The sequence below is a fragment of the Pseudonocardia sp. T1-2H genome (genome assembly GCF_038039215.1).
Taxonomy (GTDB): Bacteria; Actinomycetota; Actinomycetes; order Mycobacteriales; family Pseudonocardiaceae; genus Pseudonocardia.
Map to the genome: position 1 here is coordinate 4375383 of NZ_JBBPCL010000001.1, position 57671 is coordinate 4433053.

The 57671-nt window shown below is 70.9% G+C and carries 52 protein-coding genes and 8 pseudogenes (2 of these 60 cut by a window edge); 31 read left to right on the top strand and 29 right to left on the bottom strand.

Features of this window, described 5'->3' with window-relative positions; translation table 11 throughout:
• The 4 genes and pseudogenes from WBK50_RS21570 to WBK50_RS21580 all read left to right on the top strand — a co-directional run.
• On the top strand, positions 1 to 157 hold the end of the coding sequence (locus tag WBK50_RS21570; RefSeq protein WP_341337347.1) for an NAD(P)H-dependent oxidoreductase subunit E. Its footprint begins 1559 nt before the window's first position; only the last 157 of its 1716 coding nucleotides appear in the window; the start codon falls outside the window, past its left edge; its stop codon occupies positions 155 to 157.
• 71 nt (positions 158 to 228) lie between these two features.
• A pseudogene (locus tag WBK50_RS35265) lies at positions 229 to 474 on the top strand (hypothetical protein); the annotation flags it as partial.
• Positions 360 to 1448 (top strand): molybdopterin molybdotransferase MoeA, encoded by a 1089-nt coding sequence (locus WBK50_RS21575; protein WP_445942381.1) that lies wholly within the window; start codon positions 360 to 362, stop codon positions 1446 to 1448. The pseudogene WBK50_RS35265 and the gene WBK50_RS21575, both read left to right, overlap by 115 nt.
• Positions 1445 to 3343 (top strand): molybdopterin biosynthesis protein, encoded by a 1899-nt coding sequence (locus WBK50_RS21580; protein ID WP_341337349.1) that lies wholly within the window; start codon positions 1445 to 1447, stop codon positions 3341 to 3343. The genes WBK50_RS21575 and WBK50_RS21580 overlap by 4 nt, the downstream gene beginning before the upstream one ends.
• Here WBK50_RS21580 and WBK50_RS21585 read toward each other — a convergent pair.
• Genes WBK50_RS21585 through WBK50_RS21600 form a run of 4 tightly spaced genes read right to left on the bottom strand, consistent with a single transcriptional unit; the run spans position 3336 to position 6399 of the window.
• Positions 3336 to 3461 (bottom strand): hypothetical protein, encoded by a 126-nt coding sequence (locus WBK50_RS21585; RefSeq protein ID WP_341337350.1) that lies wholly within the window; start codon positions 3459 to 3461, stop codon positions 3336 to 3338. The two genes, WBK50_RS21580 and WBK50_RS21585, sit on opposite strands and share 8 nt — an antisense overlap.
• Positions 3458 to 4309: a catechol 1,2-dioxygenase gene (gene catA, locus WBK50_RS21590; protein WP_341337351.1), complete on the bottom strand. Its 852-nt coding sequence runs from the start codon at positions 4307 to 4309 to the stop codon at positions 3458 to 3460. Before catA ends, WBK50_RS21585 begins: the two co-directional genes overlap by 4 nt.
• Before the next feature lie 51 nt (positions 4310 to 4360).
• Positions 4361 to 5464, bottom strand: coding sequence for a mandelate racemase/muconate lactonizing enzyme family protein (locus WBK50_RS21595; RefSeq protein WP_341337352.1), 1104 nt, complete (start codon positions 5462 to 5464; stop codon positions 4361 to 4363).
• Complete coding sequence (locus WBK50_RS21600) at positions 5461 to 6399, bottom strand: LysR substrate-binding domain-containing protein (RefSeq protein WP_341337353.1); 939 nt, start codon at positions 6397 to 6399, stop codon at positions 5461 to 5463. Before WBK50_RS21600 ends, WBK50_RS21595 begins: the two co-directional genes overlap by 4 nt.
• A 309-nt stretch (positions 6400 to 6708) precedes the next feature.
• Between WBK50_RS21600 and WBK50_RS21605 the strand changes: the two are divergent.
• Positions 6709 to 7074 (top strand): annotated as a pseudogene (locus tag WBK50_RS21605) (Rieske 2Fe-2S domain-containing protein); the annotation flags it as partial.
• Between the two features lie 150 nt (positions 7075 to 7224).
• Here the strand turns inward: WBK50_RS21605 and WBK50_RS21610 are convergent.
• From WBK50_RS21610 to WBK50_RS21625, 4 genes are all read right to left on the bottom strand, one after another.
• A complete protein-coding gene (locus tag WBK50_RS21610) occupies positions 7225 to 8022 on the bottom strand; it encodes a gamma carbonic anhydrase family protein (RefSeq protein WP_341337354.1) in 798 nt (265 codons plus the stop codon).
• A gap of 205 nt (positions 8023 to 8227) precedes the next feature.
• Positions 8228 to 8434 carry a hypothetical protein gene (locus WBK50_RS21615; protein WP_341337355.1) on the bottom strand — a complete coding sequence of 69 codons (207 nt, stop codon included), beginning with the start codon at positions 8432 to 8434 and terminating at the stop codon, positions 8228 to 8230.
• Positions 8431 to 9207, bottom strand: coding sequence for a type 1 glutamine amidotransferase (locus WBK50_RS21620; protein ID WP_341337356.1), 777 nt, complete (start codon positions 9205 to 9207; stop codon positions 8431 to 8433). Before WBK50_RS21620 ends, WBK50_RS21615 begins: the two co-directional genes overlap by 4 nt.
• Positions 9204 to 10391: a Mur ligase family protein gene (locus tag WBK50_RS21625; RefSeq protein WP_341337357.1), complete on the bottom strand. Its 1188-nt coding sequence runs from the start codon at positions 10389 to 10391 to the stop codon at positions 9204 to 9206. Before WBK50_RS21625 ends, WBK50_RS21620 begins: the two co-directional genes overlap by 4 nt.
• Before the next feature lie 714 nt (positions 10392 to 11105).
• On the opposite strand from WBK50_RS21625, the pseudogene WBK50_RS21630 reads away from it, so the two are divergent.
• Both WBK50_RS21630 and WBK50_RS35270 read left to right on the top strand, forming a co-directional pair.
• Positions 11106 to 11408 (top strand): annotated as a pseudogene (locus WBK50_RS21630) (LLM class flavin-dependent oxidoreductase); the annotation flags it as partial.
• Positions 11409 to 11582: 174 nt separating this feature from the next.
• Positions 11583 to 12383 carry a helix-turn-helix domain-containing protein gene (locus WBK50_RS35270; protein ID WP_445942382.1) on the top strand — a complete coding sequence of 267 codons (801 nt, stop codon included), beginning with the start codon at positions 11583 to 11585 and terminating at the stop codon, positions 12381 to 12383.
• Here the strand turns inward: WBK50_RS35270 and WBK50_RS21635 are convergent.
• From WBK50_RS21635 to WBK50_RS21650, 4 genes are all read right to left on the bottom strand, one after another.
• Positions 12299 to 12577, bottom strand: coding sequence for a PIG-L family deacetylase (locus WBK50_RS21635; RefSeq protein ID WP_341337358.1), 279 nt, complete (start codon positions 12575 to 12577; stop codon positions 12299 to 12301). The genes WBK50_RS35270 and WBK50_RS21635 overlap by 85 nt on opposite strands.
• Positions 12578 to 12842: 265 nt before the next feature.
• Positions 12843 to 12983, bottom strand: coding sequence for a hypothetical protein (locus WBK50_RS21640; RefSeq protein WP_341337359.1), 141 nt, complete (start codon positions 12981 to 12983; stop codon positions 12843 to 12845).
• A gap of 208 nt (positions 12984 to 13191) precedes the next feature.
• The gene (locus tag WBK50_RS21645) at positions 13192 to 13620 is read right to left on the bottom strand and encodes a DUF1003 domain-containing protein (RefSeq protein ID WP_341337360.1); all 429 of its coding nucleotides are present in this window, start codon (positions 13618 to 13620) and stop codon (positions 13192 to 13194) included.
• Between the two features lie 122 nt (positions 13621 to 13742).
• On the bottom strand, positions 13743 to 14036 hold the full coding sequence (locus tag WBK50_RS21650; protein WP_341337361.1) for a hypothetical protein: 294 nt from the start codon (positions 14034 to 14036) through the stop codon (positions 13743 to 13745).
• A gap of 350 nt (positions 14037 to 14386) precedes the next feature.
• Between WBK50_RS21650 and WBK50_RS35275 the strand changes: the two genes are divergently transcribed.
• A complete protein-coding gene (locus WBK50_RS35275) occupies positions 14387 to 14629 on the top strand; it encodes a hypothetical protein (protein ID WP_445942419.1) in 243 nt (80 codons plus the stop codon).
• A 393-nt stretch (positions 14630 to 15022) separates the two neighbouring features.
• Here WBK50_RS35275 and WBK50_RS21660 read toward each other — a convergent pair whose 3' ends face one another.
• The 4 genes from WBK50_RS21660 to WBK50_RS21675 all read right to left on the bottom strand — a co-directional run bounded on the left by WBK50_RS21660 (position 15023) and on the right by WBK50_RS21675 (position 18691).
• On the bottom strand, positions 15023 to 15709 hold the full coding sequence (locus tag WBK50_RS21660; protein WP_341339471.1) for a sigma-70 family RNA polymerase sigma factor: 687 nt from the start codon (positions 15707 to 15709) through the stop codon (positions 15023 to 15025).
• A 305-nt stretch (positions 15710 to 16014) separates the two neighbouring features.
• On the bottom strand, positions 16015 to 16752 hold the full coding sequence (locus WBK50_RS21665; RefSeq protein ID WP_341337362.1) for a lysozyme: 738 nt from the start codon (positions 16750 to 16752) through the stop codon (positions 16015 to 16017).
• A 240-nt stretch (positions 16753 to 16992) separates the two neighbouring features.
• The gene (locus tag WBK50_RS21670) at positions 16993 to 17679 is read right to left on the bottom strand and encodes a M23 family metallopeptidase (RefSeq protein WP_341337363.1); all 687 of its coding nucleotides are present in this window, start codon (positions 17677 to 17679) and stop codon (positions 16993 to 16995) included.
• A 766-nt stretch (positions 17680 to 18445) separates the two neighbouring features.
• Positions 18446 to 18691 (bottom strand): hypothetical protein, encoded by a 246-nt coding sequence (locus tag WBK50_RS21675; protein WP_341337364.1) that lies wholly within the window; start codon positions 18689 to 18691, stop codon positions 18446 to 18448.
• Positions 18692 to 20304: 1613 nt separating this feature from the next.
• On the opposite strand from WBK50_RS21675, the pseudogene WBK50_RS35280 reads away from it, so the two are divergent.
• The 8 genes and pseudogenes from WBK50_RS35280 to WBK50_RS21715 all read left to right on the top strand — a co-directional run.
• Positions 20305 to 21486: pseudogene (locus WBK50_RS35280) on the top strand (GAF domain-containing protein); the annotation flags it as partial.
• Between the two features lie 140 nt (positions 21487 to 21626).
• The gene (locus WBK50_RS35285) at positions 21627 to 21878 is read left to right on the top strand and encodes a sensor histidine kinase (protein WP_445942383.1); all 252 of its coding nucleotides are present in this window, start codon (positions 21627 to 21629) and stop codon (positions 21876 to 21878) included.
• 702 nt (positions 21879 to 22580) lie between these two features.
• On the top strand, positions 22581 to 23861 hold the full coding sequence (locus tag WBK50_RS21690; RefSeq protein WP_341337366.1) for an acyl-CoA dehydrogenase family protein: 1281 nt from the start codon (positions 22581 to 22583) through the stop codon (positions 23859 to 23861).
• 150 nt (positions 23862 to 24011) lie between these two features.
• Positions 24012 to 24245, top strand: coding sequence for a CoA transferase (locus WBK50_RS21695; RefSeq protein ID WP_341337367.1), 234 nt, complete (start codon positions 24012 to 24014; stop codon positions 24243 to 24245).
• Positions 24246 to 24247: 2 nt separating this feature from the next.
• Positions 24248 to 25234, top strand: a complete 987-nt coding sequence (locus WBK50_RS21700) for a CaiB/BaiF CoA transferase family protein (protein ID WP_445942384.1) — start codon at positions 24248 to 24250, stop codon at positions 25232 to 25234.
• Between the two features lie 44 nt (positions 25235 to 25278).
• Positions 25279 to 26081 (top strand): annotated as a pseudogene (locus WBK50_RS21705) (crotonase/enoyl-CoA hydratase family protein).
• 79 nt (positions 26082 to 26160) lie between these two features.
• Entirely contained in the window at positions 26161 to 26898 is a 738-nt protein-coding gene (locus WBK50_RS21710) for an acetoacetate decarboxylase (RefSeq protein WP_341337368.1), read from the top strand.
• Positions 26899 to 26932: 34 nt separating this feature from the next.
• Positions 26933 to 27913, top strand: a complete 981-nt coding sequence (locus tag WBK50_RS21715) for a 3-hydroxyacyl-CoA dehydrogenase NAD-binding domain-containing protein (protein ID WP_341337369.1) — start codon at positions 26933 to 26935, stop codon at positions 27911 to 27913.
• Positions 27914 to 27983: 70 nt separating this feature from the next.
• On the opposite strand, the gene WBK50_RS21720 is transcribed toward WBK50_RS21715, so the two are convergent.
• The 11 genes from WBK50_RS21720 to WBK50_RS21770 all read right to left on the bottom strand — a co-directional run bounded on the left by WBK50_RS21720 (position 27984) and on the right by WBK50_RS21770 (position 41809).
• On the bottom strand, positions 27984 to 29246 hold the full coding sequence (locus WBK50_RS21720; RefSeq protein WP_341337370.1) for a PucR family transcriptional regulator: 1263 nt from the start codon (positions 29244 to 29246) through the stop codon (positions 27984 to 27986).
• 458 nt (positions 29247 to 29704) lie between these two features.
• Positions 29705 to 30355: an acetate uptake transporter gene (locus WBK50_RS21725; RefSeq protein ID WP_341337371.1), complete on the bottom strand. Its 651-nt coding sequence runs from the start codon at positions 30353 to 30355 to the stop codon at positions 29705 to 29707.
• 877 nt (positions 30356 to 31232) lie between these two features.
• Positions 31233 to 31703 (bottom strand): DUF6010 family protein, encoded by a 471-nt coding sequence (locus WBK50_RS21730; RefSeq protein ID WP_341337372.1) that lies wholly within the window; start codon positions 31701 to 31703, stop codon positions 31233 to 31235.
• A gap of 27 nt (positions 31704 to 31730) precedes the next feature.
• Complete coding sequence (locus WBK50_RS21735; protein WP_341337373.1) at positions 31731 to 34946, bottom strand: heavy metal translocating P-type ATPase; 3216 nt, start codon at positions 34944 to 34946, stop codon at positions 31731 to 31733.
• Positions 34943 to 35368: a hypothetical protein gene (locus WBK50_RS21740; RefSeq protein WP_341337374.1), complete on the bottom strand. Its 426-nt coding sequence runs from the start codon at positions 35366 to 35368 to the stop codon at positions 34943 to 34945. The genes WBK50_RS21735 and WBK50_RS21740 overlap by 4 nt, the downstream gene beginning before the upstream one ends.
• A 47-nt stretch (positions 35369 to 35415) precedes the next feature.
• Positions 35416 to 35649, bottom strand: a complete 234-nt coding sequence (locus WBK50_RS21745; RefSeq protein ID WP_341337375.1) for a hypothetical protein — start codon at positions 35647 to 35649, stop codon at positions 35416 to 35418.
• Complete coding sequence (locus tag WBK50_RS21750; protein WP_312860042.1) at positions 35646 to 35846, bottom strand: heavy-metal-associated domain-containing protein; 201 nt, start codon at positions 35844 to 35846, stop codon at positions 35646 to 35648. Before WBK50_RS21750 ends, WBK50_RS21745 begins: the two co-directional genes overlap by 4 nt.
• 426 nt (positions 35847 to 36272) lie before the next feature.
• Positions 36273 to 39731 carry a BTAD domain-containing putative transcriptional regulator gene (locus WBK50_RS21755; protein ID WP_341337376.1) on the bottom strand — a complete coding sequence of 1153 codons (3459 nt, stop codon included), beginning with the start codon at positions 39729 to 39731 and terminating at the stop codon, positions 36273 to 36275.
• 363 nt (positions 39732 to 40094) lie between these two features.
• Positions 40095 to 41150: a class I SAM-dependent methyltransferase gene (locus tag WBK50_RS21760; RefSeq protein WP_341337377.1), complete on the bottom strand. Its 1056-nt coding sequence runs from the start codon at positions 41148 to 41150 to the stop codon at positions 40095 to 40097.
• Between the two features lie 213 nt (positions 41151 to 41363).
• Positions 41364 to 41630, bottom strand: coding sequence for a hypothetical protein (locus tag WBK50_RS21765; RefSeq protein WP_341337378.1), 267 nt, complete (start codon positions 41628 to 41630; stop codon positions 41364 to 41366).
• Positions 41627 to 41809, bottom strand: coding sequence for an allophanate hydrolase-related protein (locus tag WBK50_RS21770; protein ID WP_341337379.1), 183 nt, complete (start codon positions 41807 to 41809; stop codon positions 41627 to 41629). Before WBK50_RS21770 ends, WBK50_RS21765 begins: the two co-directional genes overlap by 4 nt.
• A gap of 158 nt (positions 41810 to 41967) precedes the next feature.
• Here WBK50_RS21770 and WBK50_RS21775 point away from each other — a divergent pair, with 158 nt between their 5' ends.
• From WBK50_RS21775 to WBK50_RS21800, 6 genes and pseudogenes are all read left to right on the top strand, one after another.
• Positions 41968 to 42846 carry an alpha/beta fold hydrolase gene (locus tag WBK50_RS21775; protein ID WP_341337380.1) on the top strand — a complete coding sequence of 293 codons (879 nt, stop codon included), beginning with the start codon at positions 41968 to 41970 and terminating at the stop codon, positions 42844 to 42846.
• Between the two features lie 31 nt (positions 42847 to 42877).
• Positions 42878 to 43106: pseudogene (locus WBK50_RS21780) on the top strand (IS3 family transposase); the annotation flags it as partial.
• Positions 43107 to 43515: 409 nt separating this feature from the next.
• Positions 43516 to 43857, top strand: coding sequence for a cupin domain-containing protein (locus tag WBK50_RS21785; RefSeq protein WP_341337381.1), 342 nt, complete (start codon positions 43516 to 43518; stop codon positions 43855 to 43857).
• Positions 43858 to 44302: 445 nt separating this feature from the next.
• Positions 44303 to 44707 carry a hypothetical protein gene (locus WBK50_RS21790; RefSeq protein ID WP_341337382.1) on the top strand — a complete coding sequence of 135 codons (405 nt, stop codon included), beginning with the start codon at positions 44303 to 44305 and terminating at the stop codon, positions 44705 to 44707.
• A gap of 36 nt (positions 44708 to 44743) precedes the next feature.
• The gene (locus WBK50_RS21795) at positions 44744 to 44986 is read left to right on the top strand and encodes an acyl carrier protein (protein WP_341337383.1); all 243 of its coding nucleotides are present in this window, start codon (positions 44744 to 44746) and stop codon (positions 44984 to 44986) included.
• A 204-nt stretch (positions 44987 to 45190) separates the two neighbouring features.
• On the top strand, positions 45191 to 46495 hold the full coding sequence (locus WBK50_RS21800) for a citrate synthase (RefSeq protein WP_341337384.1): 1305 nt from the start codon (positions 45191 to 45193) through the stop codon (positions 46493 to 46495).
• Positions 46496 to 46621: 126 nt separating this feature from the next.
• On the opposite strand, the gene amrB is transcribed toward WBK50_RS21800, so the two are convergent.
• Together amrB and amrS are read right to left on the bottom strand one after the other, a co-directional pair.
• On the bottom strand, positions 46622 to 47410 hold the full coding sequence (gene amrB, locus WBK50_RS21805; RefSeq protein WP_341337385.1) for an AmmeMemoRadiSam system protein B: 789 nt from the start codon (positions 47408 to 47410) through the stop codon (positions 46622 to 46624).
• A gap of 3 nt (positions 47411 to 47413) precedes the next feature.
• Entirely contained in the window at positions 47414 to 48523 is a 1110-nt protein-coding gene (amrS, locus tag WBK50_RS21810) for an AmmeMemoRadiSam system radical SAM enzyme (protein ID WP_341337386.1), read from the bottom strand.
• Positions 48524 to 49142: 619 nt separating this feature from the next.
• Here amrS and WBK50_RS21815 point away from each other — a divergent pair.
• The 9 genes and pseudogenes from WBK50_RS21815 to WBK50_RS21855 all read left to right on the top strand — a co-directional run.
• A complete protein-coding gene (locus tag WBK50_RS21815) occupies positions 49143 to 50600 on the top strand; it encodes a sugar porter family MFS transporter (protein ID WP_341337387.1) in 1458 nt (485 codons plus the stop codon).
• A 2-nt stretch (positions 50601 to 50602) separates the two neighbouring features.
• Positions 50603 to 51427 carry a trehalose-phosphatase gene (gene otsB / locus WBK50_RS21820; RefSeq protein WP_341337388.1) on the top strand — a complete coding sequence of 275 codons (825 nt, stop codon included), beginning with the start codon at positions 50603 to 50605 and terminating at the stop codon, positions 51425 to 51427.
• Positions 51428 to 51460: 33 nt separating this feature from the next.
• Positions 51461 to 52188: pseudogene (locus tag WBK50_RS21825) on the top strand (glycoside hydrolase family 65 protein); the annotation flags it as partial.
• A gap of 203 nt (positions 52189 to 52391) precedes the next feature.
• A complete protein-coding gene (locus WBK50_RS21830) occupies positions 52392 to 53924 on the top strand; it encodes a glycosyl hydrolase family 65 protein (protein ID WP_341337389.1) in 1533 nt (510 codons plus the stop codon).
• A gap of 78 nt (positions 53925 to 54002) precedes the next feature.
• A complete protein-coding gene (locus tag WBK50_RS21835) occupies positions 54003 to 54695 on the top strand; it encodes an HAD family hydrolase (protein WP_341337390.1) in 693 nt (230 codons plus the stop codon).
• Positions 54692 to 55705, top strand: a complete 1014-nt coding sequence (locus tag WBK50_RS21840; protein WP_341337391.1) for an ROK family glucokinase — start codon at positions 54692 to 54694, stop codon at positions 55703 to 55705. The genes WBK50_RS21835 and WBK50_RS21840 overlap by 4 nt, the downstream gene beginning before the upstream one ends.
• A gap of 119 nt (positions 55706 to 55824) precedes the next feature.
• Positions 55825 to 56073: pseudogene (locus WBK50_RS21845) on the top strand (Tn3 family transposase); the annotation flags it as partial.
• 186 nt (positions 56074 to 56259) lie between these two features.
• Positions 56260 to 56667 (top strand): YciI family protein, encoded by a 408-nt coding sequence (locus tag WBK50_RS21850; protein WP_341339473.1) that lies wholly within the window; start codon positions 56260 to 56262, stop codon positions 56665 to 56667.
• 26 nt (positions 56668 to 56693) lie between these two features.
• A protein-coding gene (locus tag WBK50_RS21855) for an RNA polymerase sigma factor (protein WP_341337392.1) crosses the window boundary here: on the top strand, positions 56694 to 57671 show its 5' portion. It continues 168 nt past the right edge of the window; the window shows 978 of its 1146 coding nt (coding positions 1–978); its start codon is at positions 56694 to 56696; its stop codon lies beyond the right edge, outside the window.

The following is a 57671-nucleotide window of genomic DNA, read 5'->3' on the forward strand; positions in this document are numbered from 1 at the left end:
CCTGCGGCTGGAGGAGGCCATGCGCAAGACGTCCATCTGCGGCCTCGGGCAGGTGGCACTGGGCCCGGTGGTGAGCGTGCTCGGCCTGGACAAGGGCGGAGCGGCGGCGCGCGACCAACCGAAGCCGGGTGGCGCCACGGGCCAGCCTGATCGGTGAGTGAGCTTGCGAGCGAACCAGTGTCACAGCGCCCTTGCCCGAATCGCCGACCGAGCGACAGCGAGCGAGCGATGAGTGGGCGGGAGTTCTTCACCACCCGCACCGTTTCCGAGGTGCTCGCCGGCTTCCGGCCCGCCCGGCGTACGGCCGTCGAGGCCGTACCGCTGGACGCTGCGCTGCACCGCGTGCCGGTGGGGCCGGTATCGGCTGCGGCCGCGCTGCCCGGGTTTCCGCGGTCCACTGTGGACGGTTTCGCGGTACTTGCCGCCGACACCTACGGCGCGTCGGAGGGTCTGCCGTCCTACCTCGACCTCGCCGGAGCGGTACGGATGGGGCGGGCCCCCGACATCGCCGTACCCCGGGGGGCTGCGTCGCGATGCCCACCGGCGGGGTGCTGCCCCCGGGCGCCGACGCCGTCGTCATGGTCGAGTACACCGCCGAGACGATGCCCGGCACCATCGAGGTGACCCGGCCGGTGGCGCCCGGGGCGGGGCTCGTCCGGGCCGACGAAGACGTCGCCGCCGGCGCGGACCTGGTCCCCGGCGGCCGCCCGCTCCGCGCGCCCGACCTGGGGCTGCTCGCCGCCGCCGGCGTCGTCGAGGTCGCGGTACATGCACGTCCCCGCGTGACGATCCTGTCCACCGGGGACGAGGTGGTGGCGCCGTCGACACCCGCGCTGCAGCCCGGGCAGGTGCGCGACGCCACGGCGTCCGCACTCGCGGGGCTGGTGCGTGACGCGGGCGGCGACCCGATGATCGCCGGCATCGTCCCCGACGACGCGGGCGCGCTCGGCGCTGCGCTGAAGGACGTCCTGCACGACGCCGATCTCGTCGTCGTCTCGGCGGGCTCGTCGGTCGGCGCCCGCGACGAGACCGCGGGTGCGGTGGCCGCGCTCGGCGAGATCTGGTGCCACGGCATCGCACTCAAGCCGGGCAAGCCGACATTGCTCGCCGACTGCGACGGCGTCCCGGTGCTGGGACTGCCGGGTAACCCGCTCTCGGCCCTGGTCGTGTTCCGGCTGATCGGGGTGCCACTCGTATGGCGACTCGCCGGCTGCGCGCACCCGCCGCCGGAGCCGTCGACCCGCGCCCGGCTCTCCCGCGATCTCCCGTCCGCCGCCGGTCGGGTCGACGTCGTACAGGTCACCGTGGCCGACGGAGTGGCGACACCGATCTTCGGACCGTCCGCGCTGCTCTCGGTGCTCACCCGCGCCGACGGCTGCCTCGTCGTGCCCGAGCCCGCTACCGGCCTCGACGCCGGCACCGAGGTCGATGTGATGCTGTACCGATGACCAGCCCGTTCGTCTCCGATGTCCCCACCGAGCAGGCCACGGCGGCGTGGCGGGCCGCGTGCAGGGCGGCGGGGTGCGCGGAGCGGGTGGACGCGGTGCGGGTGGCGGTCGGCGAGGCGGTCGGGCGGGTCACGGCCGAGCCGGTGTGGGCGCTGCGGTCCTCGCCGGCGTTCGACTCCGCCGGGATGGACGGCATCGCGGTCCGCGCGGCCGACACCGTCGGCGCCGCCGAGACCACACCGGTGTTGCTGACGGAGTTCGAGGTGGTCGACACCGGCGACCCGCTGCCCGATGGTTACGACGCCGTCGTGATGCGCGAGCACGTGTACCACACCGGCGACGGCAAGGCCGAGCTGCGGGCCGCGGTGCCGCCCTACCAGCACGTCCGCTCGATCGGCGAGGACATCAGCGCCACCGAGCTGCTGCTGCCCGAGGGGCACCGGCTGCGGCCTGTCGATGTGGCGGCGTGCGCGGCGGCCGGGGCCGTCGAGCTGGTGGTACGACGGCAGCCGCACGTCGTGGTGATCCCGACGGGGGACGAGATCCGGCCGATCGGGACCGAGCCGGGCCCGGGCGAGATCCTCGACACCAACTCGTTGATGCTCGCTGCACAGGCCCGCGAGATCGGGTGCACCGCGCAGGTGGAGGCCATCGTCTCCGACGACCCGGAGCTGATCACTGCCGCGCTGCGGGACGCTGCAACCGGAGCCGACCTGGTGATCCTCATCGCCGGGTCGAGCGCCGGGCGCGACGACCACACGGCCCGCGTCGTCGCCGGGGCCGGGACGCTCGCCGTGCACGGGGTGGCGGTGAAGCCCGGCCATCCCGTCGTGCTCGGGACGGTCGGTGACACGCCCGTCCTCGGTGCGCCCGGCTACCCCGTCTCCGCGGCGCTGACGTTCGACATCTTCGCCGCACCGTTGCTCGCAGCCCTCGAGGGCACCGCACCACGGGAACGCCCGTCCACCCCCGCACGGCTCGCCCGCAAGCTCGCCTCGGCGATCGGCACCGACGACTGGGTACGGGTGCGGCTGGGCCGAGTGCGGGACGAGATCGTCGCGACCCCGCTCCCTCGCGGCGCGGGGGTGCTCACGTCGCTCGTGCGCGCCGACGGCCTGCTCGTCGTGCCGGCCGGGCTGGAGGGCCACCACGCCGGTGAACAGGTCCGGGTCGAGCTTCTTCGCGGGCTGGGCGAGATCGGCCGCACCATCGTCGCGATCGGATCGCACGACCTCGTGCTGGACGTGTCCGCCTCCGCGCTACGCGCTGCTGACCCGCTGATCACCCTGGCCTCGTCCAACGTCGGCTCGCTCGGCGGCCTGGTCGCGCTGCGCGACGGACTGTGCCACCTCGCCGGGTCGCACCTGCTGGACCCGGACACCGGCGAGTACACGCTGCCGTACGTGGATCGGCTGCTCGGCTCGTCGGGGATCGCAGTGGTCCGCCTGGTGCACCGCGACCAGGGCCTGATCGTCGCGCCCGGCAACCCGTTGGGCCTCTCCGGCATCGAGGACCTACCCCGCGCGCGCTATGTCAACAGGCAGCGGGGCGCGGGCACGCGGGCGCTGCTCGACCACGAGCTCCGCAACCGCGGCATCGACCCGGCGCAGGTCTCGGGCTACTCCCGGGAGGAGCACACCCACCTTGCCGTCGCAGCCGCGGTCAGCGCCGGGCGTGCCGATGCCGGGATGGGCATCCTCGCGGCGGCCCGCGCGTTCGGGTTGGACTTCGTCCCCGTCGCCCGTGAGCCCTACGACCTGGTCCTGCGCACGGACACATTCGACGACGAGCTGCTCGCCCCCTTGTGGGCGTTGCTCGAACGACCCGAGTTCCGGGCCGGCGTAGAGGCATTGGGCGGGTACTCGTGCGCCGAGACCGGGCGTCGCATCAGGTGAACACCAGGGCCACCGACCGCTTCGGATGACTTCCCGACAACCGGAGGTCGCCGCGCTCCGCCGGATCCACGTCCGGCGGGAGCGCGACGTCCATCCGGACGGCGAAGAGCCGGCTCACGCAGGGTCCAGCGGGAAGTCGTAGGTCACCTCGTTGCCCTCCCCCGAGGCCGCCGGGGTCGGGCGCAGGATCAGCTCGGGCTTGACGGCCTGGGCGACGTCGTCCTCGACGTACTCGCCGCCGTCGAAGTACAGCTGGCTGGTGACGAGCTGCTTACCCGGCGCCGACACCTTCAGGTGCAGGTGGGCGGGCCGCCACGGGTGCCAGCCGGCCGCGGAGATCAGGGCGCCGGTGGAGCCGTCGGTCGGGATCTGGTACGGCGCGGGCTGGATCGTGCGGAAGGCGTAGTGGCCGTCGGCCCCGGTGCGGATCGCCGCGCGCAGGTTCCACTCCGGGATGCCCGGGGCGAACTGGGAGTAGTAGCCCGCGTCGTCGGCGTGCCACAGCTCGACCAGAGCACCGTCGAGCGGCGCACCGTCGAGATCGGTCACCGTGCCCTGGAATAGCAGCGGGATGCCGGCCTCGCCCTCGCGCATCGGCACGGTGGCCTCGCTCGCGAACTCCGGCGCACCCGGGATGTAGTACGGGCCCTCGATGGTGCCGACGGCGCCCTTGCGGTCGGCGTTGGCCACCTCCTCCACGACGTGCTCGACGAAGACGTCGAGGAACAGCGGCCACTCGCCGGTCTCACCGACGCTGATCAGCCACGCCTTCAGCGCGTCGTACTCGGCATAGGTCACCTGGTGCTTGCGGACGACCTCGTGCAGGGCGGTCATCGCGTCCGTCGCGATGGCGGACACCCGGGCGTGGTCGACGGGGCCGGCGGCCCGCTCCTTCGCCGCGAAGGCCGCGCTGGCGTTGCGGCCGGAGCCGGCGGCCGTGGCGTTCTGCTCGGTGGATGCGCTCATGGTGGATCTCCTGACGCGTCGGTGCGGTTCGGATTCTCGTTCGGAGGACAGTCAGCGGTCCTGGCGGTAGTGCGCGAGCTTGTGGGGATCGATCTCGATGCCGATGCCCGGTCCGGGACGCACGACCAGCTCGCCGCCGGCGATCTCCAGCGGCTCGGTGAGCAGGTCGTCGCTCATGTCCAGGAAGTTGGAGAGCTCACCCGCGCGGCGGGAGGTGAGCCGGTGGGCCGCGCCGAAGGCGACCGTGCACGCGGTGCCGATCTGGCCGTCGATCTGGTTGCCCATGACGACCTCGACGCCCATGCCCTCGCACTGGTGCAGGATCCGCTGCGAGGTGCCGAACCCGGTTCGGGCCGTCTTGATGCTGATCATGGTCGCGGAGCCGCCGAGCAGCTCGCGGGTCACCTCGCCCGGCGTGGTGGCGCTCTCGTCGGCGACGGTGGGAACGGTGGTCTGCGAGACGAGCCAGCGCCGACCCAGGACGTCGTCGGCGGGGCAGAGCGCCTCGGCGAGGGTGAGGTCGAGGTCGGCCATCGCGCGCAGCGCCCGCGCCGCCTCCGACGGCGACCAGCCACGGTTGCCGTCGACGTAGAGCTCCACCTCGGGCCCCAGGGCCGAGCGCAGCGCCCGGCAGGCACCCACGTCGAGATCGACCGGCCGCCGGCCCACCTTCACCTTGAAGGTGGTGATGCCGTACCGGTCGCGGACCTTCTCAGCCTCGGCGACCATCGCCTCGTCGGAGGCGAACCCAACCATGTGCGAGACCCGCATCCGATCGGTGTACCCGCCGAGCAGCTGCGTGACGGGCAGGTCGAGGGTCTTCCCGAGCGCGTCCCAGACGGCCATGTCGACGGCGGCCTTGGCGGCCGGGTTGCCGACGGTGCGCTCCAGCCGCGCGTGCACGACCTCGCGCTCCAGCAGCGACAGGCCGACGATCTCGGGCGCGAAGATCTTCTCGATCACCGCGGCGATCGACTGCTGGGTCTCGCCGTAGGTGTACGGGCGGGGCGGGGCCTCGGCGACGCCGACGACGCCGTCGTCGCTGTGCACGCGGACGAGCACGTGGTCGGCGGTCTGGACCTCGCCCGAGGCGAAGCGCAGCGGCTTGCGGTAGGGGATCGCGAACGGGATCGCCTCGACGCGTGCGATCTTCATGTGAGTTCTCCGAAAGACAGGGGCGTCGTCGCGGAATCTGCAGGGGACGAGGGCGTGACGAAGCCGTTCGCCTCCAGCACCTCCAGGAGACGCGCGAGAGCAGGATCGAGGTCCTCGCCCACCCAGGCGAGGGCGAGATCGACGTACGCGTCGTCGGCGACGGCCACGAACCGGACGCCCTCCACGCGCAGAGCGAGCGCGGACTCGGGCAGCAGGGCGACGCCGAGGCCGGCCGCGACGAGGGTGAGCATCACCGAGGTCTCCGCGACCTCGTGGGCGCGCCGCGGCAGGAAGCCGACACCGAGGCACGCCTGCGTCACGGCGGCGTCGACGACCGAGTCCCGGGCGCCGTAGACCACGAAATCCTCGCCGCGCAGCTCGTCCAGGGCGGCGGGCTCGTCGCCGGCGAGACGATGCTGTGCGGGGACGGCCAGGACGAAGCGTTCCCGGGCGATCAGCCGCGAGGCGAGCCCCGACCTGCGCAGCGGCGGCCGCAGCAGGGCCAGGTCGATCCGGTCCTCGGCCAGGGCCGCCTCCTGCGCCGGGGTCAGCAGGTCCGGCACGAAGCGCAGGATCAGGTCGGGGAGCTCGCGGGCGGCGATCCGGGCCAGCTGCGGCAGCTGTTTGTAGGCCGCGAGTCCTGTGCAGCCCACCCGCAGCAGCCCGCTGTGCCCATTGCCGATGCGCTGCACCCGCTCCTGCGCGGCGTCGACGGACGCGAGGATGCGCAGCGCGTCGCGCAGGAACGCATCGCCGGCCGGGGTGAGGTCCACCCGGCGGGTGGTGCGGTTGAACAGCGTGGCCCCGACCTGCGACTCGAGCTGGCGGATCGCCTGCGAGAGCGGGGACTGGGCCATGTGCAGGTGCTCGGCCGCCTGCCCGAAGTGCCGGGTCTGCGCGACCGCGACGAAGTAGCGGAGCTGTCGGATCTCCATCGTCCGTCCTCCCTCCATCGGGTCGCTGCTCCGCGTGCGGTAGCGGTACGCAATTCCGGGCTCGGCCGAGCGCCGAGATGAAACGGAGCGTGCGCTCCACAGGTCATGGCTGTTTCAGCCACGACCACGGTAGGCCCGCCGACCGATATAGACAAAGACCTAGTTCGGCTCGATTAAGATCCGTGACATTCTAATAATTGCCGGGTCAGAACTAGGCAAATCTCCGACGCGGTATCGGGGCGTCCCCGTGACAGTCGACGGTCAGTACCGAACTCGACCCACTGCCGACTCGACCGGAGGGCCTTGCCCATGACCGCCACCGCCGACGTGTCCCACGTTCGCAAGGTCCTTGACGACGCTGTCGTCGACGATCCCGAGGCCGGGATCCACCGCGCCAACCGCCGCATCTTCACCGACGAGGAGATCTTCGAGCTCGAGATGCGCTACATCTTCGAGGGCAACTGGATCTACCTCGCCCACGAGAGCCAGGTCCCGAACCCGGGCGACTACTTCACCACCTACATCGGCCGCCAGCCCGTCGTGATCACTCGGGGCAAGGACGGCGAGCTGCACTGCCTGATCAACGCCTGCGCACACCGCGGGGCGATGCTCTGCCGCCGCAAGACCGACAACCGTCCCACTTTGACCTGCCCCTTCCACGGCTGGACCTTCCGATGCTCGGCCACTCGTCATCACCCCGGCGATGCGGTACGTCCACGCCGCGGGCCACGTCGAGCGCTCCGCGGTCCACGGGCTGGATGAGCCGGCCAAGTCGCCCATACGAATCCGGTGGGGCCGATGGTGTGGTCGGTCAGAACCACCGAATCAGAGCCGGTCGCTGCGCACCACCTCGGGCGCCGGGCGGCGCCGGGTCGGGTCGGCCGGGTCGGCCGGCTCGGTGGTCGTCGTCGCGGCGGCCGTGGAGGCGGTGGCCTCGCTCCTGGTGTCCACGGCGAGGAGCTCAGGATGCTGCTCGGTGGGCAGGATTCGGTCGTAGCGGTGCAGGGCCAGGCCACGGGCGTAGCGGCGGGCCATGTCCGGGAACGGGGTGGCGGTGTCGCCGATGCCGAACACCGTGCCCGGGTAGTCCAGCGGCCCCATCAGGGCGCGGATGCGGTCGTGGTCGCCGGGGGGCACCAGCTCAGCCGGGTCACCGCCGGCGAACCAGCCCATCGGTACCGACGTGCCGTCCGGGAGCACGGTGTTGACGTGCACGACGGCGTGGAAGTCGACCTCCGCGCCGACCCCCAGCAGCGCGCCGGTGAACACCACGGCGCCGGTCGCGATCCGCGTCCCGCCCTCGACCACGCAACCCGTGAGGTGGGCGTGCGGCCCGACCAGCACGTGGTCCCCCAGCCGGACGCGGTGCCCGGGCACCCCCCGGACCACGGCGTTCTCCATGATCACGCAGTTGGCGCCGATCTCCACCGGGCCGCCCTCCGCGGTGACCACCGCACCGAACAGGACCCGGCTGTGCGGCCCGATGACGACGTCCCCGCACACCACCGCCGTCGGTGCCACATAGGCCGTCTCGGCGACGCGCGGGGAGTGCCGGCGGTGCTGGATGAACATCGCGCCGTGGCGCTCGACCCGTGGCCGGTTCGGGGACTCGTCCGTCGCCATCTGCGCCACCCCATCGTCGCGGCCGATCACAGTGCGGCCCCCGGGCCGAACCCGACGTGGCCCGCGCGAGGGCCGATGGTACGGGCGAGGGCCGGTCCCGGACAACGGCGGCCCCCGGCCAGGTCGAGGCTCTCCAGAGGACTACCGAGTAGTCGTCCCGACCTGCGGCCGCAGGGATAGCGAGGCGGGGATTCCTCGCCTGGCTCTACCGGCCGAAGATGGCGACGGCGAGCAGCACGCAGGCCGCCACGGTCAGCAGCACCAGCAGCATCGCGCGCGGCGCGCTGCGGCTCGGTTGGACCTCGCCCGGCGGGGTGCCGCCGCGCCGACGACTCGAGTCGATGCCTTCACCATGTGCCCACAACGAGGAGAGCCCGATGAAAGCCCGGCCCCACCGCCGCCGGCCGGTCACCGACCTTCCCCGCCCGCGATCGGCGCGCCACCGAGCCGGCGCCGAGCCCGGGCCAGGTAGCTGGCCCGCAGGGCGGGTAGATCCGGGACATCCGGCTCACCCGTCCCCGCGAAGGACACCCCCGTCACCCGCTCGAGCAGATGATCCGCGAGCGCCGGGTTGCGGGCCAGCACCGGGCCGTGCAGATAGGTCCCGATCACATTCTCACCGACCGCGCCGTCCACCGCGTCCCGGCGCGCGGATCGAGCGTCGTTCCCGGTCCCCGACACCACCCGGCCCAACGGACGCGCTGACGGCCCCAGGGTGGTGGCACCACGGTGGTTGGCGAACCCGGTGACCAACCCGACCCCGGGAATGACGCAGCGGGTGACCACCTCACCCACGATCCGGCGCCGCCCCGGCGAGGTGCTCAGATCCAGTAACCCCACACCGTCATGGCGGCGCCCCTGTAGATCGGTCAAGGTGTGACCAAGAATCTGCAGGCCGGCGCACACCCCGAACGTCAACCCCGGCCCGGCCAGCACCCGACACAAGCCGGGGTGCCGCCGCAACCAGTCGACCGCGAAGCCCTGGGCGGTGTCCTCACCCCCACCCAACAGGTAGATGTCGCACGACGTCGGTGGTGGGGCGGCGGCGGTGATGTGCTCGACACGGGCACCGATGCCGCGCCAGCGGGCGCGCTGTGCGAGCACCACCGCATTGCCCGAGTCGGAGTAGGTGCCCAACACATCCGGCAGCAGCACCCCGATCGTCAGGTCCGACGCCGCGGTCACCCCGAGCCACCTTCAGCGGTGACGAGCCGGCGGCGCAGCTGGTGGAAGGCGGTGTAGTTGGCGACCACATCGACCTGCCCTGGTTGCAGCTGATCCAGCCCGGCCAGCGGGTCACCCACGGTGGTGTGGGCGATCCCGGCGTAGCTCAGGCGCACCCCGAGATCCGCCGCGTTCTCCCCCGCCGCTACGACCGGGCGCGCTCCCAACTGCTCGAACGCGACATCCCACAACCACGAGGTGTCCCGGCCATCAGCCTCCCGGGCATTCACGACCACCAGCAACGGCCTGCAGTCCTGCAGCAGCCCGACCGTCTCGGTCCACCCCGCCGGGTTCTTCGCCAACAACAGCCGCAGCCGATGCTCGCCATGGGTGAGGAGGGCGTAACGGCCGCCCACGTCCGGTAGCTGCGCCATCGCGGCGGCGCCGACGCGGTGCTCCACCCCGAGCAGCGACCCGGCCGCCAACGCCATGACCGCGTTGCCCACGTTGAACCGCCCCGGCAGCTGCAGACGGAGCGGGACCACCTCACCCCCCGTGACCGCAGCGTCGTCGAGGGCGCTCCACTGCGGATCGGGCCGGGTCAGGCCGCAGTCGCACCACCACTTCTCCTCATCCGCGTCGCCGCGGTGCAAGGTGGCTCCGCAGCGCGGGCAGCTGCCGGAGTCGGCGCTCCACCGGCTGCCGGTGGCGACCCACACCGTCCGGGCCGCCTGCTGCGCGGCCCACACCACCATCGGGTCGTCGGCGTTGGCCACCACCACGGTGTCGGGGTGGGCGGCGAGCGGGACCGCGAGCGCGGCCGCGACGGCGCGCACCTCGCTGCCCCGGTCGAGCTGATCGCGTGACAGGTTGAGCAGCACGATCACGGCCGGGTTCACGGCGGCCGCGACCGCGGCCAGGTGCAGCTCGTCGACCTCGATGACGGCCGTCGTAGCGTCCCGGTCGGCGGCGAGCGCGGCCACGACACCGTCGGCCATGTTCGCCCCCGACGCGTTGTGCAACACCGGACCCGCGGTGCGCAGCGCCGCAGCCAGCAGATGGCTCGTGGTCGTCTTCCCGTTGGTCCCCGACACCAGCACCACCCGCCGGCCGGCCGCGAGCCGCGACAGCGCCGACGGGTGCAGCGCCAGCGTGACCCGGCCACCGATGATGCCCCCAGCGCCGAGTCCGACTCGCCGCGACACACGGCTGGCGGCGAGCCCTGCCGTGACCGCGACCCTCGTCCACCACCCCCACCTCCGCCGGCGCGGTGGCGCGGTCCGCGCACCACGGACCGCACCACCCCGCGCCTCGTCAGTCGCTACAGGTTCCGTCGAGCTCACCGTCACAGCTCCAACCTGGCGAGCGTCTCGACTCTCAGGATGGTCGGGGCGACGAGCCGGAGCCCGGCTGCTCGCCCGGCGACTCGATTGTCGCCACCCTCCACCATGTCCGGACTTGACGTGCCCGACGGCCAGGCATCGACGCCTGATTCCGCTAGGTCTGGCTGCTCTGTCCCAGGGACCATGCTCGCCTCCATCCAGGGAACCATTTCGACAGGTGCGAGCCGGAACGCCACCGCCCGGCCTGGCCGGAAAGGGGGCCACAATCCTGACCGCGCAGGGCCGCTCAGGCCAGAGTCGGGGCCTCAATTGGCACAAGGAGGGTCCGGACGGCCTAGCTGCTACCCACCCACCCACCCCGCGGCCCCGGCCGTTAGGCGTAGCGAGGCCAGCGCGCGCCGGACACCGAATCTCGCTGCTCGCACAGCCGACGACGCATCCCGGGCTACGCCATTCCATACGGCCTAGCGATATTCCGCTTCACAGAGGAACGAGCGACGGCCCGGCTCGGGGCCCGGGTCGAGCCATTAGGGGCCCTGCACCTGGTCGCACCGAGCCGGACCGTCGCCAAGGTGCTCAACGCTGCGCGTCGTCGCCGAGCACGCCGACCTGTGGAACATCCCCGGCGGCGACATCGACGACGCCGTCCGCCGCAGCGCACTGCTGGACCGCTACTGCGCCGAGATCGGCCGCGACCCTGCCTCGGTCACCCGCTCGATCCACCTGCCCGTCTCCTACGACCAGCCCAGCATCACCCATGACGCGATCGGCAAAGCGATCGACGCCGGCTTCCAGCACATCGTCCTCGGGCTGCCAACGCCCTACCCCGCCAACGTCGCACGGTGGGTCACCGACGAGCTCATCACCACGTCGACCTAGGACGCTAGGTGTGGTGACCCGGGACGTTGTTGACGGGCCGCAGGGCGTGTCGGGTTGATCTGAGGGAGGACCTCCGGGCGAAGTGAGTGTGTCTGACGCATCCGCCTCGAACACCGGAGGTCCTCGGTGGCACACCGTAATGCCCGCACGACCGTCTATGCCCGGCGGCTGATCGTGGAACGGTTCCTGGCCGGATGGCCCACGGCCCGGATCGCCGAACAGCTCGGAGTCTCGCGAGCCACGGTCTACAAGTGGGTCCGCCGCTTCGATCGGTCCGTCGAAGGGGCCGCCCGCGACGGCCTGTCGCCAGTTCCACAGGCTGCCGCCCCGGAAAGAGAACGCGTGCTGTCGCCCGTCGCCGTCGCTGCCGGCCCAGGACGTACCGAGGGACCAGCGGGGGAGGTGGCAGGGAAGCCACTTCAACGGGAGGCTACCGGCTCCGCTGTCGTGATCGGCGTACAGCTCGAAGACCGACTTCTTGTCCTCGGCGATCGTGTCGGTCAGGTTCTGGGCGAAGTCCCCGATCGCGTAATCGCGATGTTCGATCACGATCGGCCGGTTTCCGGAGTCTCTGGCGTAGGAGGTGGCGGCGGCGCGCGCGAAGCGGGCGACCGCGACGTGATCGAGATGGTCGATCCAGAGGAACGGGTCGGGTTCGGCGTCCTGTATCCGCAGGATCGTCGGGCCGAAGGCCGTCATCAAATTCACGAGGGTGGCGAGCAGCCCGGCCCGGTCGTAGATCTGGGGCTGCCCGACCGGGGAATCCGGATAGACGATGGTGACCGCCGTCGCCGTCGGGTCGGCCCACAGCCCGGGGACCGCGTGCGGTTGCTGGTCGTCCCCGCCGTCCGGGAGGCCGAGGAAGAGGAGCTCGACATGTGGTGCGGCGTTCAGGACGCTGCTCTCCACCTCGTGACCGCCGGCGACCGTGACGGTTCGTGTCCACTCGTCCGGACCCCGGCCATCGACGCATAGGCGGAGCACTCGCCGTCGCGGCGCTGCCCTGCGTAGGCCTCGCGGGTCGTCCCGTTGCCATTGAACTCACCGGCCGTGACGTAGACCGTCCGGGTCGGGGAGCCACGCCGGATCCCTTGCACGATGGCGGGGTTGAGGAAGATCAGGTCGTCGTCCTCATGGGCCACGACCGAGAGATTTCGTTCGACAGTCATGGGGGCGCTCCTCCACATCGGGTCTTCGCGCCGCCGCCCGATTCCGGGCGCAGAGCCTGTCGCCGGGCCGATTCGAGTCCTGTCCGGTGTATCCGTCCTACAGCCGTGATCCGACTGGCCTGGTGGGTCTTGGTGTCCTTCTCCCGCCCGCCGACCCAGCTGCGGCGTCTTGCCGAGACTGCTGGGCCAGCGCGCGAGCTCCTCGCCGGTGCTGTAACGCTCCGGGAGTTCCGCGCTCGTCCCGGCACGCTCAGACCAGGTCTTACTACTGGCAAGGCGCGCCGGTGGTGTGGTGGGCCATGGTGTGCAGGTGCCAGTAGCCCCCGGCGCCGGCGACGATGTAGGGCACGTCGCGACCGTTGAAGGGGCGGGTGAAGCGCTGGTAGTTGTGCACGTGCCCGGTCATCACGGCGTGCGGTGTTCGTCCGGAGGCGGTGAACGCGGCGTCGAGAATCCTGCCGACGTAGACGCTGCCGCCGTGGTGGGCATCGGCAGAGTATGGGAGAGGTGCACCGCGACCAGTAGTGCTCCGTCGGTGGGCGCCGCGGCTAGTTCGGGAGTCCTGACCGGGCCGGCGCAGTCGACAACCGACCGGTGGCTGTCCCGCCGTGGGCTCATTGCCGGTCGTCCGTGGCTGAATTTGTAGTGGGACGACCGAGCACGTGATCGTGGATCTGTTCTATCAGCGCTTGGGTCTCGCGGGTCAGCGCGGTGTTGGTCTTGAGCTCCTGTTCCTGCTCGACGAAGTCGTGATTGGCCTTGGCCTGCTGAAACGCTGCCGCCCGATTCTGCCCGATCATTACGAAGGTGGACAGGAAGATCGCTTCCAACGAGACGACGAGCGTCAACTTGGGCCACGGATCCTTCTCCAAGAAGATCATCCAGACGGCGAAGACGACGGCATGGATATAGACGAACGTCATCGAACCGGCGAAGGCGGTGATGCTGTCGGCCAAGCGAACCTGGAAGTGCTTGTGCCGGGCCTCGATTTGCTCGAGCACGGCCGGGTGTTCTGGCGGGCTGGCCCGATTGAGGATGGCCACGATCTTCCCTTCCGCCAGCGCCTCGCTACGTTCGGCGCGTTACTTGCCTGTGCGACTTCCCCGCCGAGGGCCCGGCGATCAGTCTGACGGCGGCCCTCTCCTGCAACGATCAGAGGCCAAGGTCAGGTGCCGGACGCCTTGGCGAGATCGTCGGCGCGCACGCGCGCGTCGATCGCGTCGAGCGCGGCCAGGCGCGCGTTGTCGTCAGCCCACTCGGCGTAGTCGATCGCGGCGGCCGCGTCCTCTTCTGCCCAGTCCGCGTCGTTCGCGGCGGCGCTGGGATCGAGTTGGGCGTTCCGCTTGTCGATCTTCGCCTTGAGGTCGTCCATCTTGGCGCTGGCGTCGGCCTTCATCTGGGCCCACTTGCTCCGTGCGCTGTCCGCCGCCTCACTGGCTTGCTGTTGCGCGTCCTTCACGGCCAGGTCGATGTCGGTCTGGGCCTGATCGATTCGCTTCCTGAGCTGGTCACGGGTCTCCGCCGTGGCAGCCTGTACCGCCGCTCGGTCTCGGCGGCGCGCGTCTGCAACGCGTCCATTTGGGCCGAATAGTCCATTAGTCCTCCTGACCCATTCGCTTGCGGGTCTCATGGCAAGAGAAGCGTGTCCCGCCTGCTCGCGCAACGGGCAAAACGACCGGATTTCGGGAAACCTACTCGTCCGAACGGACGCCGGCCCTTACCCACGAGTCCGTCCAGAATGACCTCGGGCGGAAGTTCCGTGGGCTCTTCGCTGATCGCAGCTACGCCCTCGAGACCTACCGGCGCCTTTTGCGCGAGCGCGGCATCACCCCACACATCGGCCGCCATGGGGTTGCCGACGGCTCCGGGCTGGGCACGATCCGCTGGGTCGGCGAAGACGAAGAACGAAGCCGACCTCGATTGTCCTGGCGGGCCCGGTACGCCCACATCACCCTGGCCATGCTCGCCGCCGCCTACCTCGCCGCGACCCGCGCCGCCGAACACGAACAGCTCGTCGAAAAAGGGGATCTCGAACCGGCCGGCGGCGCCTGATCCCACTGTCGGGCCACGAGATCCGCCGCCTCCTCGCCCTCGCGCTCAACCCGGCCGTCTGTGTCGAGCACGTCCCGGCCTGGTCGGACTGGCGCCGTCACCGGCAAGACCCGACCCGGGCCTGCCACTACCGACGTCGCGAACAAGCGCCGGGCGCAGGGCCGCATCCCGTCCTGATCCGGAACCGGACACCGCGTTTCGTCGTGCGCCAACGCTTAGAGCGGCGGCATGGTCGGATGGTTCGGGTGGACACCGGAGGAGCGAGTCTCTCACGCATACGCAGCCGCAACGCGCGCTGTTGAACGCGGCCGAGACGGCCCTTACGGCACACGGGTGGGCAGACGCCCGGAGAGGACGTCGCCCCCGCGCCGCCGAGGTCAGCACCGCAACGGCCTACAACCATTTCTCGACCAAGCACGCGCTGATCGGCGCTGTCCACCAGGCAGCCCGACGAAGCTCGCTCTCGCCGTGCGGGTCGCCAGTCGGACCCCCCGCGGTCTCAAAGCCATTCCCCTCGAAATCCTTGAGCACTTTTCGGCGTAGTCGGGCGAGTGCACGATGCTGGGCGACGCGGACGGCACCCGAGGTGGAACCGACGGTATCCGCCGTCTCCTCCGGGGAAAGGCCGACCACGACCCGCAACACGATGATCTCCCGTTGTTTCTCGGGGAGCTGGGCGAGCAGCCGGGCCATCTGGCCGGAGAGCTCGCCGCGCAGGGCGCGCTGCTCCGGGCCGTCGGAGCCGTCGAGGGCGTCCGGGACGTCCGCGACCGGCTCGGATCTGTTACGGGTCGCCGCGCGGTGCGCGTCGATCACCTTGTGCGACGCGATGCCGTACACGAACGCCAGGAACGGTCGCCCCTGGACGCGGTACCCGGGTAGGGCCGTCAGCACAGCCAGACACACCTCCTGCGCGACGTCGTCCGCCGAGACCGAGGCGCGGTCCGTCCGTCCGAACCGGGCGCGGCAGTACCGCACGACCAGAGGCCGGATGGTGGCCAGTACACGTTCGACCGCTCTGCGGTCACCTGTAGTCGCAAGGGCTACCAGCTCGTCGGGAACGTCTGTTTCCTCACTGATTTGGCCCCCTCCTCCCGGCTCATGGGGAGCCGGCTTCAATTGGCGACTCGTTACGTCGTCCTCATGTTGCCGATTCATGCCCGACACTTCGTCGGCCTCTTCGTCTCCCCGGCCGGCGCGGCCGGCTCGGAGCCAGAGCAGCGAAGGCGCTGATCGTCGCGGTGCTCGACTCCGTCGCCCTCGCGATCCTGGGCGTCCCGTGAGTTCATCGTGATGACCTCGGTAGGCACGTTCGGCTTCCCCGCCCAATGGCAGGTCAGGCGCCCACCGTTCGGCGGGCAGGAACGCGGGTCGTCACCGCAGGGTCAGGCCGCCGCCCCCGCCATGGCCTGCAGCGCGCGGTAGGTGCCGTTGAAGACGTTCTGGTCGCCGGCCAGAGGGCCGGAGCTGGCGTGCTGCCAGAACGTGTAGCGCCTCCAGGCGTAGGGCAGCGGACCCACCGCCGGCGCGTACCGGGCCACCCACAGCGAGTTGGTGCTGCTCATGTCGGCGAGGTCGCCGGTGCACTGCCTCCACCACTTGGTCGAGGTGTAGATGGTCGGCCATCGGCCGGTCCGGGCGTGCACCTTGTTGCTGAAGTCCTTCACCCACCGCACCATCTTCGCGGGGCTGAGCCCGTAGCAGGTGGCGCCGTAGGGGTTGTACTCCATGTCCAGCGCCGGGGGCAGCGTCTTGCCGTCGGCGCGCCCGCCGCCGCCGTGGTTCAGGAAGTAGTCGGCTTGGGTGGCCCCGCCGGATCGGTCGGGGAGGGCGAAATGGTACGCGGCGCGGAGGATGCCCGCCGCGGCGGCGCCGTTGTACTGCTGCTTGAAGTACGGGTTCGTGAAGGTGGTGCTCTCCGTGGCCTTGACGTAGGCGAACCGGGCTCCGCGGTTATACGCGGCGGCCCAATCCACGTTGCGCTGATGGCCACTGACGTCCATGCCGCGAACACCACCACGCGCCGGCACTCTCGACGCCAACGAGGCCGCCGCGTAGGTGCCCTCGTGCATCGCGATCTGCGACCCGGCGGTGTGGTTGTCCCACGCGGTCGGTCGCGGCATCGCGCCGGGCACGGCCGACGCCGGGGTGGGCGCGGTAGTCGGGGTGTGCGCGGTAGTGGCCGCATGCGCAGGGGAATGACCCGAGAGCAACAGAGCAGCGGCACACAACCCGACTGCGGCGACACTCATCCGACGGTGGCCGCCGGCATTGAAGGTGGTACCCATGGTCGGCCCTTCAGCATGCCGGCACGGACCTGCGAGACATCTGCATCTCTCAGGCAGACCCGTGCCGGGCGCGGTCTAATAGGAGCACCCACGTCTCGGGAGGCTCTTGACGGGCGGCGGAGCCACTCCCTTGGACAGCGCCACCAACAGCGCCCTGGGACACCGCAGAGTCGACCTGGGATAGGCGATCTGCAGGTGCAGGTGCGGGCCGGTGGAATCTCCCGTGCTTCCGGTCAACCCGAGCCGCTGCCCACTGGCGACCCTGCCGGTAGCCGAGATACGGGTGGCGTGGCAATAGGTGTATTTAGCGCCGTCATCACCCCGAAGCATCACCCCGTTACCGCAGCCACCGCCCTGGTAGATCCTCGTCGCGGTACCGGAGGTGACGGCGTAGAACGGTGTCCCGGAGGCCACCGCAATATCGATCGCGGGGTAGTCATGGTGCGGCGCGGTCAGCGAACTCCTTATCGCGCCCTTCGGCAGTACCAAGGTGTAACGGGTCGGCCCCCGCCCGGAGAGCGACGCGCCACCATCATCGTCATCATCGTCATCGTCATCGCCGTCGTCATGGCGAGGGGCGGACAACGCCGGATACTTGCCGCCCGGGTTCGCCGCCGCCGGCGATGTCCCGAAAGCGACGAGCCCGACGACGGCCAGCAACGCCGCGAGCGCGAGCGAACACAATCTGTTCCACCAGACCCGACCGGCGTCCCCGTCCACCATCGCCGGGGCGCCCGCCTCCTCATCACCGTGATCTGCCATCGTTTGCCCCCGATCGGATAGCCCTCCTGAATTGCCTGGTTTCCGCTCGACCCCTCACGGACACCTCTGCGCTATGCCCGATCCCCCGCCCCCTGTCTCGGCCCGGCCGAGCCCTATTACAGATACTCGACAACCCCCTCCCGCCGTCAGGCCCATTTGCCCGCCTTATCGGGGCTCCGTATGGCGGGCCTCCATACGGTCGAGATATCGCCCGACTAGCGCCCACCGCTTCCGGCTCGATCAGCCCGTCGCCTTCCTCGAGAACCTCGGTCATCCGCTCGGAATGTCGGTGGCCGTGGTCGCCGACCGGGGAACAGGGCCGGTGGCGATACGACCACGCTTCGTCCAGGTTCGGGCAGGCCGGTCTTCGGGCGAGCGCGACCTCAATGCGGAAGTAGGCCTCTGGCGTGCGTCCGGCGCTGGGAGGTCGCATGATGACGGACAGGCCGGTCGGTGACGCCGAGCTGCGCGGCGAGTTGCTCCGCAGGCTGGAAGTGGACCCATTGCAGCGACTGTCCTGATCACTCGCAACCGGCTGGACGCGGGCACGTGATGGGTGATCATTCCGCGTGCCGACATTCGACGAAGTCGGTGTCGTGAAGGGATCCCCGTCGAGCATGGCGAGATGGCAACGTGCGGTCAGCGGATCAGCTGAGGAACATCGTAAAGACGAGCAGCGTGAGACAGACCGCTGCCGGTCGCGGCGATATCCGGTTGGCAGTGCCTACAGATTGTGGTGACAGCTGGGTTTTTGCGCGAGGCGCGGCTATCCCCCTTGTGCGAAGAAGATTTCAAAACCGAGACCGGGGATTGTCGCGTCGCGCCAGGTGACGACGACTCGGTCCTCGGATACGACTATCTGCAGGAACTCTGAAGGACCGCTGTTGTTACTGATATTGGTCTCGTTGTTGAAGTTGCGGCCGCTGTCCGTGCTCCGAGCGAAGAAGACGTCGGTGCTGCCGCCTCGACCGGTCGCTTCCCCTGTCGCATAGACGTCGTTCCCGGACGCCACCTTCTGCGGATGAACAGCCCGATGGCAATGTTCAGCTTCTTCGTCGGATCAAAACTGGCGCCCTTGTTCGCGCTTCCCCTGACGATCGGCATCCTGGTTAGGGTTCCGGCGTTTGATTGGGGGACCGACGTTGTCACGTTCTCTCCTGCTCCCTCGGAGTGGACGCAGCTGCCACGACCTCAAGCTGGGGACGTGGCGGGGCCGACGAGCCGACCTTCAGGTGGAGCCAGGGCTCGCCGAATCGACGCGGCTCTATCGTGGCCTCAGGGCGCAACCTCGCCACCCCACTCTTCTCATCCGCTACCTCGATCGACCGCGCCGTAGCCTCTTCCGTCGGTCCACGAGGCCGGCGACCCACCGGGTTATTCTGTGAGTCTCATAGGATCGCCGGCCGCGGGAGTGTTCCGTTGCTCGTGTATGCCCCGCGCAGCGATTGGGTTTGGGCCCCGGCGATGCTGTCTCGGGCTACCGGGAGGTTCGGCAGCACCGTCGGATCCGTCGCGCCCGACTGGGCTCAGGTGTCGCCTCCACCTTGGGATCCTCCTGAACCGTTTCCAGCTCAGATCAGCCGCTGTACTCCACAAGCGCGCTGAGAGCGCTACGAAAATTTCCTGCCGAAGGTGGGTCAAAATGGAGCGATGCTGCGCATGCCTCCTCTAGAATGTCCAGGACGTGGCATTCCCCAGGGTTGATAGGGACATTGCTGACGGAACCGGCTGCGCCGAGGAAACGGCCCGCGACGACCACGCAGGGTAGAGCTGGGATTATCGTTGGAAAGCGTGGGCCTGCGGCGGTCGAACTGAATCTCGCAGGAACCGTGAGACAGTGGAACGATCTGCTGGCCCCTCATGACCGCGGCGCTTGCCGTGGCGGCGCCGGTGGCACTGCTCGTCGTCGGCGTGCGGCTACGCCGCTCCGGCGGACGACCGGATGCTCGGCTACCCCGGTCAGCTACTCCGCTGTCCTTCCGGGTCTTCGCCACCCGCGAGGGCGCGGTCGGCGGCACGACAGCCAACGGGCACGTCATCACGCGCGTGATCACTTCGTGGCGCTGCCCTCACGGCGTGCGTTGTCCCCGAAGGGCACCACGACGTACAGCGTCAAGGTCTGTACAGACGACGGCAAGTGCGAGACCGCGCCGGTGTGGGACGTCGGCCCGTGGAACACCACCGACGACTACTGGAACCCGCCTGCCGTAAGCCCGGTTCGCCCCGCACCGGTCCCCCGGCCGGCTGCCAGCCCGGCACGGTCCGGCCCCGGCCGAATCCGTCATCCGGCGGCATCCCCGGACGTGGTGAACGAAGAGGTCGATCATGCGCGGGAGCGGGTGAGCCGAGCGGGGCCAGTGTGTCCGCCCGCCCTGCGAAGAAGGTGGGGCGCCTTGACCGACCTGCCTTGAGGCCGTCGAAGCCTGGTGGCGGGGCGCGCCGTCGGGACGGGGTCTTGATTCGCCTCCGCGCTGCGAGCACGTTGGGCGTCCGGGAGGCGGCGGCGTGGTTGCTGCCGGGGCGGAGGTCCTGACGGCTGTCGGGCTGGGTAAGCAGATCGCCGAGGAACAGGCGGCGCTGCGCCGGGTGGCGACGCTGGTCGCCCGGGCGACGGTGCCCGCGGAGGTGTTCGCCGCGGTCACCGCGGAGGTCGGGCGGCTACTGGAGGTCGACTTCACGCATCTGTGCCAGTACGACCCGGACGGCGCGGCCACGACGGCCGGCGTCTGGAACCCCGCCGGTGGCGCCGAGCCCGTCCCCGGCGAGACGCGGTGGAGCCTCGGCGGGTGGAACGTGACCACGCTGGTGTTCCGGACCGGTCGCCCGGCGCGGATCGACGACTACGACCACGCCTCGGGCGCGGGCGCCAGTGTCGGACGCGAGTGGGGGTTCCGCTCGGCGGTCGGCGTGCCGATCAGCGTCGAGGGCCGGCTGTGGGGCTTCATACTCGTGGCCTACACGCACGAGGAGCGGCTGCCGGCGGACACCGAGGCGCGGCTGGCCGGGTTCGCCGAGCTGGTCGCGACCGCGATCGCCAACGCCGAGGGCCACGCCCAGCTCGAGGACAGCCGCGACCGACTGCGCCGCCTCGCCGAGGAACAAGCCGCGCTGCGCCGGGTTGCCACACTCGTCGCCCGCGGGCTGCCACCAGCCGAGGTGTTCGCCGCCGTCGCACACGAGGTCGGCCACGTCCTCGATGCCGACGGCACCGTCATCGTCCGCCTCGACCCCGACACCACGACCACCGTCGTCGCCAGCGTCGGCGCACACCACGCCGAACTCCCCGTAGGCAGCCGCTGGAAACCCGAACCCCCCGTCGCCGTAGCAGTCGCCCTCCACACCTGCCGCCCAGCCCGCTGCGACAGCTACAACCACGCCCCCGGCGACTACGCCGACGCCGTCCGCCGCCTCGGACTCCAATCCTCGGTCGCCGCACCGATCACCGTCGAGGGACGACTCTGGGGCGCCATCGGCGCCGGAACCCGACACGGACGATTCCCCACCGACACCGAACACCGCATGGCCGGATTCACCGAACTCATCGCCACCGCAATCGCCAACGCCGACAGCCGCGCCCAACTCACCACCTCCCGCGCCCGCATCGTCACCGCCGCCGACGACGCCCGCCGCCGCATCGAACGCGACCTACACGACAGCACCCAACAACGCCTCGTCGCACTCGGCCTCACCCTGCGCCTGGCCCAAACCACCGTGCCCACCCACCTCCCCCAACTCCAATCCCAGCTCAGCCGCATCACCGACGAACTCACCGAAGCCACCGAGGAACTCCGCGAAATCGCCCGCGGCATCCACCCGGCAATCCTGTCCGAGGGCGGACTCGACCCCGCCCTACGCACCCTCGCCCGCCGCGCCGCAATCCCCGTGGAACTCACCATCCACACCGAAGCCCGCCCCCGGACCCGATCGAAGTCGCCGCCTACTACGTCGTGTCCGAAGCCCTCACCAACACCACCAAACACGCCCACGCCTCCCACGCCCACATCACCCTCGAACAACACCCCACCCACCTGCACCTATCGATCCACGACGACGGCATCGGCGGCGCCGACCCCACCCACGGTTCCGGCCTCACCGGACTACGCGACCGCATCCACGCCCTGGACGGCACGATCAACGTCGACAGCCCCCCCGGACACGGGACCACGATCCTCGTCGAACTCCCCCTGCAGCCCGACTGACCGCTCGACCCGAGGCCGCCTCATCGCACAGGGTGTCTGCTTGCCCGCACTCTTGATCTCGCATGGGACCACGCGGAACCTCGGCTTCCGCACGCCCTGGCCAGTACGGGCCTCGACCCGAAACCCCCCGTCGACGTGCAGGCAGCAGTCACCGTGCTCGTCGCCTCCCCCGCGCACGGCTGTCACCTGTCACGGGTGATGCACCCCGTGCGAGGCGTGAGCAGGGCGTCCGGCTGGTCCGCCGTCGGTGCCGTCGCACGGCCCAAGAGGACCGTATGCCGACGGAAGGCACGAGACATGACGATCGGCCCGGTCCAGCTGAACGTGCTCGGACTCCAGCATCCGGACCGCTCCCACGCCTGCCGCGATCGGGCCGATGAGTGGGGCGCCACCGCGTCGTTCCCGTTGTGCGGCGAACACCAACCGGTCCAGAAGTCCGTACCCGCGACACAGTGGCTACCGGTATCGGCCCTCATACCGTCCTGTGTCAAGCCCCGACCGTGCAGCAGGACGCCACCCGGGTACCGGCGAGGGGTCGGCACCCCGGCACCCGCCGAGCCTCACGCTCTCCATCCGGCGGGCGGGCCGGCAGGCCCTGCGACGGGCGGTGGCGCCCTCCCTCAGGCGCGTCCTGGCGACACGAGAAATCCGCACCACAAAGACCAAGAAGAGCATGGAAGAGGAGTGCCGAGGATGAATGCGATGAAGCAGACGGCCACCGACTCGGTGCCGGGCTCGCCCACTGCGGCTACCGCGGATGCGAATGGGAAACCCGTCGTCGAGCCGCCCGTGCTGGGTGGCCCGGAGCACACGGACTACTACCGGCTGGACGAACTTCTGACCGACGAGCAGCGAGCGCTTCGCCGGCAGGTGCGCGAGTTCATGGACCGGGAGGTCCTGCCGATCATCAACCCCTACTGGGAGCGTGCGGAGTTCCCGCACGAGCTGGTTCCCAAGCTGGCGGAGCTCGGCATCGCGGGTTTCCAGATCCCGGGTTACGGCAGCCCGGGGATGAGCAACGTGACCGCGGGGCTGGTGATCCTGGAGCTGGCGCGCGGTGACCTGAGCATCTCCACGTTCGCCGGCGTGCACTCGGCGCTGGCCATGATGTCGATCGCGCTGCTGGGCTCGGAGGAGCAGAAGCAGCGGTTCCTGCCGCCGATGGCGCGCCTGGAGAAGATCGGCGCCTTCGGCCTGACCGAACCCGCCCACGGAACCGACGTGGTCATGCTCGAGACGACCGCGCGCCAGGACGGCGGGTCCTATGTGCTCAACGGGCACAAGCGCTGGATCGGCAACGCGACCTTCGCCGACTACACGATCATCTGGGCGCGGGGCGAGGACGGGCACGTCGGCGGGTACGTGGTGGAGAAGGGCACGCCGGGGTTCGATCCTCAGTTCATCGCGGGCAAGACGGCGCTGCGCTGCGTGCAGAACGCGCAGATCTCCCTCACCGACGTCCGGGTGCCGGCGGAGAACCGACTGGAGAACTCACACACCTTCCGCGACACCGAGGAGGTGCTGCTGGCCTCGCGCTTCTGCGTGGCCTGGGAGGCGGTCGGCGCCGCCGTCGCCGGCTACGAGACGGCGCTGGCCTACGCCCAGCAGCGCCACCAGTTCGGCGTCCCCCTGGCGAGCTTCCAGCTCGTCCAGTACCGGTTGGCGCGGATGCTGGCAGACGTCACCAACATGCTGTGCCTGCAGCTGCGGCTCAGCCAGCTCATGGACGAGCGCAAGGTGACGATGCCCGAGGTGGCACTGGCCAAGATGCACAACTGCGAGCGCGCACGGGCCATCCTCGCCGACGCCCGCGACCTGCTCGGCGGCAACGGCATCGTGCTCGACTACCACGTCGCCAGGCACCTGGCCGACATGGAGGCCATCGACACCTACGAGGGCACCGACGTGGTGCAGGCGCTGATCGTCGGCCGTGACATCACCGGTCACAACGCCTTCATGCCCCCCGCTGCGCCTCGTCACTAGGGCCGGCCGGGCACCGCACCTCCCGCTGCGTGGCGACCCGGGCGGCGGGACAAGGACCACACCGCCGTGTCGGCGGTGCTTGCTCCCGGCAGGGCCCCGGCCGCCGCCCCGAGCGAGGACCTCGAACACCCAGCTGAGAAGGAACCCGTCATGGAGAACACGCCCCTGCTGGACGGACTACACGTCGTCGACCTCGCAAGCTTCATCGCCGGACCCGCCGCAACCACCGTGCTCGGTGACTTCGGCGCCGACGTGGTCAAGGTGGAACCGCCGGGCGTCGGGGACAGCTACCGCGCCTTCAGCCGCTTTCCCCCAACCCACAGGTCGAAGGCATCAACTACACCTGGCAGCTCGACAACCGCAACAAGCGCAGCATCGAGCTGAACCTGAAATCGCCCGACGCCCGGGCGGTGCTCGAGCGGCTGGTGCGGTGGGCCGACGTGCTGGTGACCAACTTCCCGCCGCCGACCCGGGCCAGGCTGGGCCTGGAATACGAGAGCCTGGCACAGCTCAACCCGCGTCTGATCTACGCCGACGTCACCGGCTTCGGCGAGACGGGACCGGACGCGGACAAGCCCGGCTTCGACGTCACGGCCTACTGGGCACGCAGCGGGCTGATGAACCTGACGCGCCAGCCCACCGCCCCCCCGGCGCTCAACGTCTTCGGCGCGGGCGACCATTCCACGGCTATCAGCCTCTTCGCGGGAATCATGACCGCGCTCTACCGCCGCGAAAAGACCGGCCAGGGGGCCCGCGTCACCGCCTCGCTGATCGCTGAAGGGGCCTGGGCAGCGGGCTGCTGGCTGCAGGCCGTGCTGGCCGGGGCGAGTGATCCGCAACCGGTCGATCGGCGCCATCCGCCCAACGCCCTGGGCAATCTCTACCGCACCGCGGACGACCGCTGGCTGCTGCTGGTCTTCGCCAACGAGGACAAGGAGGTCCCCCTGTTCCTCAGGGCCATCGGCCACCCCGAGGCGGCCGAGGACCCGCGCTTCAAGGACTCCCCCAGCCGACACGCCCACGCCGATGTGCTCGCTGAGCTGCTGGACAAGGAGTTCGCCACTCGACCGATGGCCGACTGGCGCAAGGTGTTCGACGCCGCCGGCCTCACCTACGGGGTCGTCCAGACCCTCGAGGAGACCGCCCACGACCCCCAGTTCACCGCCGCCGGGGTGTTCGTACCCGTCGACGACGGCAGCACCGAGCCCCTCCTCACCATCGACAGCCCCGTGCGGCTGGACCAGGAGCAGAAGGTCCGCCCGCGCCCGGCCCCCGCCCTCGGCGAACACACCCAGGCCGTGCTGAGCGAGCTCGGCTTCGACGCCGCTGACATCGACGAGCTGCGCACCGCAGGGACGATCCCGCACAGCTGACGGACCGAGCCGAGCCCGGACGACGACGACCTCAGGGACACACCATGACCAACACACCGACCACCAGCGTGGTCCCGACCTCCGACGCCCCCACGGTGCAGACCCAAGATCACGATGGCGTCCTCGTGATCACGATCAACCGGCCGAAGGTGCGCAACGCCGTCGACGGCGCCACCGCCCGCGCGCTTGCCGAGGCCTTCGACCAGCTCGACGCCCGCGATGACCTCGCGGTCGGCGTGCTCACCGGCGCCGGCGGCGCTTTCAGCGCCGGGATGGACCTCAAGGCCTACGCGGCCGGCGATACCCCTGTCATCCCTGGCCGGGGCTTCGCCGGCCTCACCCGCGCCCGACCGCGGACCCCGCTCATCGCCGCCGTCGAGGGCTGGGCGCTGGGGGGCGGCACCGAGATGGCACTCGCCTGCGACCTCATCGTGGCCGCGCAGGACGCCACCTTCGGTCTCTTCGAGGTCACCCACGGCCTGGTCCCCCCGAAGGGGGCATCGTGCGCCTGCCCGAACGCATCCCTCGCAACATCGCCCTGGAATTGCTGCTCACCGGGGACCCACTGCCCGCGATCCGAGCCGAGCAGCTGGGCCTGGTCAACCACCTCACCGCACCCGGCGAGGCCCTCGACCGCGCCGTGGAACTGGCCACCCGGATCGCGCGCAACGCCCCGCTGGCCGTGGCGGGCATCAAACGCGCGGTGACCGAACGCACCGCATTCGACGACCAGGACGCCTTTCAGCAGCAGGACCGGATCGTCGCACCGGTCCTGGCGTCCCAGGACGCGCAGGAGGGAGCGCGGGCCTTCGCCGAGAAACGCCCACCCCACTGGCAGGGCCGCTGAGCGCGGCCACCGCGCCCGCCGGACCGGCTCCGGCCGGCGGGCACCGGCCATCCCTGAGACGAGAAACGCAGGCCCCACCATGCGCATGCAGGACCTAGCGCAGAAGCTCACCACCCCACTGGACGCTCCGGCCTTCCTCCGCGGCCCCTACCGCTTCACCGACCGGACGTACCTCACCATCACCTACCGCACCGATCCACGGGCACTGGAGCGCGTCGTCCCACCCCCGCTGAAGGTCCTCGATCCGACGGTGCGCTTCGAGGTCATGCGGATGCCCGACGTCACCGGGCTAGGTGACTACACCGAGGCCGGCCAGGCGATCTCGGTCGAATACGAGGGAGAGCGCGGCGAGTTCAACCTCGCGATGTACGTGGACAGCTTCCCTGCCATCGCCAGCGGGCGCGAGATCGGCGCCTTCCCCAAGAAGCTCGGCAGTCCGAGGCTGATCGTCGACTCCGACACCCTGGTCGGCACGCTCGACTACGGCTCACTGCGGGTCGCCACCGCAACCATGGGCTACAAGCACGCCCCGCTGGACGCCGACCAAGCACGCGACGAGCTCTGCAGCGCCACCTTCATGCTGAAACTCCTGCCCGGCTACGACGGCGAACCACGCATTAGCGAGCTCGTCCGCACCCAGATCAAGGACATCACGGTCAAGGGCGCCTGGACCGGTCCCGCCCGGCTCCAGCTCTTTCACCACGCCCTGGCACCCCTGGCCGACCTACCCGTCCTGGACGTCCTCGCCGCCAGCCACGTCCTCACCGATCTCACCCTGGGCCCCGCCGACGTCGTCCACGACTACCTCACCCACTGAGTCCGCCCCGGCCGCACACCACCAGGAGCCCACCGTGACCGACACCTCCGCCGCACCGCGCGGCCCCCTGGACGACTACCGGAACGTCAGTGTGATCGGCGCCGGAGTGATCGGAGCATCGTGGGCCGCCCTGTTCCTCGCCCGAGGCCTGACCGTCACCGTGACCGACCCACGACCCGACGCCGAGAAGCAACTACACGATCAGGTGCACGACACCCTCCCCGTCCTGCGTGCACTTGGCCTGCCTGTCACAGACCTCACCCGCAACCTGCGGTTCGAGACCGACCTCGACAAAGCCGTCGTGGACGCCGACGCCGTGCAGGAGAACGGTCCCGAGCAGCTGGACTTCAAACAACGCATCTTCGCCCGGATCGAAGAGGCCACCCGCCCCGATACGCTGCTACTCAGCTCCACCTCCGGCATCCGCGCGACCCGGATCGCCGAGGCGATGAAGCAGCCCGGCCGGCTCGTCGTCGGCCACCCGTTCAACCCGCCGCACCTGATCCCGCTGGTCGAGGTCGTCCCCGGGGAGAGGACGGACCCGGCTGTCGTAAGGCGCGCTGTCGCCTTCTACACTGCGCTCGGCAAGAAGCCACAGGTCCTGCACAAAGAAGCACCAGGGTTCGTCGCCAACCGACTGCAGGCCGCACTCTTCCGGGAGGCAGTCCACCTAGTCGCTCAAGGCGTGGTGACCGAGCAGGAGCTCGACTCCGTCGTCACCTCGTCGATCGGTTTGCGCTGGGCCGTCGCCGGCCCCTTCCGCACCTTCCAGCTCGGCGGTGGCCCCGGTGGCCTTCCGTACTTCCTGAAACACCTCGGCCCGGGCCTCGAGAGCCTCTGGCAAGACCTCGGTTCCCCCCGCCTGGACCAACCCACCGTCGAACTGCTCGGCGAGCAGGCCCGCGGTGACGAATCGATCGCTGTTCTGGCAGCCGAACGAGATCAGGCACAGATCAAGCTGATGCAAGCCCTGGGGCAGACGCCGCCGGACGACCTCGCGCCGGCGACGCGCTGACCTATCGGCCGATCACCCGCCGACGGCCGCGACCGGCAACCGTGGTTCCCGGTGCCGGGATGAAGGGTCGTTACGTCTGGACGGGTCGCAGCACCACGGATCCGAGGCAGTGGCAGACCCGCAGCGCCAGTTCCACGTCCCCGCGTCGGTCCTGGCTCGGGCGGCCGAGCGCTACCTGCGCCTTGCGGATCCGATACCGGACGGTGTTCTTGTGCAGCGTCAGGCGTTCCCCTGCGGCCACATAGCTGCCCTTCGAAGTCAGGAAGACCCGCAGCGTCTCGCGGAGTCGTTCGCTGGGCTCGTCGTCTGTGGCCAGCGCGCCGAGAACGAGCCACACCCAGCCACGGGTGGCGTCGAGATCGGCGCACAGCAGGGCGACCGGGCCGACCTCGGCAAAGCTGGTGACCTGTACGCCCGGGCGTGCCGCGACGGCGACGTCCTGCGCCCGCAGCGCCTGCTGGTGGGTCTGCCGGAAGCCGTCGACGCCGGCCGCAGGCTCGCCGACGGCGACACGCGCCGTCGAATCCTGGGCCGCGACGGGTTCGGCCAGCCGCTCCCACGCGAGGTCCGTGCGGCTGCCCATGGACAACCACGACCAGGCCACCGACTCATCGAACGGCACGAACAACGGCTTGCCCGGACAACCCAGCTCGTCGGCGAGAACCGTGGTGAGCCGGTCGAGCCTGGTCAGCCCTTCGCCGCCCGGCGTCGCTTCGGGCATCCAGGAGATCAGGCCCATGTGGTGTTGACGCAGCCGATAGCCCAGCGCCGCCTCCGTCCGATCGAGGTCGACCCGTTCCTGGTCCAGCAGCGCCCGCACCCGGACGGCCCGCACCGCGCCCTGGGTCAACAACCATCGGTCCCGCTCGTGCTGGTACGCCGAGATCATCTGTTCGGAGATCCGGTCGATGTAGCCGAAGCTCTGATCGAGCAGGCGGCGGATGACCGCCCGGACGACCGCGGGGTCATCGGTCTGCTGCGGGACCTCGTCCAGGCACCACTGCAGGAACCGGGCGTGACCGACGCGGTAGGCCCGGACCAGGGCGTGCAGCGGGATGCCGCGCTGGGCGACGCGCCGGGCGTACTCGACCGCGGCCGCAGGAGCGTCGAGGGTGTCCAGCGCCATCCCGTGTTCGAGGACGTCAAGGATGGTGGCCACGTTGGCCTCGACGCTGGCGGAGAGCAGGCTCACGAGAGCGTCGTCGCCGTTGAGCTCGGGGATGTCGTCGACCAGGCGCTGCCAGAGGTCGTGACTGACCTCGACGAGCCGCAGGCTCACGGCCGCCATCGCGGCCGAGACCTGCCGGTCGATGGGATGGCCGGCGCCGTCCACCGGACCATCCTAGGGCCGTTGGCCTGCACTCGGACCTGCTGCGCGCGGCGAACCGACGCCGGATCGCCGGCCGGGCCGGCGCGGCCGAGACGGACCAGATGCTCTCCACCTACATCGTCGAAGTGGGGCCTCTGGCGACGTCCACCGAGTGACGGACCACAGGCGACGCTGCGGGCACATGTTCGGGTCAACCGAGAAGCGACTGTGGCATTCGGCCCCGAGCTCCGCGGTGCGCCGTGAAAGGGGTGGAGAAGACGGGTCCTCACCCCATCCGTTCCAGCACGGGCCGCATCGGCGGCGCGGCGGTGAGTCGAGGTCGGACCGGAACGTCGTCGGCAGCATGCGTACTGGAACTCTCGACGCCGGACTGCTGGGCGCTACCTCGACACTGTCATTTCGTGGCGCCGCGGCGCGGACGCCGTCGAGGAGCTGCGAGGGTGCTCAGTGCTCCGGGGGGCCTACCGGGCCGCGGTCGGGAAGACCGGCAGCACCGGCTTCTTGAACGTCGCGTTGACGACCCCGGCGAACGAGGCGTACCAGGCCAGCACCGCGGTGAGGATGCCGAAGTAACCACCGAGCCGACTGACCCCGGCCGCACCGGAGTACGCCCCGATGGTCAGCAGGACGAACGTCGCCAACAGAGCGATCAACACCGCGGCCACCGCGCCGGACACCCGGACCGAGGCGACCGTCATGTAGGCGGTGAAGATGGTCCAGGCCAGCAGGAACAATCCCGTCGCCGATGCCGCGTCGGCGGCAGGCAGCCCGGGGGCGATGAATTTGACGTAGGCGGCGAAGGACAGCCAGAACGCCCCGTAGGAGGAGAACGCCAACGCACCGAAGGTGTTGGCCTTGCGGAACTCCCACATTCCCGCGAGCAACTGGGCCAGCCCGCCGTAGAACAGCGCCAAGGGCAGCACCACCGGCTCGACGGACTTGGGTGCCAGCCCGGCGTTCACACAGCTGAGCACGAAGGTGGTCATCGCAAACGCGGCCAGCCCGAGCGGTCCGGGATCGGCGATATGGTCGACTGGGCTGTGTGGACGGACCTCGAGCGGCTCGGAAGCGGTGTCCTCGGAAGCGGGGCCTCCGGAGGCCGAGCGGGTCATGATCTACTCCTTCCGATCGATGCTCCTGACAGGAGGCATCGGGACCATTCCTTCGCACGGGGTACCCCGACGGAGGGTTGTGACCACCAGCTGCCCTCGCGAGGCCTTGCTCGCGGACATCGACGCGCGGAAGACGGTCGTGCTAGCCGTTCTCGACGAGCTCGGCCGCAGTGCGGACGAGCTGTCCGCGTTGTCCGCGATTCCGGTCAAGAAGGTCCGGGCCCTGCTGCGCACCCAGCGCCGCAGCACCTCGGCGCCAGCCGAACCGGCCGTCCCGGCGGTGGTGACGAGGGACAGCCGAGACAGCCTTTCCCCGAGTCGGGCAGGGCCTCCGCGCGTCCCCGTCCGGACCTGCAGGCCGCGGACGGGCGTCGGTTCGCAGGCCGCGGCCGGCCCAACGACGACACCGGCAGGCGGGAAGGCGGCCACCGCGCGGTGGCCGCCGTCCTCGGCTGCGTAGTCACCGCAGGGGCCCGCCAGCTCGAGGGCGAGTTCGCGCTCCTCCTCTCGGGCCCCGCTCCTGGGACCGGCGCTGCAGTACCGCCGTGGTCGCCGGCTCGATGCCCAGACGCTCGAAGGCGAGGCGAGCCGTTCGCTCACCGTCCACCCGGGCCTCGAGCGCAGCCCCGCTGATCCTCTCCTCGGCGGAGCAGATCGAGCACTGCGACTCGTCCATTCCGCACTCGCGGGTGTGATCGTCGGTTTCACGGCTTCGGGCGCAGCCGCTCGGCCAGCCGTGCGGTCTCCTGCACCACGGCGACCGGGGTCAGGGACCGCAGCTCCTCGGGGTCCGCGCCGATCGATCCGGACCGCCGGCGCGCGTAGAGGATGCGGCGACGCGGCCGGACCGCTCGGGCCCGGCCGCACTCGCCCTCCGCTACAGCGCCGTACCGCGCACCGCGCGCTCCGCGCGCAGCCCCGACCGGCGTCCGCCGACCAGCCCGAACCCGTACGCGGCCGCGATGTAGGCGGCGACCAGGAGATCCCAGCTCACGCAGGAGACCGGGTAGGCCTCGGGCGTGAAGGAGCGGCCCGGGCCGACGTGGTGCAGCAGCATGTCCCACACCGGGTGCAGGGCCCACCCCGCCGCGAGCCACATCGGGGAGCGGCGGATGCCGAGCACACCCATCCCGCCGTAGATGGCGATGCCGACGACCTCGCCGATCAGCCAGGCGGTGCCCGCGTCCGCGCGTGAGGCGAACATGAGGTAGAAGAAGGCGGCCGCCACCAGGACGAAGGCGAGCCAGACGCGCCCGATGACGTCGTGGACGAAGCGGGACAGGACGAAGGCGACGAGGGACACGACGGCGCCGCCGATCGCGCCGTTGATGAGCCAGTCGAGTACCACGGTGGTTCCTTCCAGGAGGGGGCCGGCTCAGCCGGCGGTGACGGTGAACGGGGCGGTGATGACGGAGCCGTCGGCGAGCCGGAACTGGGCCCACAGGCGGTATGTGCCGGGGGCGGCGAAGCGGGCGTGGAAGCCCAGCTCGGGGCCGAAGGTCTGGCCGGGCAGGGCGAACACCGGGTCGCCCTCGGCGTCCTCGACCTCGGCGTGGCCGTGGGCGAAGGCGCCGCCATCGGCGCGCAGGGACACGACGTGCCCGGCGGCGGCGAGGTAGGGCTGCAGGTCGTCGACGGGGCGCCCGGTGGCGGCGTCGGCGAAGGCGAAGCGGAACTCGCTCTCCTCCCCGGCGCGGGAGTCGCCGCGCAGGGTGACCCGCACCCCGGCGACGACCACCTCCCGTGGCCCCTCGAGCACGGGCTCGGCGGCCGGGGCCGGTCCGGCGACGACGACCTCGTGCGCGTCGACGACGTCGTTCATCTCGCCCTGCCGGCGGAACTCGGTGTGGATCGCGTACCGGCCCGGGGTCGGGAACACCACGTCGACGGCGAGCTCGCCGGGACGGCCGGTGGGCTCGGGGTGGACGTGCGCGAACGTGGCGAGGTCGGCGCGGGTCGCGATGAGGTGCATCCACGCCTGGTGGCTGCGGACGACGTCCTCGACGGGCGCGCCGTCGGCGGTCCGGGCGGTCGCCACGACCCGGGTGGGCTCACCGGGGCGGGCGTCGGCGGGGACCTGCAGGTCGACCCGCAGGCCGGCGTCGTGCGCGTCGACCGGGTCGACGTCGGTGGTCATCATGACCGACATCGCGGTGCGCATCGGCATGCCCGTGCTCTGCATCCAGGCCAACACGCCGTTCATGCCGCGCTGGGCGAAATCGGCGCGGGACAGCGCGGTCAGCCCGGCTCCGACGGCGAGCGCGACGGCCGCGACGGCGAGCAGGTAGCCGTAGTCGGCCAGCCGCGTGCGCAGCGGCGGGCGCAGGATCTCCGCGATCCCGGCGGGCGGTGCGAACCGGCGCAGCCGCAGCGCGTTGCTGACCACGCTGACCGAGCTCATCGCCATCGCCGCGGCGGCGAGGACCGGGTCGAGCAGCAGGCCGTCCCACCAGTACAGCGCGCCGGCCGCGACGGGGACGAGCGCGAGGTTGTAGCCGAACGCCCAGCCCAGGCCCTGCCTGATCGTGCGCACGGTGCGGCGGGCCAGCGCGATCGCGGAGACGATGCCGCGCAGGTCGCCGCCGACCAGGGTGATGTCGGAGGCGGCGATGGCGACGTCGCTGCCGGTGCCGATCGCGATGCCGAGGTCGGCCTGCGCCAGGGCGGGGGCGTCGTTGATGCCGTCGCCGACCATGGCCACGACGTGCCCGTCGCGCTGCAGCGCGGCGACCCGCGCGGCCTTCTGGTCGGGCAGCACCTCGGCGATCACGTGCTCGATGCCGACCTCGGCGGCGACCGCGGCCGCGGTGGCGGCGTTGTCGCCGGTCACCATCCACACCTGCAGCCCGAGGGCCTCGAGCTGGGCGACCACCTCGCCGGACTCGGGCTTGACCGGGTCGGCGACCACGACGAGCCCGGCCGCGGCGCCGTCGACCGCGACGAACATCGGGGTGCGGCCCGCCTCGCCGGCCGCGGTGGCGTCGTCAGCGAACGCGGTGACGTCGACGCCGTCGCCCGCCATCAGGGCGCGGTTGCCGGCGAGCACCCGTCGTCCCGCGATGGTGGCGGTGACCCCGTGCCCGGGCACGGCCTCGAAGGACTCCACGCGGGGCAGGCTCAGCCCGCGGTCGCGGGCGGCGGTGACGATCGCCTCGCCGAGCGGGTGCTCGCTGCCGATCTCGGCGGCCGCGACCAGCGCGAGCAGCTCGTCGGCCGCCCAGTCCTGGGTGCGGACGTCGGTGACGGTGGGCCGGCCGCGGGTGATCGTGCCGGTCTTGTCCAGGACGACGGCGGTGAGCCGCCGCGTCTGCTCCAGCGCCTCCCCGGAGCCGATGAGGATCCCGAGCTCGGCGCCCTTGCCGGTGCCGACCATGACCGCGGTCGGGGTGGCGAGCCCGAGCGCGCAGGGACAAGCGATGATCAACACGGCGATCGCGGTGCCGATCGCGAGGGTCAGCCGGCCGGTGTCCGGGCCGAACGCCGACCACCCGGCGAAGGTCGCGGCGGCGAGCACCAGCACGGCGGGGACGAACCAGCCGGAGACCCGGTCGGCGAGCTGCTGCATCGGCGCCTTCGCGCCCTGGGCCTCGGACACCAGCCGCACGATCTGGGCGAGCGTGGTGTCCTGCCCGACGGCGGTGGCGCGCATCACGATCGAGCCGGTGCGGTTGAGGGTGGCGCCGATGGCCCGGTCGCCCACGACCTTCTCCACCGGCAGGCTCTCGCCGGTCAGCATGCTTTCGTCGACGGTGGTGGCGCCGTCGGTGACGACCCCGTCGACGGGCACCTTCTCGCCGGGCCGGACCCGGACCAGGTCGCCGACCACCACCTCGTCGACCGGGATGTCGACCTCGTCGCCGTCACGCAGCACCCGCGCGGTCTTCGGCGCGAGGCCGACCAGCGCGGTGACGGCCGCGGTGGTCCGCTTCTTCGCCCGGGCCTCCAGCCAGCGCCCGAGCAGCACCAGCGCGATGATCACCAGCGAGGTCTCGTAGTAGACGTGCAGCGGCAGCCCCCACCGCTCCGCCGCAGCGGGCCACAGGGTGACGAACGCGCTGTAGCCGTAGGCGACAGAGGTGCCGAGGGCCACGAGGGTGTTCATGTTCGTGGCGCGGTGCCGGGCAGCGGCCCACGCCGCGGCGTACACCGCCCGGCCCGCCCAGAACTGCACGACGGTGGCGACGACGAGGATGGCCGGCATCAGCCAGTCCATGGCGTCGATCGGCAGCGGGACGTACATCAGCACCATCAGCCCGAGCCCCGCGGCCAGGGCGACCTGCCAGCGGCGGGCGAGCCCGGCGAGCTCGGCGTCGCGGTCGTCGCCGTCGTCGGGCTGGGCCGGGCGCTCGGCACGGGGAGCGGGTCCGCGGACGGTGCCGGTGTACCCGGCGGCCGCGACCGCGGTGGTGAGCTGCGCCGGCGTGACGAGGGCGGGGTCGTAGTCGACGGTGGCGACCTCGGTGGCGAGGTTGACCTGCGCGTCGGCGACGCCGTCGACCCGGCTCAGGGCCTTCTCCACGCGGCGGACGCAGGAGGCGCAGGTCATGCCGCCGATGTCGAGGGTGCATGTGGTGAGGGCGGGGGCGGTCACGACCGCACCTCGCAGTGGTGGCCGGTGTACTCGGCGCGGCGCAGCAGCATCGCGGCGGCCATCGCGGGCAGCATCAGCACGTGCCCGCCGATCATCATCGTGCCGGTGGAGATCAGCCCGGCCCACATCGGCGGGAACAGCACGACGAACGGCAGGTACATCGAGGCGGCCATCTCCAGCGTGGCCGGCCAGCCGTGGCCGCGGAACCGCATCCACGCGCACATGGCGATGGACATGTTCGTGGCCATGACCAGTGCCATCGGCTCGGGGGCGTGGAGGAACGCGGTCCAGCCGAGGGCGTCGCCGGCGAGGGACCACAGTGGTCCGAGGGCGACCATGCCGATCACCATCGCCACGACCATCTCCAGGTAGTGGCGGACGAAGTGGCCGGTCGGGGTGGTCGGGCGCAGCAGGGTCTTCACGGACAGGCTCCTGTTCGGGGGAGGGGTGATGTACGCGCGGCGGGTGGTCACGCGGCGCGCGGAGAGGTCCGCCGGGACCCGGCGGCGGTGGTACGCAGGTCGGCGGTGATCCGGTCGGCGGCGTCGCGGCCGACGAGCCCGAGCAGCGCCGAGCCGCGGCTGGTCTGCCAGTGCCGGCCGATCGCGGAGAGGCCGGGGGCGGGGGTGAGGCCGCGCTCGTGCAGGTGCCATGCCACGGCCGGCCCGGCCCCGACCACGGCGACGTCCAGGACCGGGGTCACGGCGCGACCTGGTAGCCGGCGTCGGCGATGGCGGCGCGCACCTGCTCGGGTGCCGCCGCGCCGGACACGTGGACGGTCGTGGTGGCCAGGTCGACCTGGACGGCGGTGACCCCGGCGACGTCGCCGACGCTGCTCGAGATGGCGCGGACGCAGTGCTCGCAGGTCATGCCCGGCACCCGCAGCTGCAGTTCTCCCACGGGAGGTTCCTCTCTCCGGTGGCGGTCGCGGACCGACCGCCTGGGATCGAGGTTCAACGGGGGCGCTGTCCCGCCCCTGTCCCGGCGCTGTCCGGACGATCTCGTGCCGGACAGGCCGGGACAGGCCTAGCCGCCCTTGTCTTCCGTATCGTCACCGCGCCGGCGCCCCACCCGGCGATCTCGCCGCGGATCGGCAGCCAGTGGTAGGGGATGAATGCGGCGATCACTGCCACCCCGAGAGCAGGGATCACGAGGCCCAGCAGGGTTCCGGTGGCGATCCAGGCGAGGGCGAGCCGGCGTCGACCTTCCCGTTCCGCGAACAGGTTCCGACACCGCCCGAGTGTGCGGGACCGGAGGCCGCTGCACGCGCAGCCGAGCGGGTGCGTCGACCGCTCGAACCCGTTGCCTACGCACCGACCTGCAGGCTCACCTCCCGGAGGCCACCGGATCAGCGTCGATGGCGCGTCCCTGCGCGAGGGCCCTCGCGAAGGCCTCCTCGCCGAGCAGCGCCGTCGCGCCGGCGCAGGCGCGGTCGGCGTCGGCCTGCTCGACGGCGTCGGCGGGCCGCTGGGTGCGGTCCCGCTCGGCGGCGGCCGCGGCGAGCATCCGGGCCGCCTCGAGCCCGTCGCCGCCGGCGGCCGCGACGCAGGCCAGTCCCTCCAGCGCGGCGGGCCGGGCGATCGGGCCGCCGAGTTCCAGCGCGCGCCGGTGGGCGGTCTCCGCGGCGGCGAGATCGCCGGAGATCTCGAGCACGTGACCGAGCTGGGTGAGCAGCGTGGCCGCCAGGCCGCTGATCCCCGCGGCGACCAGCTGGTCGGCGGCGGCGGCGAGTGTGTCCCGGGCGGCGGCCAGCTCGCCGCGGCGGCGGGCCACGATGGCGCGCGCGAGGGCGGCGAACGCCGCGCCAGGGCCGGTGCCGAGCCGCCGCGCGGTGTCCTCGGCCTGCGCGCACAGGCGCAGGGCGCGGGCCGGGTCGCCGGACAGCAGCGCGCAGTAGGCCAGGTCGGCCTGCATCCACTGCAGGGTCAGCAGCAACCCGAGCTCGGCGGCGATCGCGGCGGAGCGCTCGATCACCGGCACGGCATCGGCAGTCCGCCCGGCCCACCGCAGTGCCGTACCGAGGTGGCCCAGCACCGCGGACTGGCCCCACCCGTCGCCGAGCTGCGCGAAGCCGGCCGCCGCCTGCTCGGCCAGCCGCTCGGCGTCGCCGAACGGGATGGTCCGCGCCCGGAACCCGATCTCGGCCCGGACGAACGCGGCCAGCGCCAGCCCCCACGCGTCGTCGGTGCCGCGCAGCGCCTCCTCCGCGGTGGCGAGCAGCTGCTCGGCCCCCTCCGGGTCGGCCCCGCCGACGCCTTCGACGGCCAGCAGGACGCGCGCGTAGGCCGCCGGCTCCGCGGCGCCCGCCTCCTCGGCGGCGGCCAGGCTCGCGGCCGCCTCCTGCGCGCAACGGGCGCTGGGGTGCACCACGCACGCACCGGGCCGCCACACCAGCGAGGCCGCCTGGTGGGCAACGGCGCGGGCCGCGGGCGACCCGCCGACCGTCACGCCCAAGACGGCGTCGACGAAGCGGCGGCCCTCGTCGTGGCGGCCGAAGTACCACCACCAGCCCAGGGCCCCCACCAGCCGCAGGCCCACGTCCGGTGCGTCGGTGGCATGCTCGAGCGCCCACGCCAGCGCCGCATCGATGTTGTCGCGCTCCGCGCGCAGCCGCGCCAGCGCAATGTGCTGGCCGCAGCTGCGCAGCTGCGGGGCGGCGGACTCGGCGAGGGCCAGCACCGCCTCGGCGTGCCGGCGGCCGACCGCGGCGCGCTCGCCGGCGGCGTCGAGGAGCCGCCCGGCGTAGGCACGCACGGTTTCCAGCATGCGGAACCGGCCGTCGCCGCCGTGTGCGCCGACCACCAGCGACCGGGCCACCAGCCGGCCGAGCACGTCCAGCACCGTGCCGGCGCGCAGCGGCGCCCCGGCGCACGCGGCCTCCGCCTGCTCCAGGGTCCAGCCCCCGCGGAACACCGCCAGGCGCCGGAACAGGACCTGCTCGTCGGCGTCGAGCAGGGCGTGGCTCCAGTCGAGGGTCGCCTGCAGCGTGCGGTGCCGCGCGGCCGCCGTGCGCGGCCCGGCGGTGAGCAGCGCGAACCGGTCCGACAGGCGCTCGGCGATCTGCTCGACCGGCAGGACCGCGACCCGGGCCGCGGCGAGCTCCAGCGCCAGCGGCAGCCCGTCGAGCCGGCGGCAGATCTCCGCGACCGTGCCGATCGTGGACCCGTCGAGCACGAACGCCGGGTTCACCGACCACGCCCGCTCGGCGAACAGCCGGATCGCGTCGTTGGCGGCCAGCTCGTCCGCGCTCGCCCCGGCCGGCGGGACGGGCAGCGGTCGCACCGGGAGCTGCACCTCCCCGGGCACCGCCAGGGGTTCGCGGCTGCTGGCCAGCACGTGCAGCGACGGGCACCCTGCGAGCAGCCGCTCGACCAACGCGGCGCACGCGTCGACGACGTGCTCGCAGTTGTCCACGACCAGGAGCAGGTGGCTGCCGTGCAGGGCGGCGGTGAGCCGCTCGACCGGGTCGACCGCGGCGTCGCCGGCCAGCCCGAGCGCGTCGAGCACCGCGGCCGGGGCCCGGGCCGGGTCCTCCACACCGGCCAGCTCCACCAGCGCGACCCCGTCGCGGAACCGGTCGGCCACCGCGCGGGCCGCCTCGGTGGCGAGCGTCGTCTTCCCTGCGCCACCCGGCCCGGTCAGGGTGACCAGCCGCCGCGCCTGGCACAGCGTCGTCACCCGCTCCAGCTCCTCGTCGCGCCCGAGCACCGCGGTCAGCCGCGCGGGCAGCGACGCCGTGGGGCGGGGCGCCGGGGCGGGCGGCGCGGCGAGGTCGGGATTCTGGCGAAGGACCGCGTCGCGCACCGCCTCCAGCTCCGGCGACGGGTCCAGCCCGAGCTGATCGGCCAGTGATCGGCGGAGATCGGCGTACACCTCCAGCGCCTCGGCCTGCCGCCCCGCCTGGTACAGCGCGGTCATCTGCCGGCCGCGCAACCGCTCGCGCAGCGGGTGCGCGGCCACCAGCGGCTCCAGCTCGGCGAGCACCTCGGCGCCGCGACCGGCGGCCAGCCGCAGCTGCGCACGCTCCTCGATCGCAGTCAGTCGCAGCTCGGCCAGCCGGGCCTGCTCGAGCTCGGCCCAACCGCTGCCGGAGAACTCGTCCAGCGGCTCACCGCGCCACAGTCCGAGCGCCTCGGTGTAGAGCTGCTCGGCCCGGCGCGGGCCGGGCTCCCGCCGGGCCCGCTCCACCAGCTCCGCGACCCGCAGCGCGTCCACGCGGTCCGGCCCGACCGCGAGCAGGTAGCCCGGGGCGCGGGTCGTCACGACATCGGCGGCGCCCGCCGCCGCGAGCACCCGCCGCAGCTTCGACACCCGTGTCTGCAGTGCGTTGCCAGGGTCGTCCGGAAGCTCGGCGCCCCACAGGTCGTCGATCAGCCGCCCCGCCGACACCACCTGCCCGGCCCGCAGCGCCAGCAGGGCCAGCAGGGCCCGCTCACCGGCGCGGCCGACGCTGCGGACCTGCCCGTCCAGCACCACGTCGACCGGGCCGAGGACCCGCACCTCGATCAAACGCCCTGCCTCTCGCGCCTTGCAGCCACCGGCCGGTCCCTGAACGCCACAACCTCGGACCAACCATAGGCACGGCGGTGGCCGCGAAGGCGCACCCCGTGGCGGACGGCTCAGCGCGTAGAGGGTGCGGACGAGGTCCTCGATGGAGGGCTCGTCCACCGACACGTCCTGCAGTGCCACGCACCGGGCCACGGCCGCGATCAGTTCGGCCGCCGTCGTGCCCGTCGTGAACTCCAGCCGCTGGCGCAGCCCGTCCGCCTCGACGGTCACATCCACCAGCTCTCGGCGAGCGGCAGGTCCCACCACAGCTGGCTGCGCTGGCCGAAGACGACGCCGATTCGGCGGGCCAGCCGACCTGGTGCTGATGAGGCATCTGCTCAACGGGCCGCCCGACTCAGCTGAGACGGCGCGTGCCGTGCGTACGGCGAATGCCCTTGCTTCGGCACCTCGAATCCCGATCAGGTCGGCGGCACGCACCCGCACCTCTGGTCCTGCGGGCACCCTCTCGGCGCAGGGCGAGCGACCCCGCCGCCCAGCCGCGGCCAGAGGCCGCACGGGCAGATTGAGCATGCCGCGGCAAGGGGCGATCGAGACCTACGTCGAAGTCAGCCCGCCGCAGCGTCCAAGTCAGCTCAGCTGCTACGGGCAGGCCTCCAGTATCAGGTTGAACGGCGTCTCCGTGGCCCGTCGGACGCGGGTGAAACCAGCCTCGTTGAGGATCTCGGTCAGCCGCGCCTCGCCGGCCTGCGCGCCGAGGGCAGCGCGTGGCTCCTCGGTCATCGAGTGGGGGCAACAGATCACGATCGACGCCCCGTAGTAGAGCCGACCGACCGGAGTCATGTTGTCCTCGAACGTGTCGTTGGCGAAAGGCTCGACGAGCAGGAGAGTCCCGTCCGCCTTGAGCGCCTCGCGGACGTGCCGGGCGGCACCGAGCGGATCGGGCATGTCGTGCAACGCGTCGAAGATCGCGACGAGGTCGTAGTCCGTGCCGGGGAAGTCCGCGGCCGCCGCAACCTGGAACGACACCCGCCCCGCGAGGCCCGTGTCGGCCGCGCGCTTGCGTGCCTGCTCGATCGATGGGGCGTGGTAGTCGAACCCCGTGACCTGTGACCTCGGGTAGGACGCACCCAGCAGCAGCGTTGACGCGCCGTGCCCGCACCCTACGTCGGCGACGTTCGCCCCGCGGTCGAGTTTCTGGGCCACTCCGTCGAGCGCGGGTATCCAGGAGGAGACGAGATTGGCGACGTACCCCGGTCGGAAGAAGCGCTCGACGCCCTCGAACATCGCCGGGTCGTGCTCGTGCCACCCGAATCCGCCGTCCGTCCGGATGGTCTCCGTGAGGCGTTCGACGTTCTTCCCGACGGCGACCGGGATGTGGAACGCCGCAGCGAGCTGAAGTCCCTCAGGCGCCGCGAGCGCGAACGCCTGCTCCTCGGTCAGGGAGAAGCGCTCCGTGGCGGCGTCGTACGTGATGTAGCCGCCGGCCGCCTGGCCCCGGAGCCACTCCAGCGCATACCGCTCGCCGACCCCGGCCTCCTCTGCGACCTCAGCTGCACTCGCCGGCATGGTCGCAAGCAACGCGCGGTACAGGCCCAGCCGATCCCCGATCACCGCGCTGATCGCGTGATAGGCCCCGCCCAGGTCCGCGACAAAGCTGCCCAGCAACTCGTTCAGCTTGCCCTCGTCGACGCTCATACCGGCCTCCTCCGTCGTCCGCGTCGTGTCACGGCTCAAGGACCATTGCGAAACCAGGTACGAAATCTGTCAAGAGGACCAGGCCCGGGCAAATGGAACGAATTACCGGCGGGTGCGGCCGGCCGGCGTAATACGCTGGACCGACCAGCACTCGTGCAGCAATGCGATCTCGCGCGTCGGGCCGTTCCGGCGCGGCGACGGCACCGCACTCGTCTACCCGCCCTGCTCGCCGCCACAGCTGAGCCGTGCACCCCCTCCCTCGGCTGCTACCGGCCACGAGGGATCACCGAACCGCTCGTCCCGTTCGGACCGCGCGCCACCGCGTCGACAGAAGCCCACGTCGATGTGGCAGTTGCCCGCCACCTCCTCCTGTTCGATCGCCACGATCACCCCGTCGCGGATGCCGACGCAGCGGCCGACCTCCCCGGCAGGGGTGATCATCCGAGGTGCGCGGAACAGCAGGTCGAGCTCCGTCGTCACTGCTGCTCCCGGTGGGCCCGCCAGGATGCGACGGCCGAGATGTCGCGCAACGATTCGCCTGCCGCGTGCACCGTCGCGCGCAGGAGGACGGCCAGCGCCGCGGAAGAGTCCGCCAGCTTTACCACGCCCAGCTCCAGCTCGGGTGGCTCGGCGGGGAGGAACGCGACGCTCACACTCACGGGCGGCCGCAGCCGATCGGCTGCCCTACGCCGCAACCGAGCTCCGGGGTACTTCGGTGCGGTACGCACCTCGCCGACGAAGGCAGCAATGCCGCTCCGGAAGACCCACCACCCGGTCGGCGGCCTACAGGGCCGAAGAGAAGAAGGAGTTCGCCGCGATGAACCTCGCTGACCACGCCGGAGTCCGGCTCACACACGGCAAGCCCAAGGTCAACGGCGTGGAGATCCACTACGCGATCGGCGGCGCCGGCGAGCCGGTGTTCTTGCTGCACGGCGTGCCGAAGACCATGTCGTACTGGCGCCACGTCGTGCCGTTACTGACCCCGCACTACACCGTCATCGCGGTCGACAACCGAGGCTTCGGCGGCTCCCAGCGCCCCCTGACCGGCTACGACACCGCCACGATGGCCGGTGACGTCGCCGAACTGGCCACCCACCTGGGCTTCGACCAGTTCCGCGTCGCCGGCGAGGACTGGGGCGCGGCCATCGCCTACGCCGTCGCCGCCTTCCACCGGCCCCGGGTGCAGCAACTGGTGTTCCAGGAAACGCTCCTACCAGGATTGCCAGCCGGCGAACACGACCCCTCGCTCGCCGCCGACGACGGCCGGACCGGCTGGCACTTCAGCTTCTTCAGCCTGCCGAACCTGCCCGAGCTGCTGCTGGCCGGGCGGGAACGGCCGTTCTGGACGTACTACGCCAGACGCCAGATGTGGGACCCCAGCGCGCTGGCCGAGGAGGACATCGACGAAATGGTGCACTCGGCCGAGCAGCCGGGCGGCACCAGGGCCATCTTGGAGATGTACCGCGCCCGCCAGACCGACGCCGAACAGAACCGCCCGCATTACGCCGACCCGATCAGCTGCCCGGTCCTGGCCGTCGGCGCGCAGGCCTACCTCGGGGACGAAGTATCCAAACAGCTCGCGCAAGTGGCCCGCGACGTCCGCGGCGCCGTCATCCCCGCGTCCGGTCACAACATCGCGCTGGAGAACCCGGCCGCCCTGGCCCAGGCCTACCTCGACTTCTTCGCAGGCGGCTGAGCCGCGGGTTCAGCCATGTGACCCAGCGGCATTGCGCTGTCACTCCGATGCCGTCGCAGTTCACGTCTGTGCGCTACGGCGAGCGGCTCGCCGAGATCGACGCGGGCCCCTCGATCGGCAGCGTGGGCGACTCGTTCGACGACGCAATCGCCGAGACCGTCAATGGCTACTGCAGGGCCGAGTTGATCCGCGGGCCGGCCCGGCAGGGGCCGCGGAAGACCGTCGAGGACGTCGAACTCGCCACGCTGGGCTGCGTGCATAGAACGGGCCTTCATCAGCCCCAGGGCGGCTCACTCGTCGATGGCACGCTTGCTCGCGTTGAGCAGGTGTCGAACACGCCGCTTGATCCTCCAGGCAACGAATGGCATTTCGCGCTGGGTGTGCTGTTCGCTCTTGGCGCTACTGAGCAACTCGACGCCTCGCCAGTCCAGCGGTAGAGGATCTGATCCAGGGGCAGGTGCGCAGCTACGCGGCGAGGTGTAGAGCCCGACCGCCTTGTCATCAGAAGGCGGCAGGGTCGGGGAGCTGCGGGTTCAGACGGGATCGGTCCGGACGCCTGGTGAGGGACAGCGGGCCGGGAGGGTCAGACCCGCACCCGCCGATCGGCGGTCGCCGAATGTTCCGACGGCGAGCAAGACTGGGCGAATGACCTCGACAGCTTCCCCAGCGATGCAGAAGGCCGACCTGGACGCCGTGTCGCCCGACGTCCACGGCCTGATCAGCAAACAGACCGCTGAACTCGACGGCGTCTCCGTCACCCGAGTGCGCTTCGACGTCGGAGCCCGGTGGTCGAACGACCTCAAGGACTACGCAGGAACGCACAGCTGCGAGCTACCGCACGTCGCGCTCGTGCTCAGCGGACGCCTGCACGTCGTGATGGACGACGGTAGCGAGGACGAGTTCGGCCCGAACCAGGTGATGCTCCTGCCCCCCGGTCACGATGCCTGGACCGTCGGCGACGAGCCCTGTGTCTTCGCGGAGTTCTCCCGGGGCAACGACTACTACAGCTGACGGGGCCCAGGTCTGCGCCCCGCAGCCCATCGCCGGAACCCGGTCCCCTGCTGGTGGGCGCGGACCTCGTCGACGTCGACGATGTTCCCTGTGCTGGTTCTCCCCGAGCTGATCGACGATCCGCTTCGATCTGCGCCGCAGCGCTCGAGTCCGGCTCGGCCTTGTCCTGCACGATGAAGGGCAGCTCCAGCGCCCGACTAGCCCACGACCTCACACGGACAAAGCAGCGACGGCGTCAGCGGGCAACCAATTCCATTTTCAGCCCGGAACGGACCGCCCGACAGGGCTAACGGAACTAACCCAGCGCGTCGTCGGCGGTGGGTGGAGCGGACCCACTCGACCGCTGCCTGGGCGAGTTGTCGCAGGCCCGGCGCGGTTCGTCATGGGCGGCCGGGGTTGTGTGGCGTCGTATCCTTAACCGCAGATCGGGGGACGGGGTGGCGTCATGTCGAGCCCAGCGAGGTTGCGAGAGCCCGAGGTGCTGGCGGCGCAGCTGAGCGCCCTCCGCACGGTGGGTAAGCGGACCGGCAGCACGTTCTGCCTGGGCGCGATGGAGGCGTTGCGCTGGTTGACCGAGGGCGGTCCCGGCCCGCTGACCGGAGCCTTGATCGGGAGGTCGGTGACGTTCCGGGCGATCGTGCGAGAGCTCAGCGCTGCCGAGGCCGTGATCTACGAGCACCCGTCCGAGCAGCGGCGGTACGCCGAGGGCGTCGAGCACGCCCTGATGTGGGCGCAGTTCACCACCCCGGCACCGCCCGCGCCGCCCACGCCGCCCGCGCCTTCTGAACGCGGGGGCCGCGCCGGCGTAGCTGCTCACCACACGCGGTTGCCCCGGTCGACGTACGGGTAGCCACTGTCCATCCGAGTTGACGTGGGGAGTATCAGGATGGCAACCGGCGCGACCGGCTTCAGTGACGTCTTCTACGACCTGGTCTCGGTGCAGCACCACGCGCTCAAGGCCGGTCACGACTACGGCCAGTACGTGCGGGACGCCGAGAACGGCGGTTACGGCGAGATCGCCGAGTTCTTCGAGCAGGTGATGAAGGAGGATTCGCAGCGGGCCTCGACGTGTCATCGGTTCCTGACCGAGCTGTCCGGCAAACAGGACGCCGGCCCGGCAGCGAGCTGACCGCCCCCAAGGGTGTCCCCCGGTTTCGCGCAGGGACCGGACACTGTCCCCCACCGTCGAGGGCTCCGGCTGGGCCGGCCGTTGCGAGGCCGCGACCGGCGCCTCCCGGCAGCGGCGCGCGAGGCGGCGGCGAGCAGGTCGACATCTGCTGGTGGGGCCGCCCCGACCCGGCCTCGCGCCCAGATGAGTGGGAGGGATTCGCCAATGTCCGAGCAGAATGGTCCTGACCGCACGGCCACCCTGCACTATCCCGGTGGCGAGTACGAGATGCCGATCGTGGAGGCGACCGAGGGCGCCGGCGGGCTGCGCGTCGACTCGATGCTGGGCGAGACCGGGCTGACCGGTCTCGACCCCGGCTTCGTCAATACCGGGGCGTGCCGGTCCGAGATCACCTACATCGACGGCGAGGCCGGCATCCTGCGCTACCGCGGCTACCCGATCGATCAGCTCGCGCAGCGTTCCACGTTCCTCGAGGTGAGCTACCTGCTCATCTACGGGCAACTACCGAACAAGGCGCAGCTCGAGCGGTTCACCGGGCAGATCCAGCGCCACACGCTGCTGCACGAGGACCTGAAGCAGTTCTTCCGCGGTTTCCCGGCCGACGCGCACCCGATGCCGGTGCTGTCCTCGGCGGTTTCGGCGCTGTCGACCTTCTACCAGAGCAGCCTGGACCCGTTCGACGAGCCCAACGTCGACCTCTCGAGCGTGCGGCTGCTGGCCAAGGTGCCCACGATCGCCGCCTATGCCTACAAGAAGTCGATCGGCCAGCCGCTGCTCTACCCGGACAACGCGCTGGGGCTGGTGGAGAACTTCCTGCGCCTGACCTTCGGCCTGCCCGCCGAGACCTACCAGGTCGACCCGGAGGTGGCCCGGGCGCTGGACATGCTGTTCATCCTGCACGCCGATCACGAGCAGAACTGCTCGACCTCGACGGTGCGGATGGTCGGCTCGGCGCAGGCGAACCTGTTCGCCTCGATCTCGGCCGGCATCAACGCGTTGTTCGGTCCGCGACACGGCGGTGCGAACGCCGCGGTGCTCACGATGCTCGAGTCGATCCGCGACGACCACGGCAACCCCGACGCGTTCGTCACCAAGGTGAAGAACAAGGAGCCGGGCGTCCGGCTGATGGGGTTCGGGCACCGGGTCTACAGGAACTACGACCCGCGCGCGGCGATCGTCCGCGACGCCGCCCGCGGCATCATCGACAGGCTCGGCGGCGGCGACGAGCTGCTCGACATCGCCCAGCGGCTCGAGGAGATCGCGCTCGGCGACGACTACTTCATCGAGCGCAAGCTCTACCCGAACGTCGACTTCTACACCGGCCTGATCTACAAGGCGATGGGTTTCCCGACCGAGATGTTCCCCGTGCTGTTCGCCATCGGCCGGCTGCCCGGTTGGATCGCGCACTGGCGCGAGATGATCGATGACCCGGACACCCGCATCGCCCGTCCGCGCCAGCTCTACACCGGGCCGCCCCAGCGGGACTTCGTCTCGGTCGGTGACCGCTGATCCGCACCGGGCCGCCGGCGGGCGCCGACTCCCAACCACCGGATCGTCGTGCTCGCTGGGTCACCGAGGCCGTCATCGCCCCTTTGGCTCGGAGCCAGCGGGTGTCCGGGCGAGGCTGGGAGGCGGTTACGGGGTGAGCATGAAGGCGCCGTAGCCGACGACCCGGGCTGGGTCGGCCCCGGCGTCGGCGGAGGTGGCCAGGCGCAGGAGTTCGACGTGCATGTCGCATTCGGCGGCGTGGCGCAGCAGGCCGCGGAGGGCCTGACAGCCGCAAGCGGCGTCGGAGGTGATGGCCGGGGTGTCGCGGGCGAGGATGGCGGTGGCGGTGCGGGTGTCGCGCTCGCGGGCTGTTGGCTGGTCGAGGTAGTGGCTGAGGTCGGTGGAAACGACGGCCACGGTCTCGGGTTCGGTCAGCAGCGCGGCCAGCAGCCGGGCGACGGTGGCGGGTTCGGTGGCGCCGACGAGGACGGGCAGCATCGGGATGTCGGGTCCGAGCGTGCGGATCAGGAACGGCAGTTGGGTCTCGATGGCGTGCTCGGCCGCGTGCGGGCGGTCATCGACGGTCACGCCGGGCAGCTCGGCGGCGGTCTGCCGGGCCCAGGGGTCGATCGGGACCGGGCCGAGCGGGGTAGCGAAGGCGTCGACGCTCGGCACCGCACTCCCGGTCAGGGGCACGTAGTGCGCGGGGCCCAGCACGACGACCCGGGTCACGTCCGCGCGGCAGGCGGCGAGCTGAGCGTAGGCGCTGCCGGCGACCGCGCCGGAGTAACGGTAGCCGGCGTGCGGGGCGATCAGGGCGGCCGGGCGTCGGCCGGTCGGTCGGGCGTCGGCCAGCAGGCCGTCCACCCGACTGGCCAATACCGCCGGGTCGGCCGGATAGAACCGGTCGGCGACAGCGGCCGGGCGGACCGCCATCGTTCAGCGCTCGCCGAGCTCGGCGATCGACAATGGCAGCCGCCGCCGGCCCCACTCGCCGACCGGGCCGTCGTACCGACCGGCGAGTGTGGTTCCGCATGCCGTGCAGCGGCCGTGGTCGGTGAGCTCGTAGCGGCCGATGACGTGCCAGTTCCGCTCGACCACCGCCGCGCCGCAGCCGGGACAGGTGGTCCGCCCCCCGTCGGTGTCGTGGACGTTGCCGGTGTAGACGTAGCGCAGTCCGTGCCGCTGGGCGATGCGGCGGGCCCGGGTGAGCGTCGCCGGCGGAGTGGGCGGGACGTCGCGCATCTTGAAATCGGGGTGGAAGGCGGTGAAGTGCAAGGGCACGTCGGGCCCGAGGTGGTCGGCGATCCATCCGCACTCGGCGTCGATTTCCGCGTCGGAGTCGTTGTGCCCGGGGATCAGCAGGGTGGTGATCTCGAACCAGACATCGGTGCAGTGCCGCAGATGAACCAGCGTGTCCAGAACCGGTTGCAGGTGCCCGGCGGAGACCCGGTGGTAGAAGTCGTCGGTGAAGGCCTTGAGGTCCACGTTCGCGGCGTCAAGGTGGGCGAACAACTCCCGCCGCGGCTCATCGCCGATATAGCCCGCGGTGACGGCCACCGCCTTGATCCCCCGGGCCCGGCAGGCGTCGGCGACGTCGACGGCGTACTCCAGGAAGATCACCGGGTCGTTGTAGGTCATCGCGACGCTGCGGCACCCCAGCCGTATTGCGGCGTCGGCGATGTCGTCGGGGCCGGCGGCATCGGTCAGGCGGTCGATCTCGCGGGACTTGGAGATGTCCCAGTTCTGGCAGAACCGGCAGGCCAAGTTGCAACCCGCGGTGCCGAACGACAACACCGCGCTGCCGGGCAGGAAATGGTTCAGCGGCTTCTTCTCGATCGGGTCGACGCAGAACCCGCTGGACCGGCCCCACGAGGTGAGCACCACCTGGTCGCCGACCCGGCCGCGGACGAAGCACAGGCCGCGCTGGCCCTCGCGCAACCGGCACGCCCGCGGGCACACGTCACACTGCACCCGCCCGTCGCCGAGCTGGTGCCAGTAGCGGCCGGGTACCGTGTACCGGTCGTCCAGGCTGATCTCGGAAGTCACCGCACCGCTCCTCCCGAACCCACGATAGCCACGATGCGCGGCTCCGGCAGCGGCCGATTCGAGCACCGGCAAGGAGCCTCTGGATCTCCTCGTGCTCCCACGTCTCGCCCTCGGGCGGCGCCGCCGGCTCCGCGTCCACCCGGTCGACGAAGGGGCCGGCGATCACCGCGTGATGTTCTGGAGACCTCTCACAGTGCATCAGAAAGCGACTCACGCGATGACCGCACCCGATCAAGTATTGACCCTGGTCGTCTCCTGCACGAGCAGTTGACCTCGGCCTCGCCGGACCTGCTGCGCTCGATGCTGATGACTCTTTGCTGGTCGGGTCGAGCCCGACGGCGCACAACGCGGACTGGTGGAAACCACTCAGACCAAGCCCTGAGCCATATCGTCGATCATCAGGTCGGGAGACGATGCATCCGGGCCAAAGGCAGTTCCCCGCACCCGTTCAGACCGCGTACTGCCACGCCACTGCGGACGCTATTCCTGTCTTGAGACCTTTCATTCCTGTACCTCTTGACGGCTACTTGTGATCCAAGACACACTTCTATGCGGCTCGGGCCATCTGTCGAGCGCAGACCGCCTCGACGACGAGCGTGCATCGCGCAGGGAGGCCCACGTGGTGACCACACCGGGCGGTCAGCCCCCGCAGAGCGATCCCTCCCAGGAGTCGGGCGACCAGATCCCGCAGGTCGGCTTCGCCACTCCGAGTACGGGCCGCACCGTTCTGGTCACCGCGACCGCGGCACTTGGTGGCTTCCTCTTCGGCTACGACACCGCGGTGATCAACGGCGCGGTGAAGGCAGTCGGGGAGGTGTTCCACGCGTCGCCCCTGGTCCTGGGGTTCGCGGTCGCCGCGGCGCTCATCGGCTGCGCCATCGGCGCCTGGTTCGCTGGCGCGCTCGCCGACCGGCACGGCCGGATCAGGGTGATGATCCTGGCCGCGATCGCGTTCGCCGTCAGCGCGCTGGGCGTCGGTTTCGCGTTCTCCATCTGGGATCTCGCGTTCTGGCGCCTGATCGGCGGGCTCGGCGTCGGCGCCGCGTCGGTGATCGCTCCCGCCTACATCGCGGAGATATCGCCTGCCCACCTGCGCGGCAGGTTGGGCTCGCTGCAGCAGCTGGCCATCGTCACGGGCATCTTCGTGGCCCTGCTGGTGGACTACGCGCTGGTCGCCGGCTCCGGCTCGGCATCGGCACCGCTGTGGTTCGGCCTGGCGACGTGGCGGTGGATGTTCCTGTCGTTGCTGGTGCCCGCGGTCGCCTACGGCCTGCTGGCCCTGACGATCCCGGAGTCGCCCCGGTACCTGTGCGCGAAGGAGCGCCTGGGTGAGGCGGCGACCGTGCTGCGCCGGTTCGTCGGCGGGGACGTCGACGGGCGGATCAAGGAGATCATCCGGACGCTCAGGGGCAAGAAGGACGAGGGCGGCTTCGCGACCATCCGCGGTCCGCGGCTGGGGTTGCTCCCGATCGTCTGGGTCGGGATCGGGTTGTCGGTCTTCCAGCAGTTCACCGGCATCAACGTGATCTTCTACTACTCGTCGGTGCTGTGGCAGGCCGTCGGCTTCGACGAGAAGGACGCGCTGGCGATCACGGTGATCACGTCGGTCACCAACATCGTCACGACCATCATCGCCATCGCGCTGGTCGACCGGATCGGCCGCAGGCCGCTGCTGCTCATCGGCGCGATCGGGCAGTTCGTCTGCCTCGGCGTTCTGGCGTTCCTGTTCGGTACCGCACCGGTCATCAACGGCACGCCGACCCTCGGGTCGGCCGGCCCGATCGCACTCGTTGCGGCGAACCTGTACGTGGTGTTCTTCGGCGCCACCTGGGGTCCGGTCGTCTGGGTGCTGCTCGGTGAGATGTTCAACAACAAGATCCGCGCCATGGCGCTGTCGGTCGCGGCCGCGGCGCAGTGGGTGGCGAACTTCATCATCTCCACGACGTTCCCGGCGCTGTCCTCGGTCGGGCTGGGTCTGGCGTACGGCGTCTATACGTTCTTCGCCTTCGTGTCGATCTTCTTCGTGATCAGATACGTCAAGGAGACGAAGGGACGCGAGCTGGAAGAGATGGTCTGACGATGGCCGCGCCGACGTCGACTGTCCGTGATCTGCCCGATGCACTGCACGACGACGGCCGGTTTGCCGAACGCATGGCCGGTCGCCGCCCGGCGGTGTTCCTCGACTACGACGGGGTGCTGACGCCGATCGTCGACCGGCCCGAGGACGCGCTGATCTCCGACAGCATGCGGGAGACGGTGCAGGCGCTGGCCAAGCGGTGCCCGGTCTGCGTGGTCAGCGGCCGTGACCGGCTGGTCGTGCAGGAGTTGATGGGTGTCGACGACCTGGTCGTCGCCGGCAGCCACGGGTTCGACATCTGGAGCCCCACCGAGGGCACGATCCAGCATGACGCCGCCAGCGGGTTCGAGGACGTGGTCGCCGAGGCCGCGGACCGCCTCCGCGCGGAGGTGGGCTCGATCCCGGACGTGGTGGTCGAGCCGAAGAAGGCTTCGGTCGCGGTGCATTTCCGGCTCGTCGACCCGGCTCAGCACAAGCGTATCTCCGACATCGTCGACGCCATGCTCGCCGAGCAGCCGGACCGGCTGAAGGTCACGCCGGGAAAGATGGTCTACGAGCTCCAGCCGCAGATCGACTGGAACAAGGGCCGGGCCGTGCTCTACCTGCTGCATACCCTCGGCCTCGACACCGACGACGTCGTGCCCGTCTACCTCGGCGACGACATCACCGACGAGGACGCCTTCCGGGCGCTGGCCGGGGGTCGCGGCATCGGGATCATCGTCGGGCACGCCGATGATCCCGAGGTGGCCGATCGGGCCACAGCCGCGGACTTCGTGCTCCCCTCGCCAGCAGAGGTGGAACAGCTGCTCTCCACTCTGGCCCGCTGACAGGCCGTTTCGCCGTACCGAGAGAGGGAACCTGTGTCCGGCTTCGCGATCGCCTACGACAACTACGACCCCGGCAATGAGGGTTTACGGGAATCGCTGACGTCGACGGGCAACGGCTACTTCTGCACCCGCGGCACGGCCGAGTGGGAGGACGCCGACGGCGTCCACTACCCGGGCACCTACGCCCACGGTGGCTTCAACCGGGAGACCACGATCCTCGGCGGCCGGCCGGTGCTGAACGAGGACCTGGTCAACCTGCCCAACTGGCTCATCCTCAAGCTGCGGATCGAGGGCGAGGACGCGATCCGGCTCGAGAACGTCGAGCTGATCTCCTACGAGCACTCCTACGACATCCGGCTCGCGATGGTCCAGCGCGTCCTGCGTTTCCGCGACCGCGCCGATCGCGAGACGACGCTGCGCAGCCGCCGCTTCGTCAGCATGGCCCACAGCCACCAGGCCGGCATCGAGTGGACGCTGACGCCCGAGAACTGGTCGGGGCGCGTCGAGGTGATCTCCGGGCTCGACGGCCGGGTGACCAACCAGATGGTCGCCCGGTACCGCGAGCTGGAGGGTCGCCACCTCGACCCCGTCTCCCCCGCACCTTCGGGCCGGAGACCATCGCGATCAAGGTGCAAACCCGGCAGTCGAACATCTACGTGGCCGAGGCCGCCCGCATGCGCGTGTTCCGCGACGGCGCGCCGGTACAGGCGGAGCGCAGCCTGCACCAGATGGTGGACTACATCCAGCAGGTGATCGCATTCGACGTGACGCAGGGCGAGTCCGTGCGCGTGGAGAAGATGGTCTCGCTGTTCACCTCGCACGACAACGCGATCACCGAGACGCTCGCGGCCGCGGGGCGGCACGTGCTGCGCTACCCGGACTTCGCCGAAGCGCTGGAGGAGCACGCGTCGGCGTGGACGGAGCTTCTGGGAGGTCTGCGACGTCGCTTCCCCACGAGCCCCGGGTGCAGCTGCTGCTGCGCTTCCACGTGGGCCACGTGCTGCAGGTGTGTTCACGGCACACGGCACGCCACGACGCCGGCGTCCCCGCACGCGGGCTCAACGGCGAGGCCTACCGCGGGCACGTGTTCTGGGACGAGCTCTACGTCTACCCGTTCCTGAACTTCCGGCTGCCCGACGTCACCCGGGGCTTGCTGCTGTACCGCTACCGCAGGCTCACCGAGGCGCGCGCCGCGGCGCGCGAGGCCGGCTTCCGGGGCGCGATGTTCCCGTGGCAGAGCGGCAGCGACGGCACCGAGGAGACGCAGGTCGTCCACCTCAATCCGCTGTCCGGGCAGTGGGATCCCGACCACAGCCACAACCAGCGGCACGTCAACGCCGCGATCTTCTACAACGTCTGGAAGTACTACCAGGCCACCGACGACCGGGAGTTCCTCCGCGACTACGGCGCCGAGCTGATGCTCGAAATCGCGCGGTTCTGGGCGTCGGCCGCCCACTACAACCCGGAGCGCGACCGCTACGAGATCCACGGCGTCATGGGACCCGACGAGTTCCACGAGCGCTATCCCGGCTCCGACGAGGACGGGCTGCGCAACAACGCCTACACCAACGTGATGGTCGCCTGGATCGCCGACACCGCGCCGCGCGTGCTGAGACTGCTGCCGGTGAGCCGCCGGGAGGCGCTGCGTGCCCGGCTCGGGCTGACCGACGACGAGCTGCGCACCTGGGACGAGATGAGCCGCAAGATGTACGTGCCGTTCCATCCGGACGGCATCATCAGCCAGTTCGAGGGCTACCTCGACCTCGAGGAGCTCGACTGGGAGCGCTACCGGGCCCAGCACACCAACGTCCAGCGCCTCGACCGGATCCTCAAGGCCGAGGGCGAGGACCCCGACCGGTTCAAGCTGGCCAAGCAGGCCGACACGGTCATGCTGTTCTTCCTGTTCTCCGACGAGGAGCTCCGGACGTTGCTCGGGCGGCTCGGCTACGCGCACGATCCGGAGCTGACCCGGCGCACGATCGACTACTACGACCGGCGCACCTCCCACGGCTCCACGCTGAGCCTCGTGACCCACGCGGGCGTCCTGGCTGACATCGATCCGAAGAGCTCGTGGGACCGGTTCATCGTGGCGCTGGAGAGCGACATCGGCGACGTCCAGGGCGGGACGACGAAGGAAGGCATCCACATGGGTGTCATGTCCGGAACCCTGGACCTGTTGCAGCGCTACTACGTCGGCAGTGACGTCCGGGAGGGCGTGCTGTATTTCGAGCCGACCCTGCTCGACCGCCTCGACGGACTGGTGTTCTCGATGCAGTTCCGCGGTACTCCATTACGGGTGTCGATCGCCGGCGACCAGCTGACCGTGCTCGCGCTGCCCGAGGGCTTCCGCGGACCGGTCAGGATCGGCGTCGGCAGCGAGGTGCGCGAGCTCGGCGCGGGCGACAGCACGGTGTTCCGGTTGTCCCACGAAACCGGGCCGGCGGATCCGAACCATCCGAGCAACGCGGAAGGGAGCCACCATGGCGACAGGCTTTGAGGGGGCCATCTTCGACGTCGACGGCGTGCTCGTCGACTCCCCCACGAGCGGGCCTGGAAGGAGTCGCTCCGCGAGCTGATGGAGTCCGACTGGGCCGACATCAGGGACCAGAGCTCGTGGTCGGACGACCGGTTCACCCCGCAGGTCTACCAGCAGGTCATGTCCGGCAAGCCCCGCGCCGCCGGCGCCCTTGCCGCCCTGGAGTACTTCGCGGTCCCCGACGCCGAGGACCGGGTCGAGGCCTACGGCGCGTACAAGCAGGACATGGTCGTCAAGCTCATCGAGGCGGGCGAGTTCGAGGCCTACCCGGACGCGCTGCGTTTCGTCCTCGCCGTGAAGGGCGCAGGCATTCCGATCGCCGCCGCGTCATCGTCGAAGAACGCGGGGCTGTTCCTGCGCCAGATCCGGCTCGACACCTTCGCTGAGCAGAACGGCCTGTCCTACGACTTCCTGAGCCCGGGACTGAACCTGCTCGACTCGTTCGACGTCGACATCTCCGGACGTGACTTCGCCCAGGGCAAGCCGCACCCCGAGATCTTCCTGACCGGCGCGTCCGAGCTCGGCGTCCCGCCCGAAGACTGCTTCGTGGTCGAGGACGCGGCGAGCGGGGTCCAGGCCGCGAAGGCGGGTGGGATGGCGGCGATCGGCCTCGCCAGGGCCGACGACGAGAAGCTGCTCGCGGCCGAGCGGGCCGACCTCGTCGTCACGTCCCTCGACGAGGTCGACGTCACGGCGCTGGGCCGGCACGAGCTCGTCCGGCGGGCGTCGTGAGCAGCCCGGCCCAGCCGGCCTCGACGCCGGACACCGGCCCCCGGCCGGTGCGCGACACCACCGAGGGCGCGCTGGCCATCGGCGTCGACATCGGCGGCACGAAGATCCTCGCCGGGGTCGTCGACCGGGGTGGTCGCATCGTCGCCCAGACCCGCCGCGAGACGCCGGCCGACGACCCGTCGAAGACCCAGGACACCATCGCCGACGCGGTCCGCGAGCTGACCAGCTCCTACTCCGTGGTGGGAATCGGCCTGGGTGCCGCGGGCTTCGTCGACGAGCGGCGCTCGACGGTCATGTTCGCGCCGAACCTGGCCTGGCGCGACGAGCGCCTGCGCGAGTCGCTCGAGGAGCGGCTCGGGCTTCCGGTGGTCGTCGAGAACGACGCCAACGCCGCCGCGTGGGCGGAGGTCCGGTTCGGGGCCGCCCGCGGCGAGACCGATGTCGTGATCCTGACGATCGGCACGGGTATCGGTGGGGGCATCGTGCTCGACGGGGAGCTGTATCGGGGCCGCTACGGGGTGGCCGCCGAGGTCGGGCACCTCAACATCGTCCCCGACGGCCGGAGATGCGGATGCGGCCTGCAGGGCTGCTGGGAGCAGTACGGCAGCGGGCGCGCGCTCGTCCAGGAAGCGCAGGAGCAGGCCACGGTGTCCCCGTCGATGTCCCGTGAGCTGCTGCGGCTCGCGGGAGGCCGCGCGGAGCACATCACCGGCCACATGGTGACCGCGGCCGCCCGTTCCGGGGATGTCGCGGCGCTGCAGTGCTTCGACGAGCTGGGCAAGTGGCTCGGCAGGGGCATGGCCCAGCTGGCCGCGGTCCTCGACCCCGGGATGTTCGTCATCGCCGGTGGCGTCTCGGAGGCAGGCGAGATGTTGCGGGCGCCGGTGGAGGCCATCCTGCGCAAGAACCTCACCGGCCGCGGACACCGTCCCACCGCGCAGGTCCGCATCGCCGAACTGGGCAACGAGGCAGGACTGGTCGGCGCCGCCGACCTCGCCCAGCAGCACTGAGTAGCTGGCAGCAGAGGGGTCGCCGCCCACCCGGGCCCGGCAATGCGCGACCAGGCCCGGAACTCCCGGCTGACTGAAGTGTCTGGCGCGACCACCCATGGCGCCTCACCTACGCCGCGCTCGAAGAGCTCGGCCAGGCCGTGCGCACGATCTTCGCCTGCGACTACCTCGCGAACGCGCATCTGCGGCGCGAGGTCCACGGCGGGCTGCAGGTGGCGGAGAACTGGAACTCCGGCAACACCGTGATCTTCTACGCCGACGACGGCGACCTCACCGGCCCCGGCCGCGAACACGCCGAGATCTCGATGCTCGCCCTGCACCTGCTCCAATCGGCGTTGGTGCACGTCAACACCCTGCTCCTACGGCCGGTTCCGGCTCGACATGAACACCCGCCTCGACCTCACCGCTCCGTAAGGGATCGATGTGTGGCTCGGACCGTGCTGCGTCAGGAGGTTCTCGAAGAAGATGTGGCGACGATGTCGAGACCGGCCTGGCGGCTCCGTCCCAGGGCCAGATGCGGCCACCGTGGCCGCACCACATCAAGGAGACCCGGCATGACGAAGTACCTGCTTCTCAAGCACTACCGCGGCGCCCCCGAGGCCGTGAACCCCGTCCCGATGGACCAATGGACCCCGAAGGAGGTCGAAGACCACGTGCAGTACATGGCCGACTTCGCCGCCCGGCTCGAGAGCACCGGTGAGTACGTCGACAGCCAGGCGCTCTCGCCCGAGGGCACGTTCGTCCGGTACGACGGGGAGGGCCGGCCGCCGGTCACCGACGGCCCCTTCGCGGAGACCAAGGATCTCATCGCCGGCTGGATGGTGATCGACGTCGACACCTACGAGCGTGCGCTCGCGCTCGCCGGCGAGTTGTCGGCAGCCCCCGGAGCCGACGGCAAGCCGATCCACGAATGGCTCGAGCTGCGCCCGTTCCTGAGCGCACCGCCCACGGTCACCGAGTGACCGGACCGGCCAGGGAAGATCAGGTGATGGACGAACTGCTGCTGAGGGAGCTCACTCCCGCGGTGATCGGCGTCCTCGTGCATCGCGGAGTTGATTTCGCGACGGCCGAGGACGCCGTGCAGGAGGCACTCATCCAGGCCTCGCTGACCTGGCCGGACCGGCAGCCCGCCGACCCGAAGGGCTGGCTGGTCACGGTTGCCTGGCGCAAGTTCCTCGACGCCCGCCGCTCCGAGGTCTCGCGTCGCGACCGGGAGCAGCGGGTCGAGGTCGAACCGCCGCCCGGACCGACCGAGACCGCAGACGACACGTTGCAGCTCTTCTTCCTGTGCGCCCATCCGTCCCTGACCCCGGCGTCCGCAGTGGCCCTCACGCTGCGCGCCGTCGGTGGCTTGACCACCCGGCAGATCGCCCAGGCCTACCTCGTGCCGGAGGCGACGATGGCGCAGCGGATCAGCCGGGCCAAACGCACGGTCGGTGATGTGCGGTTCGAGAAGCCGGGCGATCTGGCGACGGTGCTACGGGTGCTCTACCTGGTCTTCAACGAGGGTTACACCGGCGACGTCGACCTTGCGGCCGAGGCCATCCGGCTCACCCGGCAGTTGGCGTCGATGACCGATGACGAGGAGACCGCGGGGCTGCTGGCGTTGATGCTGCTGCACCACGCTCGGCGACCGGCGCGGACCCGGCGCGACGGCAGCCTGGTCCCCCTGACCGAGCAGGACCGCTCCCGCTGGGACACCTCGATCATCGCCGAGGGCGTCGCCATCCTGCAGACCGCGCTGGGTCGCGACCGACTCGGTGAGTTCCAAGCACAGGCCGCTATCGCCGCCCTGCACGCCGACGCGCCGCGCGCCGAGGAGACCGACTGGGCGCAGATCGTCGGCTGGTACGACGAGCTGCTCCGACTCACCGAGAGCCCGGTCGTGCAGCTCAATCGGGCCGTCGCGATCGGCGAGGCCGATGGCCCCGTGGCCGGCCTCGCGGCCTTGGCCACGGTGGACCCT

What these genes read in the sequence shown, in the direction of transcription:
- WBK50_RS21580 (WP_341337349.1), top strand. Translation starts at nt 1,445, where the DNA reads ATGACCAGCCCGTTCGTCTCCGATGTCCCCACCGAGCAGGCCACGGCG.
- catA (WP_341337351.1), bottom strand. Translation starts at nt 4,309, where the DNA reads ATGAGCGCATCCACCGAGCAGAACGCCACGGCCGCCGGCTCCGGCCGC.
- WBK50_RS21595 (WP_341337352.1), bottom strand. Translation starts at nt 5,464, where the DNA reads ATGAAGATCGCACGCGTCGAGGCGATCCCGTTCGCGATCCCCTACCGC.
- WBK50_RS21600 (WP_341337353.1), bottom strand. Translation starts at nt 6,399, where the DNA reads ATGGAGATCCGACAGCTCCGCTACTTCGTCGCGGTCGCGCAGACCCGG.
- WBK50_RS21610 (WP_341337354.1), bottom strand. Translation starts at nt 8,022, where the DNA reads ATGGCGACGGACGAGTCCCCGAACCGGCCACGGGTCGAGCGCCACGGC.
- WBK50_RS21635 (WP_341337358.1), bottom strand. Translation starts at nt 12,577, where the DNA reads ATGACTGTCGAACGAAATCTCTCGGTCGTGGCCCATGAGGACGACGAC.
- WBK50_RS21640 (WP_341337359.1), bottom strand. Translation starts at nt 12,983, where the DNA reads ATGACCGGGCACGTGCACAACTACCAGCGCTTCACCCGCCCCTTCAAC.
- WBK50_RS21665 (WP_341337362.1), bottom strand. Translation starts at nt 16,752, where the DNA reads ATGCCGCGACCGACCGCGTGGGACAACCACACCGCCGGGTCGCAGATC.
- WBK50_RS21670 (WP_341337363.1), bottom strand. Translation starts at nt 17,679, where the DNA reads ATGGCAGATCACGGTGATGAGGAGGCGGGCGCCCCGGCGATGGTGGAC.
- WBK50_RS21690 (WP_341337366.1), top strand. Translation starts at nt 22,581, where the DNA reads ATGAAGCAGACGGCCACCGACTCGGTGCCGGGCTCGCCCACTGCGGCT.
- WBK50_RS21695 (WP_341337367.1), top strand. Translation starts at nt 24,012, where the DNA reads ATGGAGAACACGCCCCTGCTGGACGGACTACACGTCGTCGACCTCGCA.
- WBK50_RS21710 (WP_341337368.1), top strand. Translation starts at nt 26,161, where the DNA reads ATGCGCATGCAGGACCTAGCGCAGAAGCTCACCACCCCACTGGACGCT.
- WBK50_RS21725 (WP_341337371.1), bottom strand. Translation starts at nt 30,355, where the DNA reads ATGACCCGCTCGGCCTCCGGAGGCCCCGCTTCCGAGGACACCGCTTCC.
- WBK50_RS21760 (WP_341337377.1), bottom strand. Translation starts at nt 41,150, where the DNA reads ATGAGCGTCGACGAGGGCAAGCTGAACGAGTTGCTGGGCAGCTTTGTC.
- WBK50_RS21775 (WP_341337380.1), top strand. Translation starts at nt 41,968, where the DNA reads ATGAACCTCGCTGACCACGCCGGAGTCCGGCTCACACACGGCAAGCCC.
- WBK50_RS21785 (WP_341337381.1), top strand. Translation starts at nt 43,516, where the DNA reads ATGCAGAAGGCCGACCTGGACGCCGTGTCGCCCGACGTCCACGGCCTG.
- WBK50_RS21790 (WP_341337382.1), top strand. Translation starts at nt 44,303, where the DNA reads ATGTCGAGCCCAGCGAGGTTGCGAGAGCCCGAGGTGCTGGCGGCGCAG.
- WBK50_RS21795 (WP_341337383.1), top strand. Translation starts at nt 44,744, where the DNA reads ATGGCAACCGGCGCGACCGGCTTCAGTGACGTCTTCTACGACCTGGTC.
- WBK50_RS21800 (WP_341337384.1), top strand. Translation starts at nt 45,191, where the DNA reads ATGTCCGAGCAGAATGGTCCTGACCGCACGGCCACCCTGCACTATCCC.
- amrB (WP_341337385.1), bottom strand. Translation starts at nt 47,410, where the DNA reads ATGGCGGTCCGCCCGGCCGCTGTCGCCGACCGGTTCTATCCGGCCGAC.
- otsB (WP_341337388.1), top strand. Translation starts at nt 50,603, where the DNA reads ATGGCCGCGCCGACGTCGACTGTCCGTGATCTGCCCGATGCACTGCAC.
- WBK50_RS21835 (WP_341337390.1), top strand. Translation starts at nt 54,003, where the DNA reads ATGGAGTCCGACTGGGCCGACATCAGGGACCAGAGCTCGTGGTCGGAC.
- WBK50_RS21850 (WP_341339473.1), top strand. Translation starts at nt 56,260, where the DNA reads ATGACGAAGTACCTGCTTCTCAAGCACTACCGCGGCGCCCCCGAGGCC.